Raw genomic sequence first — 57,357 nt, 5'->3', positions numbered from 1 at the left:
TGCTCCCCCTTGCCGCCCGTGAGATCGCGCTCGGCCGGAACGACAGGAGCTGGATCCCGGCCGCGATCCTGGCCGTTGCCATGGGCCTGGTGGCCCTGCACGTGGTGCCCGTGGCTGTGGCCTTCTTCGGGGCCGTCGTCGCCGTGCTTCTCCTTCGCAGCATGACACCGCACGAGGCCTACCAAGCCGTCGAGTGGCCCGTGCTCGTGCTGCTCGGTGCCCTCATCCCCATCTCGGAGACCGTAACCAGCACAGGTGGCGCGGACCTCATTGCGGCGCATCTGACGACGTTGGTGCAGGACCTGCCGCCCATCGCGGCGATGGGCACCATCCTCGTGCTGGCCATGGCCGTCACGCCGTTCCTCAACAACGCTGCGACGGTGCTGGTCATGGGTCCCATCGCCGCCAAGCTCGCGACGAAGCTCGGCTTGGCGCCGGACCCGTTCCTTATGGCCGTGGCACTGGGGGCCGCATGCGACTTCCTCACGCCCATCGGCCACCAGTGCAACACCTTGGTCATGGGTCCGGGAGGGTATCGCTTCGGCGATTATGCCCGGCTTGGACTGCCGCTTTCACTCATTGTCGTGGCGGTCGGGATCCCTATGATTGCGCTGGTCTGGCCGTTGCGCCCGGCCTGAGCGCACCCGGTGCCGGTGCCTTCACGCGGAATTCGGCATCGGCCCGATCCTCGACTGGACCTCGGCGCGTGAAAGCCGTCCCCCTTCCATGCATCGCCGAGTAATTTGGCGGAACCGGGCTCGGCAATTGCAGAGCACGGCCCGAAACTGCGGTCACCGTTTGACCCTTCCCAGTTCTGGTCTGATCTGATCGACAGGAGACCTTTGGGAAATCGAACCTGAAGGTTCGTTGAAGGCGAGAGGCGGCCGAGCGCCGCTTGTGCAGCCAATACCGCGATTTCGAGCCTTGAACTCGAAATCGAACTGGCAGAAATCCACCTTCGCGGACCTTGGCTTTTGCAGTCACGAGCATCAGGGAAACAATCGAACACCAGACACAACTGCCGCAAAGATCAATGTCGTATTTTAACCGGGCAGTGGGGTGACCCGTCGCTTCCCAAAGCATCTCGGTCGTGACACTCACACCCTATGAGTAGATTGCACAAACTGATCGGGACCGTCGCCCTCCGACGTCCTTCGCCAGTCATCGACTACGGCGTCACGCTTCTGCTGATCGGCATCATGACGTTCGTTCGGTTCCTAGCTCCGGCCTATGTCGCACCGTTCCTCTTGTACATCCCCGTCCTGCTCGTTGTGAGCCTAGCCTTTGGCTCGGGTTCAGGAACGCTGGCACTGTCGTTGTCCACCCTGATTGCCGCGTGGTTCTACACGCGGGACGGGTCCCTCGATGGCGTGGATGCTGCCCTGCTGTGTCAGTACGTTCTGGTCGGCGCGACCATGGTGTGGATCTGCCACGCCTTACGTCGATCCGTAGCACAGAACGAAGCCACGCTGGAACGGCTTAACGCCGCAAACCACATCCTCGTCGACCGAGAGACGGCGTTGACCAGCGCGAACGCCGTCGCGGAGGCCGCCAAGGAAGCGGCGGAGCTGGCCAACGCGGCGAAGAGCGATTTCCTGGCCAACATGAGCCATGAACTCCGCACGCCACTCTCCGCCATCATTGGCTATAGCGAGATGATGGGGGAGGAGATTTCGGACGGTTGTGCGGCGTCGGACTTGGTCGCCGACATCGGCAAGGTCGAGCGCAATGCCCGTCACCTGCTCGGGCTCATCAACGACGTGCTGGATCTTTCCAAGGTCGAGAGCGGCAAGATGGAGGTCTACGTCGAGGACTTCGCAGTGGAGGACATGCTGCGGGATGTCGCGAGTTCGGTTGCGACCCTGGTCGGCAAGAAGGGCAATACCCTGGAAATGCGGCTCCCACCTGAGCTGGGCCGGATGCATTCCGATCTCACCAAGACGCGGCAAGTGCTCTTCAACTTCCTGAGCAACGCAGCGAAGTTCACCGAAACTGGGGTGATCACGCTTTCCGCTTCGCGCATCACGGACGGCTCGGGTACCGATCGGCTTTCGTTCGCCGTCTCCGACACGGGCATAGGCATGACGGCCGAGCAGGTGTCGCGCCTGTTCCGGCGTTTCGAGCAGGCCGATGCCTCCACGACCCGTAACTTCGGGGGCACCGGGCTTGGCCTCTCGCTCACGCGTGCCTTCGCCGACATGCTCGCGGGGACCATTACGGTATCCAGCAATCCTGGCCAGGGCAGCACCTTTACGTTCACCGTACCGGCAACCTTCCTTCCTCAGAGCGACGAGCAAGCCTCTCCTGATCCGGATGTGATCGCCGACGATGCGGTGGAAGGCGACGTCATCCTCGTGATCGACGACGATACAGACCAACTCGTGCTCACCACGAGGTTTCTTCATCGTGAGGGCTTCCGAGTCCAGACCGCCACGAACGGCAGGAGCGGGCTCGATCTGGCCCGGAAGCTGCGGCCACGGGCCATTCTGTTGGACGTGATGATGCCGGGCGTGGACGGCTGGTCGGTTCTGAGCCAGATCAAGGCGGATGAGACGTTGGCGCCCATCCCGGTCGTGATGGTGACCTCCATCGATCAGCGCAACCTCGCGGCCTCGCTTGGTGCTTCGGATTACATGCTGAAGCCAGTCGACTGGACTCGGTTCGGCAAGATCGTGAACCAGTTCAGGCTGGCGGAGCCGGACCGGCGCGGCACCGTGCTTCTGGTCGAGGACGAGGCCGTTACCCGCATGGCGATGCGTTCCACCCTGGAGGAGGACGGCTGGACGGTCGTGGAGGCCATGAACGGCAGGGAAGGTCTGCGGCAGGCAAGCGAGACCAAGCCGAATGTCGTGATCGTGGATCTGAACATGCCGATCATGGATGGCTTCGGCTTCTTGGAGGGCGTTCGGGCCGTGCCTGGCTGCTCGGACATCCCGGTGATTGTCCTGACGGGCCGAGAATTCTCGGCAGAGGATCGGAGCAAGCTTCGCGGCGCGAGCCAGATCCTCAATCACGGCGACTTCGCGTCGGCGAGTTTGGCCGAAAGACTGATAGGTCTCAAGACATGAATGGGCAGGGCCAACTCGATCCCATCGCCTCTTGCGGCGTGTTACGTCTGGATTTGCTGATCGCTGTGAAGTCAGCAAGGGTTACGGAGCCATCCTCGACGGGGTGAAAAACCCGTGCCTGTTTTGTTCCGTTGGTGATTTGGGCAGCCGGTACACGGCTGCCCAAATGTCCTAATCACTCTAGGTTGGTTCGATGCCAAACCTTGGCGTCTGAAGGCGAAACTTTGGATCTCGGCCTAACGCACTACCGAATAACTATGAGCACCCCGTTGTGCTTCCGCAGGTGTCGCACTTCAGGCAGGTGCCATTCCGGACCAGCGTAAAGTTCGCGCATTCCGGACAGGCCTCACCGACGTAGCCCTTCATCTTCGCTTCGGCGCGGCGATCGGAGACCGTACGCTCCGGCTTGATCGGATCGGGCTTGGCGAAGGGGAGGGCATCGACCAGTGCTTCGGCCTGGCCGGCCTGGACCGGCTCGGCCTTCAGCGCCGTGGCACCGCGCAGGGCATGGACCACGCCGCCCGCCGGGGCGGTCTGGCCGGAGCTGGCCGCGCCGACTCCTACGGTACCACCGGCCGGTCCGCCCTGGATCAGGGTCAGGCGGTCGGCCGAGCCGCGCAGGAGGCCACGGGAGACGACACTGGCCGCCGTGGTCTCGGTCTTTCCGGGCTCGCGGGTGGTCTCCGTCTCACCGCCGCCGATCACCGTGCCGCCGATCTCGGACGGGCTGACATGGGCGAGGTCGGCGCGGCCGAGATAGGACACGGCCAGCTCGCGGAACACGTAGTCGAGGAGCGAGGTCGCGTTCTTGATCGCGTCGTTGCCCTGCACGAAGCCGGCGGGTTCGAAGCGGGTGAAGGTGAAGGCCTCGACGTACTCTTCCAGCGGCACGCCGTACTGGAGCCCGAGCGAGATCGCGATGGCGAAGTTGTTCATCAGGCTGCGGAAGGTGGCCCCCTCCTTGTGCATGTCGATGAAGATCTCGCCGAGGCGACCGTCGTCGTACTCACCAGTCCGTAGATAGACCTTGTGCCCGCCTACGACCGCCTTCTGGGTGTAGCCCTTGCGGCGGTGGGGCATCTTCTCGCGGGAGCGGATGCGCTCGACGCGCTCGATCACGCGCTCGACGATCTTCTCCGCGACCTGCGCGGCCTTGGCGGCGGCCGGAGCCGCGATCAGCGCCTCGACCAGATCCTCGGCCTCGTCGTCCTCGTCGGCGATCAGGGCCGAGTTCAGGGGCTGCGAGAGCTTCGAGCCATCGCGGTAGAGCGCGTTGGCCTTGAGGGCCAGGGTCCAGGACAGCTTGTAGGCGTTCTTGCAGTCCTCGACCGTCGCGTCGTTGGGCATGTTGATCGTCTTGGAGATGGCGCCCGAGATGAAGGGCTGCGCCGCCGCCATCATCCGGATGTGGCTCTCCACCGAGAGGTAGCGCTTGCCGATGCGTCCGCACGGGTTGGCGCAGTCGAACACCGCGTAGTGCTCCGTCTTGAGGAAGGGGGCTCCCTCAAGGGTCATCGCACCGCAGATGTGGGTGTTCGCCGCCTCGATGTCCTTCTTGGAGTACCCGAGGAAGGGCAGGATCTCGAAGGTCGGATCCGCGAGCTTCTCGGCCGGGACCTTGAGGACATCCTTCAGGAAGTCGTCGCCCAGGGTCCAGCGGTTGAAGACGAACTTGATGTCGAAGGCCGATTTCAGGCCCGCCTCGACCGCTGCGAGCTTGTCGTCGGTGAAGCCCTTGGCGCGGAGCGACCCGGGATTGATCGCCGGAGCCTGTCCCATGGAGCCATGGCCAACCGCGTAGGCCTCGATCTCGGCGATCTCGGATTCGCGGTAGCCAAGGGTACGCAGGGCGTCCGGCACCGCGCGGTTGATGATCTTGAAGTAGCCGCCGCCGGCGAGCTTCTTGAACTTCACCAGGGCGAAGTCGGGCTCGATGCCGGTGGTGTCGCAATCCATCACCAGGCCGATCGTGCCGGTGGGCGCGATGACGGTGGCCTGGGCGTTGCGGTAGCCGTGCTCCTCGCCCAGCGCCAGGGCGCGGTCCCAGGCATGCTTCGCCCGCTCGACGATGTCGGTCTGGGGCACGTTGGCGAGGTCGAGGGGCACCGGGGCGATCGAGAGGAACTCGTAGCCCTCCGCCTCGCCGTAGGCGGCCCGGCGGTGGTTCCGGATCACCTTGAGCATGGCGTCCGCGTTCTCCTCGTAGGCCGGGAAGGCCCCGAGTTCGCCGGCCATCTCGGCGGAGGTGGCGTAGGCCACGCCGGTCATGATCGCCGTCAGGGCGCCGGCCAGCGCACGACCCTTCTCGGAGTCGTAGGGCAGGCCCATGCTCATCAGGAGGCCGCCGATATTGGCATAGCCGAGGCCGAGGGTGCGATAGCGGTAGGAGAGCTCGGCGATTTCCTTCGAAGGGAACTGCGCCATCATCACCGAGATCTCGAGCACCACCGTCCAGAGGCGGTTCAGGTGCTCGAAGGCGCCGACGTCGAAGTGATTCGTGGCGCGGTCATACATCGTCAGCAGGTTGGCCGAGGCCAGGTTGCAGGCGGTGTCGTCGAGGAACATGTACTCGGAGCACGGGTTTGACGCCCGGATCCGTCCGCCGGCCGGGCAGGTGTGCCAGTCGTTCATCGTCGTATTGAAGTGCAGGCCCGGATCGGCCGAGGCCCAGGCGGCCTCACCGATCTTCTCCCACAGATCGCGCGCCTTCAGCGTCTTCGTGGTCTTGCCGGTGGTGCGGGCCGTCAGGTTCCAGTCGGCATCCGACTCGACCGCGCGCAGGAAGTCGTCGGTCAGGGAGACCGAGTTGTTGGAGTTCTGGCCGGCGACGGTGAGGTAGGCCTCGGAATCCCAGTCGGTGTCGTAGACGGGGAAGTCGATCTTGGTGAAGCCCTGGCGGGCGAACTGGATCACCCGCTTGGTGTAGGAATCCGGCACCGCATCCTTGCGCGCCGCCTTCACGGCCTTCTTGAGGACGGGATTGCGCTCGGGGTCGAAGCAGGCATCGCCCTCGGCCTCGCACTGGGTGCAGGCCTTCATCACGGCGGTGAGGTGCTTGGAGACGATCTTGGAACCGGTGACGAGGGCGGCGACCTTCTGCTCCTCCTTCACCTTCCAATCGATGTATTGCTCGATATCCGGATGGTCGATGTCGACGATGACCATCTTGGCCGCGCGGCGCGTGGTGCCGCCCGACTTGATTGCGCCGGCAGCCCGGTCTCCGATCTTGAGGAAGGACATCAGGCCGGAGGACTTGCCGCCGCCGCCGAGCTTCTCGTTCTCGCCGCGCAGCATGGAGAAGTTCGAGCCGGTGCCCGAGCCGTACTTGAACAGGCGCGCTTCGCGGACCCAGAGGTCCATGATGCCGCCCTCGTTGACGAGGTCGTCCTGCACGCCCTGGATGAAGCAGGCATGCGGCTGCGGGTGCTCGTAGGACGAGGCGGACTTCGTCAGCTCACCGGTGCGGTAATCGACGTAGTAGTGGCCTTGCGCCGGGCCATCGATGCCGTAGGCCCAGTGCAGGCCGGTGTTGAACCATTGCGGCGAGTTCGGCGCCACCATCTGGCGCGCCAGCATGAAGCGCAGCTCGTCGAGGAACGCCGAAGCATCCTCCTCGGAAGTGAAGTAGCCGCCCTTCCAGCCCCAGTAAGTCCAGCAGCCTGCCAGACGGTCGAAGACCTGCGTCGAGGAGATCTCCGAGACGTAGCGCTCCGCTTCCGGCAGCTCGGCCAGGGCCGCGAGATCCGCCTCCGAGCGCCACAGGAACGACGGCACGTCGTTCTCCTCGACCTTCTTCAGGGCCGCCGGCACCCCGGCCTTGCGGAAGTACTTCTGTGCGAGGACGTCGCTGGCCACCTGGGACCAGCTTTCCGGCACCTCGATCCCATCGAGGCGGAAGACCGTCGAGCCATCCGGGTTGCGGATCTCGCTCAGGGTCTTGCGAAAGGGGATCGTCGCGTAGGGGGATTGTCCGGCCGTAGTATGGCGCCGCTCGAACCGCATGGAACCTGTCTCCCGAGCCGCCTGAAGAAGTGCGGCGCCGTGTCGAAGAATGATGAAGGCGAGCGACCGCGGACGCCGCGGAGCGCTAGAATCGATATCGAAAATTCGGTGATCCGCCGGTGACGCGACAGCCTCGGCGATGATCCGAAGGTATGCCGGTCCGGGGCCTCACGTCAATAACTAGTGTGCCGGCTGCCTGTTCCTGGCTAGATGTAGTGGGTCTCGTCTTAAACCTGTGGATATCGCGAGCGGATCCGTAAGTGCCCTTTCGGCTTGGCGGATTCAGCCGCGAAAAATTTTCCGCCCACAGGCGGTTCCGTGCTCGGATGGGGTGCCCGGATGGTTAACGGCGCCGGGTGTGGGATTTGCGCCGCATGGGACACCGACCCCGCGCGTCGCAGGTGCCGCCTCGCGACTGGACTTCGCGGATGCGCCTCACCATAGTCCGCGCCGGAACACGATGGCGGGGCACGGGCGCCCCATTCAGGCGAACGCGATGGCTCTCAAGGACACGCTCCTGCGGATCTTCACCTGGTGGAACGGGCAGACGATGTCGCTCGCGCTCTACACGGCGCGCAAGGGGCAACGCGTCGGCACCGACGATCTCGGCAACGTCTACTACCGGGCCCAGGGCGCGCTGATCGACCGTTCCGTCGGCACGGAGCGGCGCTGGGTGGTCTACAACGGATATGCCGACGCCTCGAAGGTGCCCCCGGGCTGGCGCGCCTGGCTCTGTCACAACGGCGACGTGCCCCCGAGCGAACAGGACTACACGCCGCGCGCCTGGCAGAAGCCCTATGTGGAGAACCTGACCGGCACCAGCGGCGCCTACCGCCCGCGCGGCTCGCAGCTGAATGTCGGCCAGCGCCCCGCCGCCACCGGCGACTACGTGCCTTGGAGCCCGGGCAACTGAGGGCAGGGCGCCCGATCGGGCGCCGGCCCTTTTTCCACCAATCTTCGCGCGCTTAAGAAGACCTCGCGTCGTCGCGCCCGCCCGGGGCGCCTGCGAGGAGGGTCGCCCGTGAGCCGCAGCACAGCAGGATCGTCTCGCTCCGTGGTCAAGCGTCTCCTCCTCGCGTCGGTCGCGATCGGCCTCTGCAGCCTTCCGGCCGCTGCCGACAAGATCAAGAACCCCACCGCGGTGTTCTCGGGCCTCGACAAGATCACCGGGCGCATCGTCTCCTTCGAGGTGGCGGTTGACGAAACGGTTCAGTTCGGCGCCCTGCAGCTGACACCGCGGGTCTGCTACAGCCGGCCGCCGACCGAGAGCCCGAAGACCACGGGCTTCCTCGAGGTCGACGAGGTCACGCTCGACAACAAGTACCGCCGCATCTTCACCGGCTGGATGTTCGCATCGAGCCCCGGCCTGCACGCCATCGAGCATCCGATCTACGATGTCTGGCTCGTCGATTGTAAGGGCGGCGCCGACGTGATCGCCGAGGCGCGCGAGCAGGAGGACGTTCCTGCCATGGCGTCGAAGCCGGAAAAGACCCGGCGTCCGAAGAGTGGCCAGGACGCCACCCGGACCGCCCAGCAGGTCAATCCGAACGGGCAGGTGGATGTGGAAGCGCCGCGCGGGGTGCCGGTCCAGCCCAGGCAGAAACCGTCGCGTAAGTTCTTCCCGTCGAACGAGGGGCCTGCCCCGGCACCGCCGCCGCAGCAGCCCCAAACGCTCTTCGACGCCCTCTTCCGGTAGGATGCGGTCGACGCGTTTCAGCCCCGGGCCAAGGCGTCCAGGATCTGTTGCCCGCGTACCGAACCGTCCCCGGGCCAGATGGTCCAGTCTGCCGGAAGGTTGATCGCCTCGGCCAAACGTCGCTTGTAGATGTGGCGCGGGAGTTCCTCGGCGCCGAACTGCGTGAGGTGGTCGGTCACGAATTGCGTGTCGGCCAGGCGGTAGCCGCCCGCGCGCAGACGGGCCACCAGATGCACCAGGGCGACCTTCGAGGCGTCGCGGACGGTGTGGAACATGCTCTCGCCGAAGAACGCCGCTCCGAGGGAAACCCCATAGAGACCGCCGACCCGCTGGCCGTCGAGGAAGACCTCAACGGTGTGAGCGTGCCCGGCGTCGAACAGGGCGCCGTAGAGCTCGCGAATCCGGCCGTTGATCCAAGTCCGCTCCGCGTCACCCCGCGGCGCGGCACAGCCGGCGATGACCGCCCCGAAATCCTGATCGGTTCGAACCTCGAAGACGTCCGAGCGCACGGTGCGAGCGAGACGCTTGCCGACGTGGAAGGCATCGAGGGGCAGGACGCCGCGGGCCCGGGGCTCGACCCAGTAGATGGCCGGATCGTCGGCATCTTCCGCCATGGGGAAGATGCCCGCCGCATACGCCTTCAGCAGGATCTCGGGCGTGATCTCGACGCGGTCGCCATCGTACATGGAATGATTTTGAAGCGGTGCCGCGCGGAAGGCCAGAGGAAGGCTCGCCGCACGGGGGCTCGAACCCATGAAAAAGGGCGGAACCTTCTGGTTCCACCCTCTCATGCCGGACGGCGCTGCTGTTTAGAAGTTCGGGCCACCCGAGGTGGTGCCGAGATTCGGAACGGTGCGGTTCGGCTGCTCGGCGTTACCACCCTTCGCGGAATCCTCGAAGATCGCCTCGCGGTTGGTGGTGTAGGGCGCCTCGACGACCGAACCGGTGACGTCCATGTCGGTGCGGCCGTCGGCATTCCGGTAGGCGCCGTAGGCCGACGGATTGTCGATCGGGCCGCGAGTGGTGTTGCCGGCCTGCGGAACCGCCCGCTCGGGCTGGCCGACATTGCCGGACGGCGACTGGGCCAGGGCGGCGGAGGCGATCAGGGAGGCGGCGACGAAGGTAAGGCTGAAGGTGCGCATGGCGGTCTTTCGGACGGTCGGTCGATAGGAAAACGGTCTCCAGCAGGGCAGATGGCTTCGGGGCGCGAAAGGCCCGCTCCGTCTCCGTCCGGCTGGTGTGGGGGAAGAAGTCATGACGGATCATGGCGTTCCGGCCGTTCCTTTGCTGGCAATCTGTCGCAGCCGGCGGCTCTGGAAGGAAACGCGTTCATTCCCATGGATCAGCAAAAGGGGTTTGAACGGCTCAGTTCAGGGCAGTCCGTACAGCCAGCGCCGGCCGAAAGAGATGATCCAGCTCACGCCAGAGGTCTCTCGCGCGCAATTCGATTGTGCGTGAACGCACATGTGGAGACGATGATCTGGTGAGGCTTGCAAAGGCGTGAAAAAGCCGGCCCGTTTCGGGGCCGGCTCGGGGTCGAACGGTCCGGGGAAACCCGGCGTCGAAGGTTGCGCAGTCAGCGGGCAGGGCCGCCCGAAGTGCTTCCGGTATTCGGCACGCCGCGGTTGGTGTCGTTCGCGTTGCCGCCCTTGGCCGAATCGATCGCGCCGGCGCCGGGGCTCATGCCGCGCTCACCGACCGGAGCGGTCGTCGCGCCCGGGCCCGGCGCCATGTCGCGGGTCGAGGGGTTGTCGATGGGCCCGCGGGTGGTTCCACCCGCCTGCGGGACGGTTCGCTCGGGCTGTCCGACATTGCCCGAAGGCGATTGGGCGAGGGCAGGACCGGCGAGGAGAAGGCCGGCGAGAAGCGGGATGGTCAGGCGCACGGGAGGGGTATTCCTTGCAGTGCGGCTCGGCGACCAAACCTGCCGCCAAGCCTGGGCAGACGCTGAAGAACGAGTCTGCGCCGTCCCTGTTCCCCCGGGGCCTACGGCGTCGACGGTTCGTCGAGGCCGCCATCGGCCAGGAACTTCTCGAGCCAGTGGATGTCGTACTCGCCGTTCTGAACATCCGGATTGCGCACCAGGGTCCGGAAGAGCGGCAGCGTGGTGTCGACACCGTCGACCACGAACTCGTCGAGGGCGCGACGCAGGCGCATGAGGCACTCGTTGCGCGTGCGTCCGTGCACGATCAGCTTGCCGATCAGCGAGTCGTAGTTCGGCGGGATGCGATACCCCTGGAACACGGCCGAATCCACCCGCACGCCGAGGCCGCCGGGCGGATGGAAGTAAGTGATGAGGCCCGGCGAGGGACGGAAGGTCGCCGGATGCTCGGCGTTGATGCGGCACTCGATGGCGTGCCCCTCCACCTTGATCTCGTCCTGCGTCATCGACAGGGGCAGACCGGCGGCGACGCGGATCTGCTCGTTCACGAGGTCGATGCCGGTGATCATCTCGGTGACGGGATGCTCGACCTGGATGCGCGTGTTCATCTCGATGAAGTAGAACTTCCCGTCCTCGTAGAGGAACTCCACGGTTCCGGCGCCGAGGTATTGCAGTTCCTGCATCGCGCGGGCGCAGATGCCGCCGATCTCGGCCCGCATATCGGCGTTGAGGGCCGGCGAGCCGCCTTCCTCCCAGACCTTCTGGTGCCGACGCTGCAGCGAGCAGTCGCGCTCGGCGAGGTGAACGGCCTTGCCGCGCCCGTCTCCGAGCACCTGAACCTCGATGTGGCGCGGCTTCTCCAAATACTTTTCCAGGTAGACCGCGTCGTCGCCGAAGGCCGCCTTGGCCTCGGTGCGAGCCATGCCGAGTGCCTGCTCCAGGTCGGCCTCGGACCGGGCGACCTTCATGCCGCGGCCGCCTCCGCCGGAGGCCGCCTTGACCAGGACCGGGTAGCCGATCTCGGCGGCGATCCGCTTGGCCTCTTCCGGATCCTCGACGCCGCCCTCGGACCCGGGCACGCAGGGAATTCCCAGCCGCTTGGCGGTCCGCTTGGCCTCGATCTTGTCGCCCATGATGCGGATGTGCTCCGCCTTGGGGCCGATGAAACCGATATTGTGGTGAGCCAGCACCTCGGCGAAGCGCGCATTCTCGGAGAGGAAGCCGTAGCCCGGGTGGACGGCGTCGGCCCCGGTGATCTCGCAGGCGGCGATGATCGACGGAATGTTCAGGTAGCTGTCGCGCGCCGCCGGCGGGCCGATGCAGACGCTCTCGTCGGCGAGGCGCACGTGCATGGCATCGGCATCGGCGGTGGAGTGGACCGCCACGGTGGCGATCCCGAGCTCCTTGGCCGCACGCAGGATGCGCAGGGCGATTTCGCCCCGGTTGGCAATCAGGATCTTGTCGAACATGGGTGCGGCGCTGCTCACTCGATGACGAGGAGGGGTTCGCCGAACTCGACCGGCTGGCCGTCCTCGACGAAGACGGCGGTGACGGTACCGGCGCGGGGTGCGACGATCTCGTTGAACGTCTTCATCGCCTCGATGAGCAGGAGCTTGTCACCCGCCTCGACCTTCGAGCCGATATCGACGAACAGCTTCGCCTCGGGCGAGGGCCGGCGATACGCGGTGCCCACCATGGGGGAGGGGACCGATCCGGGATGGCCCGCACCGGCCTTGCGGTCGAGGCCGCCCCCGGGACCCGCCAGCGGCATCGGAGGGGCGACGGCAGCCATCGCGGGCGCCGGAGCCAGCGCGGGAGCCGCGACCTGCACCTGAACCGCCTCGATGCGGCGGGCGACGCGGATGCGCAGATCCCCCTTCTCGACCTCGATCTCGCTGAGATCGGTCTCGTTGATGAGCTTGGCGAGCTCGCGGACGAGCTCCGGATCGAAGGGGTCGTTCTTGGACATCGGCTCCTTGGGCATCGGCTCGGTCGTCTTCAGGTCAGGCGGTGAGTGCGGTTCGGGTCGCTGGCGGATGCCAAGGCCGAGCGAAGCGCGCCCGGCATCGACGACTCGGTTCGGGACGTCGACGGCTCAGCAGCTGGCGTGGCCGCACTGGCGCACGTCGCTGATGGTCTTGCGGATCGGCTCGAGGCCGACCGCGCCGGGAATGATCTCGTCGCCGATGATGAAGGCGGGCGTGCCCGACAGGCCGAGCTTGTCGCCGAGGCCGACATTCTCGGACAGGGCGGCCTTCACCTCGGGGCCCTGCGCGTCCTTCATCAGCCGGGTCACGTCGAGGCCCATCTCCTTCGCCACGGCCACGGCGCGTTCGCCGTTCACCCGGCCCTTGGATTCCAAGAGCTTGGTGTGGAATTCGAAGATCTTGTCGCTCTTGAGCTGCTGCTTGGCCGCGAGCGCGATCTTGCTGGCCTCCAGGGACTCGGCGCCCAGCACGGGGAAGTCCTTGAGGACGACGCGCAGCTTCGGGTCTCCCTTGATCAGGGCCTGGATGTCGGAGAGTGCCTTGCGGCAATACCCGCAATTGTAGTCGAAGAACTCGACCAGGGTGACGTCGCCCGTGGGATTGCCCGCGACGACGCCGTGGGGCGAGTTGACCAGAGCCTCGCGGGATTCCTTCAGGGCCGCCGACTGCGCCAGCTTCTGCGTCTCCTGCTGGCGGCGCTCGCCCTCGGCGATCGCCTCCTGCAGAACCTCGGGGTTCTTCACGAGGTAGTCCTTGATGATCCCCTCGATCGCCTGGCGCTGCGCATCGGTGAAGGCGGCGGCCGGGGCGGGCTGGCTGGGGGTGGTCTGCGCCACCGCCGCGCCGGGGGTACCGGCCAGGATCGAGCCGGCCAAGATCGTGCTGGCCAAAATCGTGCTGGCCAAGATCTTGGCGGAGAGCAGGGAACGGAAGGGGGGCATACGTCCTCGCGGGGCGGGACCGGTCAGACGTAGGCCGGCCATCGGGGGTCATGTCGTCGATGCGACATGCGGTTAGCGGTCGGGTTAGGCGTTTTCGCGGCGGGCGGTCAATCACCGAATGGCAGGTTTGGTCCTGGCGGGGCGCAGCCGCTATGACGACGTCGATGAGCCAGCCCCTGATCCTCTCCCCGAACCAGCCCTCCGAACGCGCCGCTCGCGTCGCCCCGTTCCTCGCCATGGACGTGATGTCGGCCGCCGCCGCCCGCGAGGCGCGCGGGGAGGGCGTCGTGCACATGGAGGTCGGCCAGCCCTCGGCGCCGGCCCCGCGCGCGGTGATCGCGGCCGCACAGGCCGCCCTGGCGACCGGCGCGTTGCCCTACACCCAGGCTCTCGGACTGCCGGCCCTGCGCGAGCGCATCGCGCGCCACTATGCCGAGACCTACGGGGTCACGGTCTCCCCGAGCCGGATCGTCGTGACGACCGGCTCTTCGGCCGGTTTCGTCCTCGCCTTCCTCGGCCTGTTCGATGCCGGCGCCCGCGTCGCGGTTCCGCAACCGGGCTACCCGGCCTATCGCAGCCTGCTCAATGCCCTCGACCTCGTCCCGGCGCCCCTGGTGCTGCAGGACGCGGACCGCTTCGCCCCCACCGGCGCCGCCCTGCGGGCGCTGCACGAGCGGGAGGGCTTATCCGGCATCCTGGTGATGAGCCCGGCCAACCCTTCCGGCACCGTGATCGAGCCGGCACGCCTCGCCGACCTCTGTGCCACGGCCCGCGAGCTCAACCTGCGCTTCATCTCCGACGAGATTTATCACGGGCTCGCCTACGGCGTGCCGACCGAGACGGCCCTGCGCTACGACGACGAGGCGATCGTCATCAACTCGTTCTCGAAGACCTGGTGCATGACCGGCTGGCGCATCGGCTGGATGGTGGTGCCGGACTGGCTCGCGCGACCCGTCGAGCGACTGGCACAGAACCTCTACATCTCGGCGCCCTATCTCTCGCAAGTCGCAGCGCTGGCGGCCTTCGACGCCGTGGAGGAGGTCGAGGCGGTGCGCGCGGGCTACGCCGCCAACCGAGCGCTGCTCCTCGACGCCTTCCCGGGGCTAGGCCTCGGCCGGACGCATCCGGCCGACGGCGCCTTCTACCTCTACGCCGACGTTGCGAACCTCACCAATGACTCGGTCGCATTCTGCCGCCGCATGCTCGACGAGGCGGGGGTCGCCGCGACGCCGGGTCTCGATTTCGACGGGCAGGAAGGCGGCCACCACGTCCGCTTCTCGTTCGCCGGCTCGAACGCCGATTGCGTCGATGCGGTGCGGCGCCTCAAGGCTTGGCTGCGCTGAAACGCGAAACGGGGTGGGCTCGACACCCACCCCGCTCGCATTCATCCGTTGCGGACGATCACTCGCCCGTCAGGGCCGCCTTGGTCCGGGACCACCAGCCGGCCCGCTTGGGACGATCCGGATCGGACGGAGGCGTGAGCACCACCGCCACCGGCTCAGGCACCGGCTTCGGCGCAGGCGCCGGCTCCATCGTCCGAGGGGCTTCGGCCTGCGGCTCCATCGCCACCGGCGCTTCCAGGGCGACCGGCGCAGCAGTCTCGGTTGCCGCGGGCGACACCGCCTCGGACACAGCCGCGGCACTCACCGGCTCCTCGCCGCCGAGGAACGCGGATGGGGCGTCGGCGGCCCCTTCGTCGCCCTCGACCGAAGCGACCGGCCGATCGTCCATGGACGGCTCACTACCGCTCTGGTGGGCATGGTCCTGATGCTCCGACCCATGGCCGCCGGCCTCCTGGCCAGCCCCCTCGCCGTCGCGTCCGCGACCGTCGCGGTCACGACCTCGGCCGCCGCGGCGACCCCGACGACGCCGGCGGCCGCTGCCATCCTCGTCGCCGGAAGCGGGGATCTCAGCGGATGCCACCGTCTCGTCGCCCTCGGCCTGCGCGGCGATGTCCTCGGACTCCTCGCCGTCGCCCTCGCCGTCCTCGTCGCCCTCCGAAGCCGACTCGCCCCCGGTCTGCTCGCCTGCGTCCTGGCGACCACCCCGACGACGACGACGACGGCGACGTCCACCGCGGCCCTCGCCGCCATCGGCGGCCTTCTCACGCGTCTCCTCGGCAGAAGCCCCGGCCTCGGATTCCTCGGTCTCGGCCTCCGCCTCGACGGTCTCCTCCTCGACTTCCGGGTCGAAATCCTCCTCGGGCTCCAGGGCCGAGTTGATCGCCACGGCGCGCACGCCCGTCACCGGCCCCTCGGCACGGACCGCGGGCTCGCCGCGGTCCAGCTGGAAGGCGGAGGTGGCGGCGAGGCGCTCGTCGGCGGCGATGGTCAGCGACACGCCGAAGCGGACTTCGAGCTCGCGCAGGTGCGCCCGCTTCTGGTTCAGAATGTAGAGCGCCACCTCCGTGCGGGTGCGCAGGATGAGGTTGTGGGTCGTGCTCTTGAGGAGCGACTCCTCGATCGCCCGCAGGATCTGCAGCGCCACCGACGAGGTCGCGCGCACGTAGCCCGAGCCACCGCAATGGGTGCAGGGCAGGGACGAGCTCTCCAGCATGCCGGTGCGGATGCGCTGGCGGCTCATCTCCAGGAGGCCGAAGGGCGAGATCCGGCCGACCTGAATGCGGGCGCGGTCGTTCTTCAGGCACTCGTTGAGCTTCTTCTCGACGGCGCGATTGTTGCGCTTCTCCTCCATGTCGATGAAGTCGATCACGACGAGGCCGGCAAGATCGCGCAAGCGCAGCTGGCGGGCGACCTCCTCGGCCGCCTCCAGGTTGGTGCGCAGGGCGGTGTCCTCGATGTCATGCTCGCGGGTGGAGCGCCCCGAGTTGACGTCGATGGAGACGAGGGCTTCGGTCGGGTTGATGACGAGGTAGCCGCCCGATTTCAGGGTGACGTGGGTGGAGAACATCGCGTCGAGTTGCTGCTCGACCCCGTAGCGCGCGAAGATCGGCGTCGAGTCCCGGTAGGGCTGCACGACCTTCGACTGGCCCGGCATCAGCATGCGCATGAAGTCGCGGGCCTCGCGGTAGGCCTCATCGCCCGCCACCAGAATGTCGTCGATGTCCTTGTTGTAGAGGTCGCGGATGGCGCGCTTGATGAGCGAGCCTTCCTCGTAGACCAGGGCCGGCGCGGAGGAAGACAGCGTCAGCTCGCGCACGCTCTCCCACAGGCGCATCAGGTACTCGAAGTCGCGCTTGATCTCGGGCTTGGTGCGCGAGGCACCGGCCGTGCGCAGGATGACGCCCATGCCTTCCGGCACCTCGAGGTCCTGGGCGACTTCCTTCAGGCGCTTGCGATCGGCAGCCGAGGTGATCTTGCGGGAGATACCGCCGCCACGGCCGGTGTTCGGCATCAGCACCGAGTAGCGCCCGGCCAGGGACAGGTAGGTGGTCAGCGCCGCGCCCTTGGTGCCGCGCTCTTCCTTGACGACCTGCACCAAGATGATCTGGCGGCGCTTGATGACCTCTTGGATCTTGTAATGGCGACGATAGGTGCGCGGGCGCTCCGGGATCTCGGCCAGGGCATCGCCGCCGACCTGAGCGATCTTCTGCGGCCGCTCGCCGTCCTCGCCCTCGCTCTCCTCGTCGTCTTCCTCGTCATCCTCGTCGGAATCGTCGTCGTCCTCCTCGGACTCGTCGTCCGAATCGTCGTCCTCCGAATCCTCGTCGCTCTCGTCCGCATCGTCCTCCTCGGACTCGTCCTCGGACGTGGTCTCGGTGCCGGGTGCGTCATCCTGGGAGGCGACAGCTTCGCCCATGGGCGCGGCTTCCAGCGCCAGCTCGGCAGCCGGCTCGACCGGTGCCTCGGCGGTCGCGCCGACGGGACCGGCCTCGTCGCGGGACTGGCCTTCCGGCGCGGACGGCTCGGCACCCTCGGAGGTCTCGCCGCTCGCCAGGGCGGCCTGCGGCAGATCGGCGGATTCGTCGCTGCCGGGCAGGATCGCCGGCGACGCGTTTCCGAGGCCGCCCTCGAGCAGCGCGTCGGCGACGCCGATCGCCGGATCGTTGGACGAGGTGGCGTCGAACGAGGTCGCGTCGAAGGAGGTCTCACCGGTGGAGAACGCGGCGTCGTGCGCCTCGCCGGGCGTCGGTGCGCCGACGTCCTCGGACGTCACGGTCTCGGACGTCCGGGCCTTCTTGGCGGAGGTCCCATCGCGACGGCCACGCGAGCGGCGGCGGGGCTTGCGCTCCTCGCGCTCCCGGTGCTCCTCGGCCTCGCGGGCCTCGTCCTCGAGCAGGGCCTGACGGTCCGCGAGGGGGATCTGGTAGTAGTCCGGGTGGATCTCGCTGAAGGCGAGGAAGCCGTGGCGGTTGCCGCCGTACTCGATGAAGGCGGCCTGGAGCGAGGGCTCCACGCGAGTCACCTTGGCGAGATAGATATTGCCGCGAAGCTGGCGCCTGTTGGCGGCCTCGAAGTCGAATTCCTCGACTCTAGACCCGTGAACCGTGACGACCCGGGTCTCCTCCGGGTGCATCGCGTCGATGAGCATCTTGTTGTTGTTGGCCATGACGAACTTTCGACATGGCGGTCGACGTCGTTCTCCTCGAACCGCGCGGTCCCGATGGGGCACCGACCGGTCCGGGCGCTATGGCCCAGCGGGTCGGTGCCCGTGACGACCCGGGGAAGGGGGTCGCGGAAGCTGTGGGGAAGGGATTGCCGCCAACCGCCGTTGGGCGCCGGATCTCGGCGCGCGTGGGGTTGATCCTGGCCAGGGTCGACGAGAAGGCGCCACCACGCGAAACGCGCAGGCGTTGAACACGAGCAACGGCAACCGATGCTGTGTGTCCGCTCATTCTCTCCCTGACCTCGCGAAGACTGTCTGGGCCCATCCGAGGACAGGCCGGCATGTGCAGAACGGTGCGGCGGCCGAAAAGGCCACCGAATGAACCGACTCCCACCCGGCCTTGCTATGCCGCCATGTCTGACGCGGGAAACCGACTGCGAAGGCGACTCGACGCAATGCCGAACCGCGCCCGCGGGCCGCGGAGCAAACCGCACGGCACCGGGAAGGGGACCGTATCATTACAGAGCGTCGCGACGTTTTGGCAAGGTCCTTAATCTTTGATCGGCCGCCGCGACCTGACATGCCCACACGAGACCTCGGCCCGGGGATCGCCCCCGGCGCCGGCCGCGACGGGCGCTGTCGCCCGCGGGACACAAGCGGCGGCGAAGTGGAGCGCGGCCTTTGAGGAACGGTTAACCATCCCGTCGGTATCCCGTAGAGGCTGGCGGACGCCGTAGCCCGCTCGCGGACACGCTCCCCCGGGGCGTGACCGTGCTCACGGGGATGATAGCCGGAACGATGCCGAGACGCGCCCGCCTTCTCCGCTCCGTCCTTCTCGCGCTGGCCTGCGCCGGAGCGAGCCCGTTCGTCGGGATCGGCGCTTGGGCACAGGACACCGACAAGGCTCATGGCACCGCCTCCCAGGCCGCCGTTGCCATCGCGGCGGACCTCGCGACGAGCAGCGGCACCACGAAGCTGACCCTGACCCTCTCGAAGGCCATCGAGGCGAAGGCTTTCGTGATGGAGCGTCCCGATCGGGCGGTCATCGATCTGGCGGAAGTGAATTTCCAGCTCGGACCGGAAACCGGCCGGAAGCGCGACGGCGTGGTCGCCTCCTTCCGCTACGGGCTCTTCGCCCCGGGACGATCGCGCATCGTCGTCGACCTCGCCCAGCCGGCGACGGTCGGCCGAATCGAGACCGTGACGCGACCGCGCGACGGCGCCGTGCTGCTCAGCATCGAGTTCCAGCGCAGCGATCGTGAAGGCTTCCGCCGCGCCTCGGTGGCGAGCGATCCGGCACCGGCCCAGCGCAAGGTCGCGACCCTCCCGGAACCGACGGACGCCCGCCCCCTGATCATGGTCGATGCAGGCCACGGCGGCACCGATCCCGGCGCTATCGCGGCCACCGGCGTCTTCGAGAAGGACATCGTATTCGGCTTCGCCCAGGCGCTGGTGACCCGCCTCGAATCCAGCGGCCGCTATCGGGTGCGGATGACTCGGGATCGTGACGTCTTCGTGCCGCTCTCGGAGCGCGTCCGCCTCGCCCGCGAGGCGAAGGCCGACCTCTTCGTCTCGATCCATGCGGACTCGATCTCGTCGGCGCCCCAGGTGCGCGGTGCCACCATCTACACGGGCTCCGAGAAGGCCACCGACGCCGAATCGGCCAAGCTCGCCGAGCGCGAGAACCGCGCCGACGCGGCGGCTGGCACCGAATCGAACGAGGGCCCCGGCCATGTCGCCGACATCCTGCAGGAACTCACCCTGCGCGAGACCCGGACGTTCTCGTCGGGGTTCGCCAAGCGGTTGATGACCCATCTCGGTCCGGTCATGGAAATGAGCGCCAAGCCCCACCGCGAGGCCGGCTTCCAGGTTCTTCGCTCGCCCGACGTTCCCTCGGTGCTGGTGGAACTCGGCTACCTGTCCAGCAAGCACGATCTCGACCTGCTGCAATCGGAGGGTTGGCGCGCCGAGGTGACCGGGGGCATGGCCAAGGCGATCGATGCGTTCTTCGGCAGCCGGACGTCGCTGACCCGTCCGCAGCCGCCCCGTCGCTCGGCCGCAATCGCCCCAGTTTCACCATAGAATGCGTGTGAAACCGGGGCTCACAGCGCTCCGGTCACACCGATGCCGATGGTCTCGGCAGGATTGATCGCGGCGCGCTTGAGCGAACGCCGCCGACATCGTGGGCTCGACCGCATTTCACGCGGCGGGACTCTTGCATTTCGGAATGGGACACGGTCCGAAGAGGCACGCGCCATCATGGCGGGTGCTGTCGCGGCCGGCCGGCGGCGGTGGATCATCGACGGACGGGACCCGGATGCGCTTCATCCTTCGTTTCTTCGGCTTCCTGTTCAGCGTCGGCGCGATGGTCTTCGTGATCGCCGCCGCGGCGGCCGCGTTCTTCTACTGGAAATTCAGCCAGGACCTGCCGGATCACGCCGCGCTCGCCAATTACGAGCCGCCCGTGATGAGCCGAGTCCATGCAGCGGACGGCTCGCTGCTGGCCGAGTACGCCAGCGAGCGACGGCTTTACCTGCCGATCCAGGCCATGCCGAAGATCGTCGTCGCGGCCTTCCTCTCGGCCGAGGACAAGAACTTCTACAAGCACGGCGGCGTCGATCCCGAGGGTCTGGTGCGCGCCGCGCTGACGAACTTCAAGAGCGGCAAGAAGCAGGGCGCCTCGACCATCACCCAGCAGGTCGCCAAGAACTTCCTCCTGTCCCCGGAGCAGACCTTCGAGCGCAAGGCCAAGGAGGCGCTGATCGCCTTCCGGATCGAGGCCGCCTACTCGAAGGACAAGATCCTCGAACTTTACCTGAACGAAATCTTCCTCGGGACGATCGTGCCGGGGCGCAACCTGCACGGCGTCGCGGCGGCGGCGCTCGATTATTTCGGCAAGTCGGTTCACGAACTGACGATCAACGAGGCGGCCTACCTCGCCGCCCTGCCGAAGGGGCCGAATAACTACCACCCCTATCGTCAGACCCAGAAGGCGCTTGATCGGCGCAACGAGATCATCGGCCTGATGGCCCAGAACGGGTACATCACCAAGGAAGAGGCCGAGGCGGCCCGCAAGATGCCCCTCGGCGTCAATCCGCGCGTCGCGTTCGCGAACGCGGCCAACGCGAACTACTTCACGGAAGAGGTCCGGCGGGAGATCGCCGAGCGCTACGGCGAGAAGAAGCTCTACGAGGGCGGCCTCTCGGTCCGCGCCACCCTGGATCCGAAGATGCAGTCCTGGGCCCGCAAGGCCCTGGTGGACGGCCTGGTTCGCTACGACCAGTCGCACGGCTGGCGCGGCGCGCAGGCCAAAGTCGATCTCGTCGGTCGCGACTGGGGCCTCGCCGTGGCCGAAGTGCCCGGTCTCGGCGACGTCGCGCCATGGCGGCTTGCCGTGGTGCTGAACACCAATGGCGGCTCCGCCCAGATCGGGCTGCAGCCGCGCCGCGAAGCCTCGGGGCAGGTCTCGAAGGACCGCGAGACCGGGGCGATCACGGCCGAGGGCACCCGCTGGACCGGACGCTCACCCGCCGCGGCGCTCAATGCCGGCGACGTCGTCTACGTCGAGGCGACGGATACGAGCCGCAACCAGTACCGCCTGCGCCAGCGGCCCGAGGTCTCCGGGGCCATCGTGGCGATGGACCCCTATACCGGTCGCGTACACGCGATGGTGGGCGGCTTCTCCTATGACGAGAGCCAGTTCAACCGGGCCACCCAGGCGATGCGCCAGCCCGGCTCGTCCTTCAAGCCGATCGTCTACTCGGCGGCCCTGGACAACGGCTACACCCCGTCCTCCATCGTGCAGGATTCGCCGATCACCATCGAGGCGGGCCCCGGACAGGAGGCCTGGACGCCCTCGAACTACGACGGCAAGTCGGGCGGCCCGCACACGCTGCGCTACGGCATCGAGCACTCGAAGAACCTGATGACGGTTCGGCTGGCCAAGGATGTCGGCATGCCGCTGATCGCCGAATACGCCCGCCGCTTCGGTGTCTACGACGATATGCTCCCCGTGCTGCCGATGTCGCTCGGTGCCGGCGAGACCACCGTCATGCGCATGGTCACCGCCTACTCGATGCTCGCCAATGGTGGTCGGCGCATCCGCCCGACCCTCATCGACCGCATCCAGGATCGCGTCGGCGAGACCATCTACAAGCATGACACCCGCAAATGCCTCGGCTGCGACGCGGACAAGTGGTCGGGCCAGGACGAGCCCAAGCTGGTGGACGATTCCGAGCAGGTCCTCGACCCGCTGACCGCCTACCAGATGGTCTCGATCATGGAAGGCGTGGTCCAGCGCGGCACCGCCACCATCCTCAAGCAGGTCGGCAAGCCGCTCGCCGGCAAGACCGGGACGACGAACGACGCGAAGGATGCCTGGTTCGTCGGCTTCTCGCCGGACCTTGCGGTGGGCGTCTATCTCGGCTTCGACAAGCCGCGCTCCCTGGGCGATCGGGCCACCGGCGGCGGTCTCGCAGCCCCCATCGCCCTCGACTTCCTGAAGCAGGCCCTCAAGGACAAGCCGCCGACGCCGTTCCGCGTGCCCCCGGGCATCAAGCTGATCCGCGTCTCGGCCGCCTCGGGCATGCGCGCCGGCTCGGGCGAGGGTGGTGGTACCATCCTCGAAGCCTTCAAGCCCGGCACCGCCCCGCCCGACGCCTATGTCGCCGCCCCGGCACAGTCCTCCGGCGCCCCGGCCGCGGTTCCGCCGGACGCAGATCGCGCCGCCCAGGCCGGCGGGCTCTACTAGGCCTGCACACCCTTCGCGAACCGCCATCGATCGACATCGCGCCCCGGAGACATCTCCGGGGCGTTCGTCGTTTCAGCCCGCTTTACGCGCCAGGGCGAGATCCGCGAGCTTCTCGATGTTGAAGCCGGTCTGGGGCAGCTCGATCATGAAGCGCTCGGCGATCTCCGAGACCACGAAATCCGGCTTCACCCGCGCGAGGTAGCCCCAGTCGATGCTCGTCGACCACAGGACGTGAACTTCGCGAAAGGTGTCGGCGAGGAGCGGCGTCAGGCTGCCCGTATGCGGGGTCGACGTGTGGTGGCCGTAGGAATCGGCGAACAACACCAGCCGGCGCGGGTCGGCCTCGGACGAGTCGTTTCGGTAGATCACGTGGGCGCCGATATGGGCCGCCTGGCCCCGGCCCTCGGCCTCGAACGCCGTCACGAGGCTGTTGGCATGGATGCGCCGCGCCGCGGTCTCGAACAGGCACGAGTCCACCGTCTCGCTGCGGATCGGATCGAACTTCAGGCCGAGATCGCCGGCATAGGGCGCAGGTGAGCCGATCCGGCGCTGGAGGATATCCTGGCGCGGGGCGAGGCCGAGATGCCGGCAGATCTCACCGTAGGCAAGGAGATACCCGGCGAAGGTCCAGTGGCTGTCGGTCCTGCAATAGAGCGGCACCTCGGCGACGCGGGCTCGGAACGGCCGTACCAGGTCGATCCAGTGGCGCCGGGCCGGCGAGAGACGGAGCCAGCGCTCCAGGCGCAGGACCGGCGCACGCGCGGGATCGAGGGCGAGCGCCTCGCAGGCCTGCGGGTCGATCGTGAGCTTCTCCGGCGCCACCACGTGGGCGTAGCGGGTGCCGAGACCGGCACAGCGCCGCACCCGCGCCTCCAGGATGCGGCGCCAGCGCCAGAGGGTGGCACGGGGCAGCCCCGGATCGCGATACTGGCGCAGCACGGAATTGGTGCCGCCGGTCAGGAAGAGCGTGCCGTCTCGGCCGACATGCACATCCGGGTGCTGCTCCGGTGCCGGCACGCCGGAGGGGCATGCATTGGGGAAACCCTCAGTCATCGCGCGCTTCTAGCGGGCGCGCAGGAAAGGCGCACCCTCATCCGGCGGCCCGCTTCCCCGATCAGAACCCGGCGCGGAGGCCGCCGAAGATGCTGCGGCCGACGCCCGGATAGAACGCCGCCGCGCCGCCCGCGACGGTCCGGGCGTCGGTGACGACGGAGATGTCCGAGACGTAGCGGGCGTCGGTGAGGTTTCGGGCATCGACGAAGACCGAGACGCCGTTGTGGAAGTCGTACCCAGCCTGGATGTTGAGCAGGGCATAGCCCGGCACCTTCAGGCTGTTGGCATGGTCGGCGAAGGCACCCTGAGGCACCCAATCCACGGAAGGGCTGACATGAAAGCCCTCGCGGTTGCGATAGGTCAGGACGGTGCGCAGCACGTCGCAGGGGATGCCGGCGATCTGATTGTCGCCGAAGACCGGGTCGGCGATGAAGCGGAAGTCGTTGTGGGTCCAGATCTGCGAGACCACGACGTTGTCGCCGGATCCGACTAGGTCGCGGGCAAGGTCGAGGGAGACGGCAGCTTCGACACCCTGGTGGCGGGTTCGGGGCGCGTTAAAGGTCGCGGCAGGGATGTTGAGGCCAGGATTGATCGAGAAGTTGATGAGTTCGTCGCGGATCTCCGAGCGATAGAGGGTCACATCCCAGGAAAGCCGGTCGATCCGGCCGCGGGTTCCCGCCTCGTAGGTCACGGCGCGCTGGGCCCGCAGCGGTACGAAGGTCGTGTTCAGGGTGTTCTGCTGCACGAGGTCGGAGAAATCCGGCACGTCGCGCGAGCCGGTGATATCGCCGAAAACCTGCAGGTCCGGCAGGGGTTGCCAGAGCAGGCCGACCTTGGGGTTGATGCCCGCATAGGTCTCGTTGGCCGAGGACGGGAACGCATTGGTGCCCGAGAAGCCGCCCTTGTTGCTGTAGGTCCGGTTCGCGGAGAATGCCTTGGCGCCCGCCATCAGCGCGACGTCCGGCAGGAACCAGAACCGGTTCTCGCCATAGGCTTCGTAGTTCGAGGCACTCTGCACCGCGCGCAGCGTCTGGGCGCCGCGCTGGCCGGCGACGTTGACGAACTGGAGCGCCGAGTTCTGGCCCGCGAAGGCGCGCAGGCCGACGATCAGGTCGTTGCGATAGCCGGCGATATCGAAGGTCCCGGCCCAGTGTGGGGCGATCCCGTAGGTCCAGCCGTCCTGGTCGATGACCTGGAAGATCGGATGGTAGAGCGACTTGTGAATCGCCCAGGTGTCGATGTCGAGCTTGCCGACATCGAGCAGGAACGAGGTGCGGTTGGCGATCCGCTCGGTCTCGACTTTCCGGGACTGGTTGCCGGAAATCGCCGACGGGTTGGCGAGCGTCGGATTGTTCAGGGCATTGAAGAGGCTGAGCGTACCGGGGAGCTTCTGGTCGGTCAGGTAGATGCCGGCATAGAAACGGGTCTCGACGCCCGGCGCGAGCTGGTAGCCGAGATTGGCGTTGAAGTTCTGCGTCCGCTGGGTCTCGTGGTCCCGATAGCCGTCGGAATTGGTGATCGTACCGTTGACCAGGAGGTCGACCGGGCCGGCGATCCGCGAGACCTGGAAGTTCTCGCGGATCGTGTTGAAGGCGCCGCCGTCGATGCGCAGGATATTCGGCGCGAAGGCGGTCTGGGCCGTGGGCGTGACGACGTTGATCGCCCCGCCCAGGGTCGTCGCCCCGAACGTCAGGGCGTTGCCGCCCTTGTAGACCTCGATCGAGCGCAGCCCCAGGGGATCGACCTGGTAGAAGTCGCCGCTGCCGTCCGCGAGGTTCAGGGGGATGCCGTCCTGAAGCAACTCGAGGCCGCGCAGGTGGAAGCCGCGCGCGATGCCCGAGCCGCGCACCGACAGTCGGAGCTCCTGGCCGTAGCGCTCCTGCACGTAGACGCCGGGCACGTCCTTGAGGGTGTCGCGCAGCGTATTGGCGTAGCGGTCCTGGAAGTCCTTGGCATCGACGAACGCGACGGAGCCGACGGTGGCGTTCACCGCGGCGAGCTGCGCCGCAACGCTCGGCACCGTGAGGGAGCCGGCCGAGGCCCCCTCGATACTGAGTTCGGACAAGGTCGCGGCGGCCGTCTCCTCGGCGGCGGCCGGTGTCACGCAGACGGCGAGGGTCAGGAGCGAGGCGCCCCCCAGGAGGGCGAGGGCGCAGCCCTCGCGCCGAGGCGCAGGGCGTGCGGACACATCGGGGGAGGTAGACACACTTTGGGGAGCGGGCATGGGACAGGCTCCGGACCATGGGCCCGCGCTTCGCCTTTGCGCGAAGGGGCCGGGCATGATCCCGATGGGAGAAGGGTGGGGTGGGGGACGCCGCGCGGAAGCGTGCGCGGCGAATCGTGCGGCTTGGGACGGTCTGACGACGGACGCGGCTCGGCGTCGGTCCGGTCGCCGTCAGCGGAATCAGCCCGGCCCTGGATATCCCGGGATCCGGGAATCCGCGACGTCAGTGCTCGTGAGGACCCGGTGCCGTTGCGGCGGCCGCGGGTGCACCCGGCTTCATGGCGCCGATCGGCGCCACGCTGAAGCTGACGGGCACGGTGCCGGCCCGCTCGAAGCGCAACGTACCCGGGACTGTCTCGCCGGCCTTGGGGCCACTCGCGAGATCCTCGAACATGAGGTGCAGGCCGCCGGGCTTCAGCTCCACCGTCTCGCCCGGCTTGATCACGAGGCCACCCTCGACGGGAGCCATCTTCATCACGCCGCCCTCCATGGTCATGGAGTGGATCGAGGCACGTCCCGCCAGGGGGATCGAGGCGCCGACGAGGCGGTCGGCCTGGCTCCCGGTGTTGGTGACGCGGATATAGCCGCCCGCCACCTTGGCGCCGCCGGGCGTCGCGCGCATCCACGGCGTCTCGATGCTGAGATCGCCGGCCTTCACGCTCGATGCCTCGGCCCGGGCCGGGCTGGAAGCCGCGGCCACGATGCGGACGCCGGGGGCGGGGGACTTCAGTGCATGGGCATCCTGCCCCGCGGCCGGGATCTCGCGCCAGCGGTACTGCCCCGCGGTGCAGTCCTGCTCGACGGGGAAGTAGACCGTGCTGCCGGGTGTGAAGGCGTCGCTGACCCGCGCCAGGAAGGTGAACTCGTCGACCTGATCGTCGGGCAGGCTGCCGCCGGTCCAGGTGATGGTCTTCACGCCCTCGCGGATATCCCCGTGGTAATACGGATAGGCCCGGGCGTAGGGGCCCTTCTCGGTCGTCACGGTCCAGCCGGGCTTCGGCATCGGCTTGGCACCGATCACGCCCTCCGGAATGGTGACGCTGACGCGGTTTGTCGGCTGGCCGTCGCAGCCATGGGTGATCTGCACGACGCCGCGGTAACCGGCATTCGGACTCGCTTCCTTGCGCTCCAGGGTGGCGTGCGCGAGGGAGGCGGTGGCGGACAGGGTGAGGAGAAGGCCTGCGAAGAGCTCGGCCCGGGGGATGCGGTTCATCGAAAGGTCCAGGTCTGATGGGATCGGGAATCGGCGATCGAATCAGACGGCGGGTGGACCTCGAGGATGGGGAATCGTGCCCGGCGGTCCGCGTGCGGAGACGGACGCCTCGCGCTGCCAGGCGACCCGGTGCGTCGCGTGGACCGGCCAGACGATGGTGCGGGCCGATACCTCCGGCAATGCCGCGTGCAGCATCGACCCGGCCACGGTGCAGCAGGGCTGGTGATGGGCGTGGGTCGAATCGGGCGCGCTGGGACCAGACTCGTCGATCGGCCCAAGGCAGAGGATGCCGTGCGCCGCGGAGACGGGCAGGGGAACGAGTCCACTGAGGACGGCGTGGAGAACGAACGCATAGAGCGCGACCACCGCAGTGATCGCGCGCAGCGGGGCCCACCCTCCGTGGCCAGCCTGTTTCGCCGGAAGCGTCATCGTCGTTCGGCTTACGCCATCGGCCATCGTTTCGCCACGCCGATTACACGGTGCGACACAGTGCTGTGGCACACGAGCCGCAGTCGAGAGGATGTGTCCGGGGATCACGGGGATAAGCCGTGCCGTGCCACAATGTGGCCGGGTCCCCATGAGTTCTTAACCGTACCCCGACACGGTCGTGACAGGGGGTGTTCCAAGACCTCGGCGCGCATCGCCGGGACCGACGACACCGCACGTCACTTCGTAAATCAGATCAGAGTTCACGTCCGATGCTGAATCAGGCTTTCCACACTCGCGCGCTCGGCTTCGCGCTGCTCGCATCGGCGGCCGTCATCGGCCAGTCGGCGACGGCGCGCGAGGCCGGCGGCTTCGCCCAGGCCGAGTGGGCGCAGGACTACGCCTCGCCCGCCGCCATGCAGGTGCAGCGCTCCTCGACCCCGATCCTGTCGCCCCAGACCGTGGCGGCGACGGAGCAGATGATCGAGCGCTACCGGGACATCGTCAATCGCGGAGGCTGGAAGCCGGTCTCGGGCGCGGATCGCCTGCGCGTCGGCGCCAAGGGGCCGGCCGTGGCCGCTCTGCGCCAGCGCCTGATCGTCACGGGCGATCTCGACCCGGCCTCCGGCGGTTCGGGCGTCTATGATTCCTACGTGGCGGCGGGCGTGAAGCGCTTCCAGGCCCGGCACGGGCTGAGCCAGACCGGCGCCATGAGCCTCACCACCCAGCAGGCCATGAACGTGCCGGCGGACGTGCGCCTGCACCAGCTCGAGATCAACGTGGTTCGCCTGCGCTCCTATGCCGGCAACCTCGGCAACCGCTTCGTCATCACCAACATCCCCGCCGCCCTGGTTCAGACGGTGGAGAACGGCCAGGTCGTGACCCTGCACGCTGCCGGCGTCGGCAAGATCGACCGCCAGTCGCCGATCATGAACACCAAGGCGACGCAGATCAATTTCAATCCCTTCTGGACGGTCCCGGCTTCCATCGTGAAGAAGGACCTCATCCCCAAGATGCAGAAGGACCCGACCTACCTCACCGAGAACAAGATCCGCATCTTCTCGGGTGAGACCGAGATCTCGCCGGCTTCGGTGAACTGGAACTCGGACGAGGGCACGCGCTACCGCTACCGCCAGGATTCGGGCGCCGACTTCAACTCGATGGGCATCGTGCGCATCAACATTCCGAATCCCTACGGCGTGTTCATGCACGACACGAACACCAAGGGCGTGTTCGGCGACGACTTCCGCTTCATCTCCTCGGGCTGCGTCCGCGTGCAGAACGTGCGCGAGTACATCACCTGGCTTCTCAAGGACACGCCCGGCTGGGGCCGCGAGCAGGTCGAGCAGGCCATCGAGAGCGGCAAGCGCGTCGACGCCACCCTGTCGACCCCGGTGCCGGTCTACTGGACGTACATCACCGCCTGGTCGACCCCGGACGGCCTCGTCCAGTTCCGCGACGACATCTACAAGCGTGACGGCGTGAACGTGCCCTCGACCCTCTCGGCCCCGACCCCGGTCGCCAGCGCCGAGCAGGTCCAGAGCTTCGAGCCGGGCGACGAGGAGAACTGAGTTTCCTCACCGGTTTCGCACCCGCTGACGCTCGAGGCCCGCACCCCCAGGTGCGGGCCTCCTTGCATTCTGCGGGTCTCCTTGCATTCTGCGGGCTGTGTTGCGTCGTGCGGGCCTTTTTGCCTCGTGTATGCGACGCCACGACACGGGTTGTTGTCGCGTCGACTCAGCGTGCCGCGCTCTGTGCTGAATTTTTTTGAGCACACGCAAAAAAATGCCTGTGCTTGGCCTCGGAACTCGTCGCGTGTAGTAATCCAGCCTTCGAACGCCCGCCCGCCAACGCCAGCGGATTACGGGTGCGTCCGCCCGTTCAACAATCGAGGCTTTCCATGAGCGCCGGTACTGCTGCCGACAAGCACTTCTCCAACACCTTCTTCGCTGCTCCCCTCGCGGACGCGGATCCGGAGATCGCCCAGGCGGTGGCCCAGGAACTCGGCCGCCAGCAGCACGAGATCGAGCTGATCGCCTCCGAGAACATCGTCTCGCGCGCGGTTCTCGAGGCGCAGGGCTCGGTGCTGACGAACAAGTACGCCGAGGGCTATCCGGGCCGTCGCTACTACGGCGGCTGCCAGTTCGTCGACATCGCCGAGAACCTGGCCATCGATCGCGCCAAGCGCCTGTTCAACTGCGGCTTCGCCAACGTGCAGCCGAACTCCGGCAGCCAGGCGAACCAGGGCGTGTTCCTGGCCCTGATGCAGCCGGGCGACACCTTCCTCGGCCTCGACCTCGCGGCCGGCGGCCACCTCACCCACGGCGCCCCCCCGAACGTCTCCGGCAAGTGGTTCAAGCCGGTCTCCTACACCGTGCGCCGTGACGACCAGCGCATCGACATGGAGCAGGTCGAGGCCCTCGCCCACGAGCACAAGCCCAAGGTGATCATCGCCGGCGGCTCCGGCTACCCGCGCCACTGGGACTTCGCCAAGTTCCGTGAGATCGCCGACGCCGTCGGCGCCTACTTCTTCGTCGACGCGGCCCACTTCGCGGGCCTGATCGCGGCCGGCGTGCATCCGTCGCCGTTCCCGCATGCCCACGTCGTGACCACGACGACCCACAAGACCCTGCGCGGCCCGCGCGGCGGCATGATCCTGACGAACGACGAGGCGCTGGCCAAGAAGTTCAACTCGGCGATCTTCCCCGGCATCCAGGGCGGCCCGCTCATGCACGTCATCGCCGGCAAGGCCGTGGCCTTCGGCGAGGCGCTCAAGCCCGAGTTCAAGATCTACGCCAAGCAGGTGATCGAGAACGCCAAGGCGCTGGCCGACACCCTGATGACGAGCGGCTACAACATCACCTCGGGCGGCACCGACAACCACCTCATGCTGGTCGACCTCACCAGCAAGGGCTTGACCGGCAAGGCGGCGGAAGCGGCCCTCAGCCGCGCCGACATCACCTGCAACAAGAACGGCGTGCCGTTCGACACGCAGAAGCCCACCATCACCTCGGGCATCCGCCTCGGCACCCCGGCCGGCACCTCGCGCGGCTTCGGCGTTGCCGAATTCAAGCAGATCGGCAGCCTCATCGTCGAGGTTCTCGATGGCCTCGTGGCCAAGGGCGATGAGGGCGATGCCGCGGTCGAGGCGAGCGTGAAGCAGCGGGTGCACGCCCTGACCGACCGGTTCCCGATCTACGGCTGAGGCGCAACGCCCCGCCCACGGGCGCTCGGGGACGCTTGAACCGGCGCCCCCCACCATGCCATGCAACGGCCGCGGACCATCGGGTCCGCGGCCGTTGCCTTTTCCAACGCTCCCTCTTCCCAGGTGTCCGTCCGATGCGGTGTCCCTATTGCGGCGGTCCCGACACCCAGGTGAAGGATTCGCGGCCGAGCGACGACGCGGCGGCGATCCGCCGGCGCCGGGTCTGCCCGGATTGCGGCGGGCGCTTCACCACCTTCGAGCGCGTGCAGCTGCGGGAACTCACCGTGCTGAAGCGCTCGGGCAAGCGCGTGCCCTTCGACCGCGACAAGCTCCAGCGCTCGATCGGGGTCGCCCTGCGCAAGCGCCCGGTGGACCCCGAGCGGATCGAGCGCCTCGTCAGCGGCATCACCCGGCAGCTGGAGAGCAGCGGCGAGGCCGAGATCGGCAGCGAGGCCATCGGCGAACTCGTGATGGAGGGCCTGAAGGGGCTCGATGACGTCGCCTACGTGCGCTTCGCTTCGGTCTACAAGAATTTCCGCGAGGCCAGCGACTTCAAGGCGTTGCTCGGGACCCTGTCCGATCCGGTCGCCGCGACGGGCACGGGGGCGCCGCGCGGGGAGGGCGGAACCGCGACCGAAGGCTCGGCCGAGGAGCTGTCCGCGACGGTCACGCCGCTCCGGCCGAAGCGCCAGCCGAAGTCGCGGGCGTGAGGGACGAAGGCATGGAGACCGTCGGCGTGAAGACCGTCGGGATGAAGACCGTCGGGATGGAGACCGCCGGGGTGGAGACCCTGGGCCGGGGCGAGACCGACCGCCGCTACATGCGCCTCGCGCTCGCCCTCGGGCACCGCAATCTCGGACGCACCTGGCCGAACCCATCCGTCGGCGCCGTGGTCGTGGCGGGTCCGCCCGGCGCGGAGCGGATCGTCGGGCAGGGCACGACGGCCCCCGGCGGACGCCCGCACGCGGAGCCGACCGCCCTCGCCATGGCGGGGGAGGCGGCCCGCGGCGCAACGCTCTACGTCAGCCTCGAGCCGTGCTCCCACCACGGCCGTACCCCGCCCTGCACCGACGCCATCGTGGCGGCCGGCATCGCCCGCGTCGTCACGGCCCTGGAAGATCCCGATCCGCGGGTCGCCGGACGCGGCCACAGCCTCCTGGCCGCCGCCGGCATCGCGGTGACCACGGGCGTCCTGGCGCAAGAGGCCGCCCGCGATCATCGCGGGCACGTCACCCGCGTGACGCGGGGTCGGCCGAGCCTGCACCTCAAGCTCGCCCAGACCCAGGATGGTTTTGCAGGCGCACCCGCCGAGCGCCTGCGGATCACCGGGCCCATCGCCGACGGCGCCGTGCATCTCTGGCGGGCGCACGCGGATGCGATCCTGGTCGGCATCGGCACTGCGCGGGCCGATGATCCCTCCCTCACGGTCCGGCTGCCCGGCCTATCGGATCGCTCGCCCCTGCGCGTCGTGCTGGATTCGAGCCTGCGCCTGCTGCCCTCCACCACGCTCGTGCGCAGCGCCCGCGACGTGGAGACCCTGATCCTCACCACGCGTCGCGCGCCGGTCCACGCCAAGCGCATGCTGGCGTCCTTCGGCGTCGAGGTGATCGGCGTCGATGCCGACGGCGCGGGACAGGTCGACCTGCACGCCGCCCTGCGGGCGCTGGCCGAGCGGGGCGTGACGCGGCTCTGCTGCGAAGGCGGCCCGCACCTCGCCGATGCTCTGGCGGGCGCCGACCTCGTCGACGTCTTCACCCTCATCACCGGCCCGGGGCGGCTCGGTGACACCGGCGGCCTGCCGGCCATCGGCCCGGTGCTTCAGAATCGGCTCGACGAACACCATCTCGGGATTGTCGAATCCCGGTTGTTCGGTCCCGACCGGGCCGTCACCTACGAGCGGAGCGCCTGAGATGTTCACCGGTCTCGTCACGGATGTCGGAGAGGTCGTGTCGGTCGCCGGCGACGATCGCCTGCGCCGCATCCGCATCCGCTCACACTACGATCCGGCCACGATCGCGCTGGGCGCCTCCATCGCCTGCTCGGGTCCCTGCCTCACGGCGGTCGCGGTCGAGCCGACGGCGGAGGGCTGCATCTTCGCCGTCGATGCCGCGGCCGAGACGCTGGCCCGGACCCATGTGGGGACCTGGCGCGAGGGACGTCGCGTGAATCTCGAGCGCTCCCTGAAGATCGGCGACGAGCTCGGCGGGCACCTCGTCACCGGCCACGTCGACGGCCTCGCCGAACTCGTGTCCCGCGATCCCGTCACGGGCGGCGCGGGGGATCCGCAATGGGCCCCCTCGGACCGGTTCACGCTGCGGGCCCCGGCTCCGCTCGCACGCTTCATCGCCGAGAAGGGCTCTGTCTGCCTCGATGGCACCTCGCTGACGGTGAACACGGTGGATGGCGACCTGTTCTCGGTGCTCCTCATCCCGCACACCCTGGCGGTGACCACCTGGGGCGAGCGGCGGGCCGGGGACGGGCTCAACCTCGAGGTCGATCTCATCGCCCGCTACGCCGCGCGCCTGTCCGAGAGCCGGGCCGCGGTCGAGGCCTGAACGCAGCCGCGGCCCGGAGCCCCGATTCGCGGGGGCCGTGCTTGTCGCCGCGGCGCCCAGGGTCTATCGCTCGCGCCTGCGGGCGCAGGACACGTCCGGCCGGTCGAGCCTTGCGCGCCGACGGATCCCCCGGGGTCCCGGCGGGCGCGCCCGGTCCCGGCCGCTCTGCCGTCCGCCGACCGTGTCCCGTGAAGGCCCCTCGATGGTATCGCTCGCCTACGCTTCCCGCACCGCTCCCGCCAACGTCAAGGGCGCGCGCGTCCTCGTGGTCGAGGCCCGCTACTACGAAGATCTCGCGGACGAGCTCCTGGCCGGTGCGGAGGGCGCCCTGGCGGCAGCCGAAGCCGTGGCGACGGTGGTGACCGTGCCGGGCGCCCTGGAGATTCCCGCCGCCATCGCGATCCTGGTCGAGGCCGCGGCCCGCGCCGGCCAGCCCTACGACGCCGTCGTGGCGCTCGGCTGCGTCATCCGCGGCGAGACCGGGCATTACGACATCGTCGCGGGCGAGAGCGCGCGGGCCCTGATGGACCTGTCCGTCACCCTGCGCCTGCCGCTGGGCAACGGCATCCTGACGGTGGAGACGGAAGCGCAGGCCCAGGCCCGCGCCCGGGTCGCCGAACTGAACAAGGGCGGCGGTGCCGCCGAGGCCGCGCTCGCGGTGCTGTCGCTGAAGCGCGACGCGTCGGCGGCGTCGGTCGGAGAGGATTGAGCATCATGGCCAACGACCCCGGGATGAAGACCGCCGAACGCAGCGGCGCGCGCCTCTCCGTCGTGCAGGCGCTCTACGACATGGAGATCTCGGGCAAGGGCGTAATCGAGGCGCTCGCCGAGTTCGAGACCTTCTGGATCGGCCGCGAGGTCGACGGCATCGAGCATCCCGCCGCCGAGATCGCCTTCTTCCGCGACCTGCTGCGCGGTGTCGTCGATGAGCAGCGCGCCATCGATCCGATCCTGGACGGGGCACTGGCCGCGGGCTGGCCGCTCAAGCGCATCGAGGCGGTGCTGCGTGCCATCCTGCGGGCGGGTGCCTACGAGCTCATGTCGCGCCGCGACGTGCCGGCCCGGGTCGTCATCTCCGAATATGTCGACGTCGCCCACAGCTTCTACGGCGGCGACGAGCCCGGCATGGTCAACGGCGTCCTCGACAAGGTGGCCCGGGACGTGCGCGGCAACGAATTCGCCGGCCTGCCGGCCTCCGGCCGGGCCTGAGCCCCGTGGCTCGGCCCGACGAGGACGGGCTGATCGCACGCTACTTCGCGCCCCTGGCCGGCCCCGGTGCGGACGGCCTGCGCGACGACGCCGCCACCCTGTCGCCCAGTCCCGGCTGCGACCTCGTGCTGACGGCCGACGCTATCGTGGCCGGGGTGCACTACTTTCCCGACGATCCACCGGGTTCGATCGCGCGCAAGGCCCTCGGCGTCAACGTCTCGGACCTCGCCGCCAAGGGCGCACGTCCGCGCGGCATCCTGCTGACCCTGGCCCTGCCCGATGATTGGACCGAGGCCTGGCTGGCCGCCTTCGCGGCCGGCCTCGCCGATGGCCTCGCGGTCTTCGGCCTCGACCTCCTCGGCGGCGATACCGTGCGGGCCGCCGGCCCGGCGCTCATCGGTGTGACGGCGATCGGCGAAGTCCCGGCGGGTGGGATCGTCCGGCGCGGGACGGCGCGGGTCGGTGACCTGATCTGCGTCAGCGGCACCATCGGGGATGCGGCCCTGGGCCTGATCCTGCGCCGACCCGATGCGCCGGCCTGGGCGGGCGCACTCGGCGCGGCGGATCGCGACGCGCTCATCGATCGCTACTGGCATCCCCGCCCACGCATCGGCCTCGCGACGGTCCTGCGCCGCTACGCCCGGGCCGCGATGGATGTTTCGGACGGTCTCGCCGGTGATCTGACCAAGATGCTGAAGGGGAAGGGGCGCTCCGCACGGATCGAACTCGCCCGCGTCCCGCTCTCGCCGGCCGCCGCGAGGGCCCTGGCACGGGAGCCGGCCCTCCTGACCCCGATCGTGACGGGCGGCGATGATTACGAGATCCTCTGCGCCGTCGCACCCGGGAACCTGGACGCCTGCCTGGCGGCAGCCGCCGCCGCCGGAACGCCCCTGACCTGCATCGGCACGGTCACGGCCGATTCCGCGGCGCCGGTCTTCCACGACGCCGACGGCACGCCGCGCGCGCTCGGAACCGGCTCCTTCAGCCACTTCTGAGACGCCGGCTCCTCCGCGCGGCGCCGGTCCCGACGGTCGCGAGCGGACTGCTACTCCCGCGAGAACTGATGCCGATCGCCGCGAATGCTGCGACGCACAATTATTCGCGCCTGAAAAAGCTAAGCAGCATTTGCCAGCGCCGGTGAAGTTTGGCACTCAGAGCAGGCATTCCTTGGGAGGAGATGCACAACAACAGCAACATGACGCGCAGCGGAGACGCTGGCGCGAACGATGACCTTCGCACGCACGAAGCGCTGCGCACGCACGGAAACCACGGCCACGAAGTCCAACAACGCCACGACAGACCCGCACGGGCATCGCCAATCAAGGACGGTCGAATGACAGCTTTGTTGCTTATCATCCTGGGCGGGCTGTGCGCCGTCGCCTATGGCATCCTCACGATCAACGACGTGATGAAGCGGGACGCCGGCACCCAGCGCATGCAGGAGATCGCGGGGGCGATCGCCGAGGGTGCGCAGGCCTATCTCCGGCGCCAATACGCCACCATCGCGATCGTCGGGCTCGTGCTGTTCGTGGCCCTCGCCTACTTCCTCGGGCTGAAAGTGGGGATCGGCTTCCTGATCGGCGCCGTCCTGTCGGGGGCGGCCGGCTTCATCGGCATGAACGTCTCCGTGCGCGCCAATGTCCGCACCGCGCAGGCGGCCTCCACGTCCCTCGGCGGCGGCCTCGACGTCGCCTTCAAGTCGGGCGCCGTCACCGGCATGTTCGTGGCCGGCCTCGCGCTCCTCGGGGTGGCGCTCTACTACGGCTATCTCACCCGCGTCGCCGGCCTGTCGCCCGCCAGCCGCGACGTCATCGACGCCCTGGTGGCTTTGGGCTTCGGTGCCTCGCTGATCTCGATCTTCGCCCGGCTCGGCGGCGGCATCTTCACCAAGGGTGCCGATGTCGGCGGCGATCTCGTCGGCAAGGTCGAGGCCGGGATCCCGGAGGACGATCCGCGCAACCCCGCCACCATCGCGGACAATGTCGGCGACAACGTCGGTGACTGCGCCGGCATGGCGGCGGACCTGTTCGAGACCTACGCGGTGACCGTGGTCGCCACCATGGTGCTCGCGGCGATCTTCTTCTCCGGCCAGACCGACGTCGCCGGACGCAACGTCCTCGAGGCGATGCTGCTCTATCCGCTGGCCATCGGCTCCTCGTGCATCCTCACCTCGATCGCCGGCACCTACGCGGTGCGGCTCGGCGCCAACCAGTCGATCATGGGCGCGCTCTACAAGGGCCTGGTCACCGCCGGCGCCCTGTCGATCGTGGCCATCGCGGGCGTGAACTACGCCCTGTTCGGCGGCTTCGGCACTGCCTTCACCACGAATGCGGGCGTCACCTTCACCTCCGGCGGCCTCCTCGGCTGCGCCGTGATCGGCCTCGTCATCACGGCGCTGATCGTCGTCATCACCGAATACTACACCGGCACCAACTTCCGGCCGGTGAAGTCCATCGCGGACGCCTCCGTTACCGGCCACGGCACCAACGTGATCCAGGGCCTGGCCATCTCGCTTGAATCCACCGCGCTACCCGCGCTCGTCATCGTCGCGGGCATCATCAGCACCTACTCGCTGGCCGGGCTCTTCGGCATCGCCATCGCGGTCACCGCCATGCTGGCGCTCGCCGGCTTCATCGTGGCCCTCGATGCGTTCGGGCCGGTGACCGACAATGCCGGCGGCATCGCCGAGATGGCGGGCCTGCCACCGGACGTGCGCAAGTCCACCGATGCTCTCGACGCGGTCGGCAACACCACCAAGGCCGTGACCAAGGGCTACGCCATCGGCTCGGCCGGCCTCGGTGCCCTGGTGCTCTTCGCCGCCTACACCTCCGACCTGAACTACTTCATCGCCAATGCGAGCCCGACCCAGTACCGCTTCTTCCAGGGCGTGACGGTCGATTTCTCGCTCTCCAACCCCTACGTCGTCGTCGGCCTGCTGCTGGGCGGCCTGATCCCGTTCCTGTTCGGCGGCATGGCGATGACCGCGGTCGGCCGCGCGGCCGGCGCCGTGGTGGAGGAGGTCCGCCGGCAATTCCGGGAGAAGCCCGGCATCATGCAGGGGACCGACCGGCCGGATTACGGCCGCGCCGTCGACATGCTCACTCGGGCGGCGATCAAGGAGATGATCGTGCCGTCGCTGCTGCCGGTGCTGTCGCCGATCGTGCTGTTTTTCGTGATCCAGGCGATCGCCGGCAAGAGCCAGGCCTTCGCCACGGTGGGGGCGATGCTCCTCGGCGTCATCCTCACCGGCCTGTACGTCGCGGTCTCGATGACCTCGGGCGGCGGCGCCTGGGACAACGCCAAGAAGTACATCGAGGACGGGCATCACGGCGGCAAGGGCTCGGAGGCCCATAAGGCGGCGGTGACCGGCGACACCGTCGGCGACCCCTACAAGGACACGGCCGGCCCCGCCGTGAACCCGGCGATCAAGATTACCAACATCATCGCCCTGCTGCTTCTGGCCGTGCTGGCGCACAGCTGAACGCGAACGACCCCCGGCGGCCTCGGGCCATCGGGGGTCGCGGCAGGTCGCGCGGGCCGCGGCAGGATCACCGCCGCGGCCTTCGTCCGCCCGGTCTCAGGCCGCGTCCGGCATCTGCCCGAGAAGCTTGTCGAGGGTGATCGGGTAGCTTCGCACCCGCACGCCGGTGGCGTTGTAGACCGCGTTGGCCACCGCCGCGCCGACACCGCAGATACCGAGCTCGCCCACCCCCTTCGCCTTCATCGGCGAGGATTGCGGATCGACCTCGTCGAGGAAGATCACCTCCTGATGCGGGATGTCGGCATGCACCGGTACCTCGTAGCCGGCCAGGTCGTGGTTCACGAAAAAGCCGCGCTTGGTGTCGACCGCGAGTTCCTCCATCAGCGCGCCGCCGACGCCCATCGTCATGCCGCCGATGACCTGGCTGCGTGCCGATTTCGGGTTGAGGATGCGCCCGGCCGCGCAGACCGCCAGCATGCGACGCACCCGGATCTCCGCCGTGTCGATATCGACGCCGACCTCGACGAAGTGACCCGCGAAGGTCGATTGCTGCTGCTTCTTGGCGAGGTCGCCGTACTCGATCGAATCCTCGGCCACCAGTTCGCCGTCGCCGGCCGCCTTGGCCAGGGTCTCGGTGCGGTTGCCGGAGCGGACCTGTCCGTCCGCGAACGCCACGTCGGCCGAGTTGAAGCCGAGGCGCTGCGCCACCGCCTCGCGGAGCTGGACGCAGGCCGCATAGACGCCGGCGGTGGAGTTGTTCGCACCGAACTGTCCGCCCGAGCCGGCCGAGACCGGGAAGGATGAATCGCCGAGGCGGATCACGACCTTGTCCAGGCCCACGCCCATCATCTCGGCGGCGGTCTGGGCGATGATCGTGTAGGAGCCGGTGCCAATATCAGTCATGTCCGTCTCGACCGTGACCATGCCGTCGCGCCCGAGGCGGACACGGGCGCCCGACTTCATCAGCAAGTTGTTGCGGAAGCCGGCCGCCATGCCGATGCCGACGAGCCAGCGCCCGTCGCGAACCTGGCCGGGCTTCGGGTTGCGGGCCGACCAGTTGAACGTCTCGGCGCCGAGCTTGAGGCAGCCGACGAGGTTGCGGTGGGAGAACGGGCGCTCCGGATGACCCGGATCGACCTGGGTGTCGTTGCGGACACGGAAGGCGACCGGGTCCATGCCCAGCTTCTCGGCCATCTCGTCCATGGCGATCTCGAGGGCCATCAGGCCCGGCGCCTCGCCCGGCGCCCGCATCGAATTGCCCTCGGGCAGGTCGAGATGGGCGAGCTTCATCGCCGTCAGGCGATTGGCGCCGGCGTAGAGGAGCTTGGTCTGGTCCACCGCCGTCTCCGGCTTGCCCTTCGGCAGGTTGCCCGAGGTGCTCTCGTGCGCAATGGCGGTGATCGTCCCGTCCGGGGTCGCACCGATGCGGATGCGCTGGATCGTGGCCGGCCGGTGCGTGGTGTTGTTGGCCACCAGCGGCCGGGTGAGGGCGACCTTGACCGGCCGGCCGGCGGCCTTGGCGGCGAGGGCCGCCACCACGGCATCGGAGCGCACGAACAGCTTACCCCCGAAGCCGCCGCCGATATAGGGCGAGTCGACGCGGATCGAGGCCTCCGGAATGCTGAGGATCTTGGCGATGCTGCCCTTGGTCCAGGCGATCATCTGGTTGGAGGTCCAGAGGGTGAGCTTGTCGCCCTCCCAGGCGGCGATGGTCGCGTGCGGCTCCATCATCGCGTGGCTCTCGTCGGGGGTCGTGTAGGTCTCGTCGAACGTGACGGGCGCCGACGCGAAGGCCCCCTCGAAGTCTCCGGCGCGGTCTTCGCTACCGCCGCCGCTGCCCTCGCCGCTGTCGCCGGGAACCGGCTTGGCGGACGACGCCACGGCCTCGAGGTCGAACTGACCGGCCTCGCGGGCATAATCGACCTTGACGAGGAACGCCGCGGCCCGCGCCTGCTCGAACGTCTCGGCCACAACGACCGCGATGGCCTGATGGTAATGCTGGATCTGCGCTCCGCCGAAGAGGTTCGCGGCGTTCATCCGGCCGAGACCGAGGGCCGGCATGTCCAGGGTGGTGACGATGGCGACGACACCGGGCGACGCCTTGGCGGCCGCCGTGTCGATGGCGCGGATACGGCCCTTGGCGATGCCGGCACCGAGCACGTAGCCGTAGGCCTGGTTCGCCACCACGTCGTGGCGCTCATAGGCGTAGGGCGCCGTCCCGGTGGTCTTGAACTTGCCGTCGATGCGATCGGTGGCCTTGCCGACGACCTTGAGCTGGTCGATCGGGTTCTGGCCCGCGGGGGTATCGAACTTCATGGATCAGGCCCTCGCTTCGTTCAGCGCGGCGCCGAGCGTGCGCTCGGCCAGCGTCAGCTTGTAGGCGTTGTCGTGGGTCGGCTTGGCACCGGCGAAGACCTGTGCGGTCACCGCCTTGGCGCCCCGGGCCATCTCGCCCTCCGCCGCCTCCACCCGCCAGGGCTTGTGTGCCACGCCGCCGAAGGCCGCCCGGCCGCTGCCGTCCGGCTGGACCAATGCCGCCACGGAAACCAGGGCGTAGGCGTAGGACGCGCGATCCCGAACCTTGCGGTAGATGTGCGCGCCGCCCAGGGGCTTCGGCAGCGTCACCGCCGTGATCAGCTCGCCCGGCGCCAGCGTGGTGTCGACCTCCGGCCGGTCGCCCGGCAGGCGGTGGAAGTCGGCAATCGGGATCTTTCGCGAGGCGCCCTTGGCATCGACGGTCTCGACGGTGGCGTCGAGCACGCGCATCGCCACCGCCATGTCGCCGGGATGGGTGGCGATGCAGGCCTCGCTGGCACCGATGACGGCGAGTTGGCGCGAGACGCCGTCGAGGGCCGAGCAGCCGGATCCCGGCTGGCGCTTATTGCAGGCCTGGGCGGTGTCGTAGAAATACGGGCACCGGGTGCGCTGCAGGAGGTTGCCGGCGGTGGTCGCCTTGTTGCGCAGCTGACCGGAGGCCCCCGCGAGCAGGGCGCGCGAGAGGACCGCGTAGTCCTTGCGCACGCGAGCATCGGATGCGAGGTCGGTGTTGCGGACGAGGGCGCCGACGCGCAGGCCGCCCTCCGGCGTGGCCTCGATCGTGTCGAGCCCGAGGCCGTTGACGTCGACCAGGTGGGTCGGCGTCTCGATCTGCAGCTTCATCAGGTCGAGGAGGTTCGTGCCACCCGCGATGAACTTGGCGTTCGGGTTGCGGGACACGGCGGCGGCGGCGTCCGCGGGCGAGTTCGGGCGCTCGTAGGTGAAAGACTTCATGCGGGCCTCCCGGCAACCTCGGTCATCGCCTCGACGATGTTGGAATAGGCGCCGCAGCGGCAGATGTTGCCGCTCATGCGCTCGCGGATCTCGGCGTCCGTGACCTGCATCGGGGCGTTGAGATCGGCCGTGACGTGGCTCGGGATGCCGGCCTTGATCTCGGCGAGCACGGCGACGCCGGAGCAGATCTGGCCCGGGGTGCAGTAGCCGCACTGGTAGCCGTCATGCTTGATGAAGGCGGCCTGCATCGGGTGCAGGGCGTCGGGCTGGCCGAGCCCCTCAATGGTGGTGATCTCCGACCCCTGGTGCATCACCGCGAGGGTCAGGCAGGAATTGATGCGCCGGCCGTCGACGATCATCGTGCAGGCGCCGCACTGGCCGTGGTCGCAGCCCTTCTTGGAGCCGGTCAGGTGCAGGTGCTCGCGCGCGGCGTCGAGCAGGCTGGTGCGGGTGTCGAGTTCAAGCTCGCGGCGCTGACCGTTCACCGTCAGCGACACCTTCGCCAGCACGGGCTGTTCCGGACCGGCAGTCTCGGGCCGACCCTCGGCCCGCGCGGGGACCGCGGCCAGGGCCGCACAGGCCGTTGCTCCGGCCATGACGTCACGTCGACTCAATTCATTCTCTCCGAAACTTGGCATGGCGTTCTCTGAACCTGAAGCGGGAGGAGGCTGCCAGCGGACGGGCGCCCGGTTACGTCGCAGGCCAGGAGAACGCTCGGTGGGGCGATCTTGGTCCGGGGCGTGACACGGAACCGCGCGGGATCCGTCCAGACGTGCGCCTGCCTTCTGCGAGGAGTGCTCAGCGAGAACGCAGAACTCGGGCCGTCGGTCCCTGGAATTTCTCCAGAGTGGGAAGACGTGAACCTTCGTGTGCGCCCGAACACCTCGAGAGGTCGCAAGGCCCGACGTCCGCTGCTTGCGCAGTCACCGGCGGCAGGCTGCAAGATTTCGTGGGCCGTCGATGAGAGGACCCGGCGACACAGAGAGGACCCAAGAAGCACTTGGCCCTCGCCTCGACGATGAGCGCCGGGTGAGGTCTTGCGGGAGGAGACTTTGCAGCGGTGTCCGGCAGGCGCAGTGTGCGGCCGACGCGACACGCAGGGGGCCGGCACCATGGACCGCAACACGCTCGGGATGACGATGCACCGTCGTCGGCTGCTGTCAGGCAGCGGCGCCGCTCTGGCATCGATGACCTGGCCGGTTCGCGCGGCCGAGACGGTGCCGGGCACCGACATCACCGGGCGCCTCGCCCGCTACATGGTGGCGGCCCGCGAGGCTCCGCTGCCACCGGAGGTGATGACCGCCTGCAAGCATCGCATCCTCGACACCTTCGGAGCGATGCTCTCGGGTGCCCGGATGCGACCCGGCACGATGGCCGCCGGCTACGTCCGTGGGCAGGGCGGCGTCGCGCAGTGCAGCGTCGTCGGCACCGATCTGCGGACCAGCGCGATCAACGCCGCCCTGGCCAATGCCATGTGCGCCCATGCGGACGAGACCGATGATTTCGAGCCCGTGACCAAGGCACATCCGGGTTCGGCGACGGTCCCGGCGGCGCTGGCCATCGCCGAGCGGGACGGCCGGTCCGGCGAGGAGATGCTGCGCGCCGTCGCCCTGGGCTACGACCTCTGCTGCCGCCTGCTGATGGCGCTCGGCCCCGACCTCGTGCGCGGCAGCCATCGCAGTGCCGAGGGCACGAGTTCCACCTTTGGCGCCCTCGGGGCGGCTTCGTCCCTGGCCCGCCTCGACGAGCAACGCACGCGGTTCGCCCTCTCCTACGCGGCCCAGCAGGTCTCGGGACTCTGGAGCTGGGTCAAGGACGAGGACCACATCGAGAAGGCGTTCGACTTCGCCGGCATGGGCGCCCGCAACGGCGTGACCGCCGTCAGCATGGTCGAGGCGGGTCTCACCGGCGTCGCCGACGTCCTCGACGGGACCCACAACCTGTTCATCGCCCTGTCGAGCGCCCCGAAGCCCGAAGCGATGGTGGCGGATCTCGGGACGCGCTTCTACGTCGCCGAGACGGCCATCAAGACGTTCTCGGTCGGCTACCCGATCCAGTCGCCCCTCGATGCGGTGCTGACCCTGCGGACGGAGCATGGCCTGAGCGCCGAGGACGTCCGGCACGTCCGCGTCAGCCTGCCCACGGACGCCATCGGCATCGTCGGGCATAGCGCCATGCCGGACGTGAGCTGCCAGCACCTCGTCGCCCTCGCGCTGGTGCGCGGCGGCGTTTCCTTCGCCGACAGCCACGACGCCACCCTGATGCAGGATCCGGCGATCCGGGCGGTCCGCGACCGGATCGAACTCGTCGGCGATCCCACCCTGATGATGCCCGAGGCCCCGCGCAGCGCACGGGTGGTGCTCACCCTGTCCGACGGCCGCACCGTCGAACACATGACCAAGTATCCGCCCGGTACGAAGGAGAATCCCCTGAGCACCGAGCGGGTCAGCGCGAAGGTCCGGGATCTCATCGTCCCGGTCATCGGCGCCGGCAAAGCCGACGATCTCATCGGCCGCCTGAACGCCCTGGAAACCGTCGCCGACATCCGCACGCTGTCGCCCCTGCTGACGGCTTGAGGCGGTCTCGCCGCGGGCGACCCGGTGCCCTAGCTGTTGGCGCACGCCGTCTCATCCGATCGTCCGTCTTCCGACCCGGTCGTCTCGGCAAACCAGACGTCTTGGCAATTCAGTCTTTTTGGTAATCCAGTCTTCTTGGCAAAGGTGCGTGATGCAAAAGGAATTTCGGTGGTTCGGCCGGGCGGCATTGCCCGTCCTCGCGCTGGCCGCGAGCGCGGGCGCCGCGAGCGCCGACTGCATCCGGCACGTCTATAACCGTTCGCCCCTGACGCTGGTGGGCGCGCAGCAGGGCGGCCCGTCCTTCGTGGTCAGACCCGGCACGTCGCGCGCGATCCGGCTCTCGGGCCCCGGCAGCCTCGAGCTGTCGGGCTACTGCGATGCCTATGGAGCCCGAGGTGGTGACGGGGCCGGAGGTGCCGCGGTGCAAACGTCGCTGCGATACACCGCCGTCCTCGATCGCTGCTACATGGAGATCGGCCACGATTTCTTCGACCGCGAGCTCGGGCGCGGGTTCCTGCCCCGGGACAGCATCGAGCCGTTCACCGTCAACAATCCGAAGCAGGGCGACGTCGTGCTCTATACGGATCGGGCGATCTGCCGATCCCGCTAGGGGCGGCTTCGGTCAGATGGGGTGCGGCACCTCGGGCTTCAGCTTCAGGGGCCGCGCCAGTTTCTTGGAGAGGCGCCCGGCCGCTTCGACCGCCGCACCCTCCGCATTCTCGGCCGCGACGATCGCCAGGGCCGCGTCCTGCGCGGAGGTCAGCACCGCGTAGACGCGCAAGGCCTCGCGGCGCTGCTTCACGGCGACCAGAAAGACGTGGCTCTTGGCCCGCTTGCCCTTGTCGTCGGAAACGGCCTCGGCGGATGAACGACGCCGGCTCAAGGACGGACCGGCATCCGCTGGAGACAAGCGGCCGGCACGGCGCAGGTGGCCTCGCTTGCGTTGATCACGATCTCGTCCTCCCTCCGTCGTTTCACGGTCCCGACGACGTCCCGGACCGGGGGGAGGGCGACGCGCGTTCGTGGTCCCAAACGCCCGAATGGCGCCGCGAGATCCGCCGTCGAAGAGCGCGTTTCACGGACCCTGAACCGCAATCGTTTCCCAACCCAACATCCCGGCGCGGTCATGCCGCGAGGGTTGCGGGTCATCATGCATGCCTAGCCGGATTCGGGAAGATCATCGACCGTGATCACCCCGGGATGACTCCGAAGTTTCTGTGCGATGTCTTCCACGGAGCCGCGCGACAGCGGGACGAAGGTGATCCGTGTCTCGTCGAATTCAGCGTCGGACCCGCGCCGCGTCACGAATTGACGGATCCGGGACGGGCGCACGCCGGACACGGCCTGGACCGTCTCCATGGAGATGCAGCCGGGCTTGGCCACCACGCGGAGCGGCCGGACATGCATCCGGTCGTGGTAGCGCGCCTGCAGGGGCTTCATCCCGACCAGGATCACCAGCAGGATCACCGTGGTGGCGATGCCCGCCACGTAGAGGCCGCCGCCGACCGCCAGGCCGACGGCCGCCACGGCCCAGAGGCTCGCGGCGGTGGTGAGCCCCTTCACCACTTCGCCTCGGAGGAGAATCGTCCCCGCCCCGAGAAAGCCGATGCCGGAGACGACCTGGGCGGCCATGCGCGAGGGATCGAGGCTGACGTTCTGCGTTCCCAGCACGTCGGCGAATCCGAAGGCCGAGACGATCATGATCAGGCAGGCGCCGACGCCGACCAGCATGTGCGTGCGCATGCCCGCAGCCCAGAGCAGGCGCTCGCGTTCGATGCCGATCAGCCCGCTCAGAATCGCGGCCAGGAGCAGGCGCCAGACGATCTCGACGTTACCCAGCATCCCCGGGTCACCTCCCATCCCGATGTCACGCGCCGGCCGAACCGGGCGTCAGCCGACCAAGGCGGTCACGGCGTAGCAGGCTGCGGCGATCAGGGCGGCGGCCGGCAGCGTCAGAACCCAGGCCACCACGATGTTGCTGGCGACGCCCCAGCGAACCGCCGAGGTCCGCCGCGCCGCGCCGACGCCGATGATCGCACCCGTAATGGTGTGGGTCGTGGAGACCGGTACCCCGAGCCAGGTGGCGGCAAACAGGGTGATCGCGCCCCCGGTCTCGGCACAGAACCCCTGCATCGGGTTCAGGCGCGTGATCTTCGAGCCCATGGTGTGCACGATGCGCCAGCCGCCGAGCAGCGTGCCCAGCGCCATCGCGGACTGGCAGGAGATCACCACCCACAGGGGAATGTGAAAGGATGCGCCGAGGTGGCCCTGCGAGTAGAGCAGCACCGCGATGATCCCCATGGTCTTCTGCGCATCGTTGCCGCCGTGGCCCAGGGAGTAGAGCGAGGCCGAGACGAACTGCAGGGCGCGGAAGCGCCGGTCGACCGCGAACGGCGTGGCACGCACGCAGAGCCAGGAGACCACGAGCACCAGGAGGAGCGCGAGCAGGAAGCCGAGGAGGGGGGAGAGGACGATGGCGGCGGCCGTCTTCGTCAGCCCGCTCCAGACCACCGCACTGAACCCGGCCTTGGCGACGCCGGCGCCGATGAGGCCGCCCACCAGGGCGTGCGAGCTGCTCGACGGGATCCCGAAGACCCAGGTGACGATGTTCCAGGCGATGGCGCCCATCAGCGCGCTGAAGATCACCCGGGGATCGATGATCCCCGCATCGACGATCCCGGTGCCGAGGGTCTGGGCCACGTGCAGGCCGAAGAACAGGAACGCGATGAAGTTGAAGAACGCCGCCCACAGCACCGCGAATTGCGGCCTCAGCACCCGCGTCGACACGATGGTGGCGATGGAATTGGCCGCATCGTGCAGCCCGTTGAGAAAATCGAAAAACAGTGCGACGGCGATCAGGCCGACGAGGGCGGGCAGGGCGAGCGCGGCGGCGTCGGTCATCGGGTCGCCTACACGTTCTCGATCACGATGCCGCTGATCTCGTTGGCGACGTCCTCGAAGCGATCCACCACGTCCTCGAGGTGACCGTAGATCTCCGCGCCGATCAGGTAGGCCATCGTGTCGCCGTCCCCGCCATCCTTGCGGTGGGCCTGGTAGAGCGCCCTGAGACCGCGCTCCTGCATCTCGTCCGAGCGTCCCTCGACCCGGGTGATCTGCTCGGTCAGGGTGTTGATGCGCCCGGCATGGGTTCCGACGGCCGTGAGCAGGGGGATGGCCTCGGCGGTGAGCCGGGCCGCCTCGATCACTGTGCCGCCCATCTCCTGCATCAGAGGCTCGAAGCTGCGGACCTCGTAGAGGGCGATCGTCTTCACCGTCTTGTTCATCTGGTCGATGGCGTCGTCCATCGATTGGATCAGGTCCTTGATGTCGCCCCGGTCGAACGGCGTGATGAAGCTTCGGCGCACCGCGAGCAGGACCTCGGCGGTGATGGTGTCGGCCTCATGCTCGTGCTCCACCACCTGCTGGCAGTAGCGCGGAACGGCGTCGCCGCCCTGGAGCACACCCTGCAGCGCCTCGGCGCCGGCCACGAGGGTGCGCGAATGCCGCTCGAACAGGTCGAAGAACCGGTCCTCGCGCGGCATCAACGCCTTGAACCAACCCAGCATCCCCGACTCCGGCCTCACCCTGCTTCATTAGCCAACTAGAGTTCTTGTGCGCGCGTGACCAGAGCCCTTGCGGGCTTTGCCGTGGCTCGACGCCCGGGCGATCACCCGCCGACGACGCTGCGGATGGTGAAGCTGGACTGGATGCGGGCGACGCCGGGCAGCTTCGAGAGCACCGACCGGTGCAGTTGCTCGTATTCCGCCATGTCGGCGACGCGTATCTTCAGGAGATAATCGGAATCGCCGGTCATCAGGTAGCAATCCTGGATGTCGGGGCAGCGCCGCACGGCCGCCTCGAACCGGTTGAGGCAGTCCTCGGTCTGCCGCTCCAGGGCGATCCGGGTCATCACCACCAGGCCGGCGGAGCCGGGCCCGTCGAGAAGCACGGTGTAGCCGCGGATCGTGCCGTCGCGCTCCAGCATCCGCAGGCGCCGCAAGCAGGCGGAGGCCGACAGACCGACGCGCTGCGCCAGCGCGGCATTCGGGATCCGCGCATCCTCCCGAAGAACCCGGATGATGGCGTGATCGATCGCGTCGGGCGGCATCGGCATCCTCGGGCAGTGTGTCCCATGATCGTGCATCGTATCGCAGGATCGTGCGTCGATCCACGCTTCGGTGGCAGAACCTGCACGATCTTCGCTGCACCGCTCGCACGATCGGGTGTTTCTGTTGCGGTGAGACCGGAGCGATCGGGGCGGCGAGCGGCATGGCCCCGCTTCTGCTTGGCGTTCCCGGCCTACGTGGAGACGTGCGATGCGGGTCCTGATTCTCGGAAGCGGCGTGGTCGGCGTCAGCACCGCCTATTACCTCGCCAAGGCCGGCCATGCCGTCACGGTGATCGACCGGCAGCCCGCCGCCGGCATGGAGACGAGCTTCGCCAATGCGGGCCAGGTCTCGCCGGGCTACTCGGCCCCCTGGGCGGCCCCCGGCATTCCGATCAAGGCGATGAAGTGGCTGATGATGCGCCACCGGCCGCTGGTGCTGTGGCCGACCGTCGAGCCGCGCTTCTATGGCTGGCTCGCGCGCATGCTCGCAAACTGCACCGAGGAGGCGTATATCCGCAACAAGGGCCGCATGGTCCGGCTCGCCGAGTACAGCCGGGACGTCCTGCGCGATCTGCGGACCGAAACCGCGATCGCCTACGACCACCGCACCCGCGGCACCCTCCAACTCTTCCGCACGCAGAAACAGCTCGACCATGTCGGCGACGACACCCGAGTCCTCGATACCTACGGCGTCGCCTACGCGGTGCTGGACCCGGCCGGATGCATCGCGGCCGAGCCGGCGCTGGCCGGCGTTCGCGGCACGATCGTCGGGGGCCTTCGCCTCACCGGTGACGAGACCGGCGACGCCCACCTGTTCACGCAGAGCCTCGCGGACCTGTGCGAGCGGATGGGCGTCCGTTTCCGCTACGGGACGCGCATCGATCGCCTCGAGAACGCGGGCGACACGGTGACGGGGGTGGTCTGCGGGTCCGAGACGCTGCGGGCCGATGCCTACGTCGCCGCCATGGGCTCCTTCACGCCCCGTCTTCTCCAGCCCCTCGGGCTTCGGCTGCCGATCTATCCCGTGAAGGGCTACTCGCTCACCCTGCCGGTCACCGACCCGGACCAGGCGCCGGTCTCCACCGTCATGGACGAGACCTTCAAGGTCGCGCTCACGCGCCTCGGGGACCGGATCCGGGTGGGCGGCACGGCCGAGCTCGCGGGCTTCAGCGATGCCCTCCGCGCCCCGCGCCGGGCGACCCTGGAGCGCTGCGTCCGGGATCTGTTCCCGAACGGCGGCGACCTCGCGGCGGCCAAGTTCTGGACCGGCCTGCGGCCGATGACGCCGGACGGCACGCCCATCGTGGGCGCCACGCGCTATGGCAACCTCTACACCAACACCGGGCACGGCACCCTGGGCTGGACGATGGCCTGCGGCTCCGGGCGGATGCTGGCCGACCTGATGTCCGGGCGCACGCCCGACATCGACCATGCCGACCTGGCGCTCGCCCGCTACGCCGCCTGAGGCCGTCAGGCGGTGAACCCCTCCAGGAGGTGCATGACCAGGGGGATGGCGAGCCCGGCGAGCAGGGTCTGCAGGGCGAGGATCCCGGCCATCAGCGGCGCGTCGCCCCCGAGCTGCCGAGCCATGATGTAGGACGACGACGCCGTCGGCAGGGCTTGGAACAGCAGGGCGGTGGCGGCGGCCGGCCCGTGCAGGCCGGCGGCGCGGCAGGCCAGGATCGTCACCGCCGGCATCAGCACGAACTTGGCGACCGACGCGATGACCACCGGACGCAGCCAGGTCCGGATCATACGAGGATCGAGGGCGGCGCCGACGCAGAGAAGACCGAGGGGAAGGGAGGCCTGCCCCAAGGCCTTCAGCGTGGGCTCCAGGCCCGGCGGCAGCCGGAGGCCCGTCGCCTGCAGGGCGATGCCGAGGCCGCAGGCGACCACCAGGGGATTCAGGAGGAGCTGGCGGACGATCGCCCGCGGCGCGCGCCGGCCGCCCGATCCGAAGCGCGCGAAGACGAGGACGCAGAGGATGTTGACCGTGGGCACGATGGCCGCGTTGGCGACAGCCGCGAGGGCGATGCCCTGCAGGCCGAACAGCCCCGCCGCCGCCGAGACCCCGACATAGTTGTTGAAGCGCACGCCGCCCTGGAACACCGAGGTGAAGGCCGCGCCGTCGAGGCCGAGACGCGGCCGGATCGCGAGCAGCACGAGCGCCACCGCGAGGGTCGACGCCACGAGGACGCCCGCCAGGGTGAGGACGGGCACGCCGTCGAGGCGTGCCGTGGCCAGCCCGTGGATGAACAGCGCCGGGAGAAGCACGTAGTAGCCGAGGCGCTCCGCCTGGCCCCAGAAGGACTCGGCCAGGAAGCCATGGCGGCGCAGCAGCATGCCGAGGCCGATCAGCAGCGCGATCGGCACCAGGGCGAGGATGACCGTCGCGGTCACGCGGCGGGCCGGAAGACGCCGGGACCGGCAGCGTTCGACAGGGGCATGGTTCGCGACTCGTGTGGGACGAGGGCCGTCTGTACGCGAGGTGGATCGGGGACGTGTACCGGGCAGAGGCGTTCCCCGCGCGGCGGGGCGCGTCCATCCCCAGGTTCGTGGCCGAGCACCCTGTCGGACGCGTCGACTTGGCCCCCGATTTGCATCATTTTGATGCATCAACCCGGTTCGAATCGCCGGGGCTGCGGATTGACTGATGGCGCCCGAACAGCCCTCGCCGGCCGGCCTCGACGAGACCTATCGCCGGATCACCTGGCGGCTGCTGCCGTTCCTGATGTTCCTCTGGGTCCTCTCCTGGATCGACCGGGTCAACATCGGCTTCGCCAAACTCCAGATGCTCGCCGACCTGAAGTTCAGCGAGACCGTCTACGGCATCGGCGCCGGGATCTTCTTCATCGGCTACTTCCTCTGCGAGGTGCCGAGCAACCTCCTCCTCGAGCATATCGGCGCCCGCAAGACCATCGCGCGCATCACCCTGCTGTGGGGTCTCTGCTGCGTGGCGATGATGTTCGTCACCACCGCAGGCCTGTTCTACCTGCTGCGTTTCCTCCTGGGGGTGTTCGAGGCGGGCTTCTATCCGGGCGTGATCCTGTTCCTGACCTACTGGTACCCCACCGAGCGACGCGCCAAGGTCTTCGGACTGTTCATGTCGGCTTCCGCCATCGCCGGGGTGATCGGCGGACCGCTCGCCGGCACGATCATGACCGGGCTCGACGGGGTGAACGGCTGGTCCGGCTGGCAGTGGGTCTTCCTCCTCGAAGGCATCCCGTCGATCCTCGCCGGCATCGTCACGCTGTTCTACCTGACCGACCGTCCGGAGAAGGCCGGCTGGCTGACGCCCGAGCAGCGCGCCCTGGTCGCCGCGGACCTCGCGCGCGACGCGGCGGCTTTGGGACCGCGCGAGCACCGCATCCTGGCGTCGTTGCGGGATGTCCGGGTCTGGCAGTGCATCGCGATCTTCTTCTGCATCATCACCGCCAACTCGGCCCTGACGTTCTTCGGGCCGAGCGTGGTCCGCGAGGCGGGTTACACCGACCCGCTCACCATCGGCTGGATCATGTCCGGCGCCTATCTCTGCGGCGCAGCCGGGATGATCCTCAACGGCCGCCATTCCGACCGCTCGGGCGAGGCCCGCTTCCATTGCGGCATCCCGGCCCTGGTCGGCGCCGTGGCGATCGCGCTGCTCGGCGTGCTCGTCCCGATCAGTCCGGTGCTGTCGATCGTCGCCCTCACGGTGGCGATCGCCGGCACCATGAGCGCCATTCCGGTCTTCTGGCAGATCCCGGGGCGGTTCCTCGCCGGTTCGGCCGCGGCGGCCGGCATCGCGCTGATCAACGCGGTGGCGAACCTCGCGGGGTTCGGCGCGCCGGCGGTGATGGGAGCCCTGCGGGAGCAGACCGGCTCGGCCGCCGCCGGACTCTGGATCGTCGCAGGTTTCGAGGTGGCCACACTCCTCCTCATCCTCCTCTTCATCCCGCCTGCGCCGGCCGCCCTGGTCCGCCGGGCCGCGGCGCGCGCCGCGCACGAACCCGCCTGACCTGGAGCAGCTCACGCCATGGATCCATCGGTTCTCCCGCGTCCGGCCCTCACGCGCCGCAGCCTCGTCGGCGCCGGCCTCGGTGCCGTCGCCGCCACCGGCGCCCTGGCGCAAGCCCCTCCGGCCCCGCCGAGCGCCCTGGCCACGGCGCCGAAATCCCAGGCCGGCCTCGGCCCACGCCTGACCCTGCACGCCATCGACAACTTCCACGGCACGCCCGGTGCCGGCATGGTCTGCGACCTCGCGATCCGGGACGGCGACACCTATCGCACGCTCAAGACCGTGACGACCGCCGCCAACGGCCGCCCGGCCGAGCCGCTCCTGGTCGACGAGGCCCTGAAGGTCGGCCAGTACGAGTTGCTGCTGCATTTCGAGGCCTACTTCGCGCGGTTCGGCGTGGCGCTGCCGCAACCGAATTTCCTCAGCCTCGTGCCGGTCCGCTTCGTGATCCGCGATGCCGGGCAGCGCTACCACCTGCCGGTGCTGTTCACCCCGTGGGGCTACTCCTACTATCGCGGCAGCTGACGCCCCCTCGGCCACCCTTGAGCGAGACACATTCCGGAGCCCGATTGCACATGGCCGGCATCACCACACACGTCCTGGACGCGGATCGCGGCCGCCCGGCGCCCGGGGTGCGCATCGACTTTTCGGTGATGGAGGGCGGAGCCTGGCGCCTCGTGAAGAGCGTCGTCACCAATGCGGACGGGCGCACCGACGCGCCGATCCTGCCCGCCGCGGAGGCCCGGATCGGCCAGTACCAGCTCGAATTCCACATCGACGCCTACCTGAATGCCAAGCCCGGCGTGACCGAGGCCGACATCTTCGTCGACAATCCGGTGGTGCGCTTCGCGGTCTTCGATGCGGGGCAGCACTACCATGTGCCGATGCTGTGCGCGCCGGGCACCTGCGCCACCTACCGAGGCAGCTGACCGCCATGGCCGATCCCGGGAAGCTCGACCTCGCCGCGATCAACCGGCTCGATGCCGCCGGCTTCGTCGTCCGGTTCGGCGGCGTGTTCGAGCACGCGGCCTGGGTCGCCGAGCGCGCCCATGCGCATGGACCCTTCGCCAGCGTCGACGCGTTGCACGGCGCCATGATGCGGACCGTGCGCGCCGCGCCGGCCGAGACCCGCATCGCCTTCCTCAACGGCCACCCGGAGCTCGCCGGCCCGGAGGCGCGGGCCCGCAGCATGACGGCGGATTCGGCGAGCGAACAGGGCAGCGCCGGGCTCGACCACATGCCGCCCGAGGACGCGGAGGCCTTCGACCGCCTCAACGCCGCCTATCGCCGGCGCTTCGGCTTTCCCTTCATCATCGCGGTGCGCGGCCGGGCGCGGTCCGAGATCCTGGCGATCTTCGCGGCGCGCCTGCGCGGCGCGCCCGCCGAGGAGGAACAGGCCGCCCTCGACGAGATCGCGCTGATCACCCGGATGCGGCTCGATCGCCTCGTCGCCGGATCCGGGTGAGAAGACCTACTTCAGGCGCGCCGCCGCCCAGGCGATGTGGTCGGCCATGAAGGTCGAGATGAAGTAATAGGAGTGGTCGTACCCCTCGCGCATGTTCAGGGTCAGGGGAATGCCGGCGGTCTTGCAGGCCTCTTCCAGGAGCCAGGGACGCAGACCGTCGTCGAGGAAGCTGTCGGCGGTGCCCTGATCGACCAGGAACTCGGAGAAGCGGTGGCCGTCGGCGATCAGCGCGGTGGCGTCGTGGGCGCGCCAGGTGCTCGCATCCGGACCGAGATACTTCTCGAAGGCCGGCTTCGACCAACCCGCGGTGGAGGGCTGGGCGATCGGCGCGAAGGCCGAGCAGGACTTGAAGCGGTCGGGGTAGGTGAGGGCGATGGTCAGCGCGCCGTGCCCCCCCATGGAATGGCCGAAGATGCCCTGGCGGGACATGTCGGCCGGAAACTCCTGGGCGATCAGCGCCGGCAGCTCCTCCGTCACGTAGCTCCACATCCGGTAGTTTACGGTGTAGGGCGCTTGGGTGGCGTCGAGGTAGAAGCCGGCGCCGGAGCCGAACTGCCAGTTGCCCTCCTCGTCGGGGATGCCGGCACCGCGCGGGCTGGTGTCGGGCGCCACGATGATGACGCCGTGCTCGGCCGCGGCCTTCCGGTACTCGCCCTTGTCCATGACGTTGGCGTGCGTGCAGGTCAGGCCCGACAGGTACCACAGCACGGGCACCGGACCGGCCTCGGCCTGGGGCGGTACGAACACCGCGAAGGTCATCGGGCAGCCCGTGGTCTGCGCATCGTGCTTGTAGACGCCCTGCGTGCCGCCATGGGCGCGGGCCTTCGAGATGGTTTCCATGGGCCGTGATCTCCTGTCCGGGGGCTGGCCCCGCTTCGGGGCATAGGTAGGGTCACCGAGGGATTGTGCCGATGCGCGTCCCGCTCCCCCGCGTCGGCGGGTCGGGAGCGGGAGCGCGACCGTCGGAGCGGTCGCCCCCTCTCCCGCGGAAGGGAGAGGGGGCGGATCGCGCCCGATCCTTAGTAAACCACCACCGAGCGGATCGACTTGCCCTCGTGCATGAGGTCGAAGCCGTGGTTGATCTGGTCAAGCGGCATGGTGTGGGTGATCAGGTCGTCGATGTTGATCTTCCCCTCCATGTACCAGTCGACGATCTTCGGCACGTCGGTGCGGCCGCGGGCGCCGCCGAAGGCCGAGCCTTTCCAGACGCGGCCGGTGACGAGCTGGAACGGACGGGTCGCGATTTCCTTGCCGGCCTCGGCCACGCCGATGACGATCGACTCGCCCCAGCCGCGGTGGCAGCACTCGAGGGCCTGACGCATCACGTTGACGTTGCCGGTGCAGTCGAACGAGAAGTCCGCGCCGCCGCCGGTCACGTCGAGGATCGCCTGGACCACGTGATCGTTGCCGACCTCCTTCGGGTTGATGAAGTGGGTCATGCCGAACTTGCGGGCCATCTCCTGCTTGTCCGGATTGATGTCGACACCGATGATCTTGTCGGCGCCGACCATGCGGGCGGCCTGAAGCACGTTGAGGCCGATGCCGCCGAGGCCGAACACCACGACGTTGGCGCCGGGCCAGACCTTGGCGGTGTAGATCACCGCACCGATGCCGGTGGTGACGCCGCAGCCGATGTAGCAGATCTTGTCGAAGGGCGCGTCTTCGCGGATCTTGGCCAGCGCGATCGCGGGCAGGACCGTGAAGTTCGAGAAGGTCGAGCAGCCCATGTAGTGGAACAGGGTGTTGGACCCGCCCGGGCTTCCGCCCGTGGAGACGCAGGAGAAGCGGCTGGTGCCGTCCGGCATCACGCCCTGGCCCTGCGTCGCCCGGATGGCGGTGCAGAGGTTCGTGCGCTGCGACAGGCAGGACTTACAGTTGCGGCATTCCGGGGTGTAGAGCGGGATGACGTGGTCGCCGGGCTTCAGCGCGGTGACGCCGGCGCCGACCTCGCGCACGATGCCTGCGCCCTCGTGGCCGAGGATCGCCGGGAACTTGCCCTCGGAATCCAGGCCCGAGAGGGTGTAGGCGTCGGTGTGGCAGATGCCGGTGGCCATCAGCTCGACGAGAACTTCGCCGGCCTTGGGTCCCTCGATGTCGATGGTCTCGATCGTGAGAGGCTTCTTGGCCTCCCACGCGACCGCAGCGCGCGTCTTCATAGCGTTGTCCTTAAAGCTGTGATGATCACGGACGGCGGCGATGGATGCCGGCGCTTCGCCTCGCTGCACCCGGGGGGTGGCAAGCCGAACGGCCCGAAAATCTGCCTGGTGTTTGATGCCTCCGGCGTCGAGATGCAACAGCCGTGCTCCGTCGTTTGCGCCAGGGTTGCGAATTTGGAATGACGGTCGCCGCGACGCGACAGGATCGGATGGACGATGAAGGACTGGGATGTGGGACGTGAGGCGCTGGTCGCGCCAGCGGTGGCGCGCAATCGCGCGGCGATCCTCGGCGTCCTGAGGGACGTCCTGCCCGAGACCGGCACGATCCTGGAGATCGCCAGCGGATCGGGCGAGCACGTGGTGCATTTCGCGGCCGCCCTTCCGGCGCTGACCTGGCAGCCGAGCGACCCGGAGCCGGCCTATCGCCGCAGCATCGCGGCGCATGCGGAGGCCGCGGGTCTCACCAACCTTCGGCCGCCCCTGGCGCTCGACGCCGCCGACGCCGCCTGGCCGATCGCGCGGGCCGACGCCATCCTCTGCATCAACATGGTCCACATCGCGCCGTGGTCGGCCACGGAAGGGCTGATGGACGGCGCCGCCCGCACGCTCGCGCCGGGCGGCATCCTGTTCCTCTACGGCGCCTTTCGCGAGGGCGGCCGCCACACCTCCGAGAGCAACGCGGCCTTCGACGCGGACCTGCGTGCCCGGGACCCGCGCTGGGGCGTGCGCGATCTCGAGACGGTGGCGGAGGCGGCCGCGCGGCGCGGCCTGCGGCACGAGACCCGCGTCGGCCTGCCGGCGAACAACCTCGGCTTGGTCTTCCGCCGCCCGGCATCGGCGGCCCCGGCCTGATGGCCGCCGACGCCCAGGACCATCGCGCGGGCAACCGTGTCGCAACCCTGCGCGACAGCCTCGAAGCCCGTCAGATCGCGCTCTACCTCGCGGCCGTCGCCGCCGCGACCGCGACGGCTCTGACGGTGCCGGGAACGGCGGCCCTGGAACGGGGGATCAATCCGGCCCTGGCGCTGATGCTGTTCGCGACGTTCCTGCAGGTGCCCCTGCGGGAGCTGGGCCACGCCTTCACCGGCGCCCGTTTCCTGGCGGCGCTGATGGCCGTGAATTTCCTCGCGATCCCGCTGCTGGTCGCCGGGCTCACGCTCCTGCTTCCCGCCGACCCGAAGCTGCGCCTGGGCGTGCTGATGGTGCTGCTGACGCCGTGCGTCGACTACGTGGTGACCTTCGCCCATCTCGGACGGGCAAATGCCAGGATCCTGCTGGCCGCGACCCCGGCGCTTCTCCTCGCCCAGATGGCGCTGTTGCCGCTCTACCTGCGTCTTCTTATCGGCGCGGATGCGGGGCGGTTCGTGCAGGTCGGCCCCTTCCTTCACGCCTTCGGCTGGCTGATCGTCCTGCCTTTGGCCGCCGCCGGGGCCGTGCAGGTCTGGAGCGGGCGGAGCCACCGCGGACAACGGGCCGCGGCCGGGCTCGGGCTGCTGCCGGTCCCGGCGACCGCCCTGGTCCTCTTCGTGGTGATCGCCGCGGTGCTGCCGCAGCTCGGACCGAGCTGGGCGGCGGCCGCGCAGGCGGTC

The 57,357-nt window shown here is 68.7% G+C and carries 48 protein-coding genes (2 of these 48 only partly in view); 25 read left to right on the top strand and 23 right to left on the bottom strand.

All coding sequences use genetic code 11. From position 1 onward, the window contains the following. Positions 1 to 638: the final stretch of an SLC13 family permease gene (locus tag CRT23_RS07420; protein WP_103709182.1), read on the top strand. 1,126 nt of this gene lie to the left of the window's left edge; only the last 638 of its 1,764 coding nucleotides appear in the window; its start codon lies off the left edge, out of view; it ends in the stop codon at positions 636 to 638. Between the two features lie 477 nt (positions 639 to 1,115). After that, complete coding sequence (locus CRT23_RS07415) at positions 1,116 to 3,068, top strand: response regulator (RefSeq protein ID WP_181017275.1); 1,953 nt, start codon at positions 1,116 to 1,118, stop codon at positions 3,066 to 3,068. 255 nt (positions 3,069 to 3,323) lie between these two features. On the opposite strand, the gene CRT23_RS07410 is transcribed toward CRT23_RS07415, so the two are convergent. After that, positions 3,324 to 7,070: a vitamin B12-dependent ribonucleotide reductase gene (locus CRT23_RS07410; RefSeq protein WP_103709180.1), complete on the bottom strand. Its 3,747-nt coding sequence runs from the start codon at positions 7,068 to 7,070 to the stop codon at positions 3,324 to 3,326. 496 nt (positions 7,071 to 7,566) lie between these two features. Here CRT23_RS07410 and CRT23_RS07405 point away from each other — a divergent pair, with 496 nt between their 5' ends. Next, positions 7,567 to 7,983 (top strand): NADH:ubiquinone oxidoreductase subunit NDUFA12, encoded by a 417-nt coding sequence (locus CRT23_RS07405; protein ID WP_103709220.1) that lies wholly within the window; start codon positions 7,567 to 7,569, stop codon positions 7,981 to 7,983. A gap of 141 nt (positions 7,984 to 8,124) precedes the next feature. Further along, entirely contained in the window at positions 8,125 to 8,766 is a 642-nt protein-coding gene (locus tag CRT23_RS07400; protein ID WP_245436030.1) for a DUF2155 domain-containing protein, read from the top strand. A gap of 17 nt (positions 8,767 to 8,783) precedes the next feature. On the opposite strand, the gene aat is transcribed toward CRT23_RS07400, so the two are convergent. From aat to CRT23_RS07370, 6 genes are all read right to left on the bottom strand, one after another. Further along, entirely contained in the window at positions 8,784 to 9,452 is a 669-nt protein-coding gene (gene aat, locus CRT23_RS07395) for a leucyl/phenylalanyl-tRNA--protein transferase (RefSeq protein ID WP_103709178.1), read from the bottom strand. Positions 9,453 to 9,575: 123 nt separating this feature from the next. Further along, on the bottom strand, positions 9,576 to 9,908 hold the full coding sequence (locus CRT23_RS07390) for a hypothetical protein (RefSeq protein ID WP_103709177.1): 333 nt from the start codon (positions 9,906 to 9,908) through the stop codon (positions 9,576 to 9,578). Positions 9,909 to 10,342: 434 nt separating this feature from the next. Beyond that, positions 10,343 to 10,651, bottom strand: coding sequence for a hypothetical protein (locus CRT23_RS07385; RefSeq protein ID WP_103709176.1), 309 nt, complete (start codon positions 10,649 to 10,651; stop codon positions 10,343 to 10,345). A 101-nt stretch (positions 10,652 to 10,752) separates the two neighbouring features. Further along, positions 10,753 to 12,117: an acetyl-CoA carboxylase biotin carboxylase subunit gene (accC, locus tag CRT23_RS07380; RefSeq protein WP_055952406.1), complete on the bottom strand. Its 1,365-nt coding sequence runs from the start codon at positions 12,115 to 12,117 to the stop codon at positions 10,753 to 10,755. Between the two features lie 14 nt (positions 12,118 to 12,131). Beyond that, positions 12,132 to 12,617, bottom strand: coding sequence for an acetyl-CoA carboxylase biotin carboxyl carrier protein (accB, locus tag CRT23_RS07375; protein WP_103709219.1), 486 nt, complete (start codon positions 12,615 to 12,617; stop codon positions 12,132 to 12,134). 126 nt (positions 12,618 to 12,743) lie between these two features. Beyond that, positions 12,744 to 13,577, bottom strand: coding sequence for a DsbA family protein (locus CRT23_RS07370; RefSeq protein WP_103709175.1), 834 nt, complete (start codon positions 13,575 to 13,577; stop codon positions 12,744 to 12,746). 164 nt (positions 13,578 to 13,741) lie between these two features. On the opposite strand from CRT23_RS07370, the gene CRT23_RS07365 reads away from it, so the two are divergent. After that, positions 13,742 to 14,920 carry an aminotransferase class I/II-fold pyridoxal phosphate-dependent enzyme gene (locus CRT23_RS07365; RefSeq protein WP_103709174.1) on the top strand — a complete coding sequence of 393 codons (1,179 nt, stop codon included), beginning with the start codon at positions 13,742 to 13,744 and terminating at the stop codon, positions 14,918 to 14,920. 58 nt (positions 14,921 to 14,978) lie between these two features. Here the strand turns inward: CRT23_RS07365 and CRT23_RS07360 are convergent, their stop codons facing one another. Further along, a complete protein-coding gene (locus CRT23_RS07360) occupies positions 14,979 to 18,086 on the bottom strand; it encodes a ribonuclease E/G (RefSeq protein WP_103709173.1) in 3,108 nt (1,035 codons plus the stop codon). A gap of 795 nt (positions 18,087 to 18,881) precedes the next feature. Here CRT23_RS07360 and CRT23_RS07355 point away from each other — a divergent pair. Both CRT23_RS07355 and CRT23_RS07350 read left to right on the top strand, forming a co-directional pair. Next, the gene (locus CRT23_RS07355; RefSeq protein ID WP_103709172.1) at positions 18,882 to 20,165 is read left to right on the top strand and encodes an N-acetylmuramoyl-L-alanine amidase; all 1,284 of its coding nucleotides are present in this window, start codon (positions 18,882 to 18,884) and stop codon (positions 20,163 to 20,165) included. A gap of 235 nt (positions 20,166 to 20,400) precedes the next feature. Beyond that, positions 20,401 to 22,833: a penicillin-binding protein 1A gene (locus CRT23_RS07350; RefSeq protein WP_103709171.1), complete on the top strand. Its 2,433-nt coding sequence runs from the start codon at positions 20,401 to 20,403 to the stop codon at positions 22,831 to 22,833. A 72-nt stretch (positions 22,834 to 22,905) separates the two neighbouring features. Here CRT23_RS07350 and CRT23_RS07345 read toward each other — a convergent pair whose 3' ends face one another. From CRT23_RS07345 to CRT23_RS07330, 4 genes are all read right to left on the bottom strand, one after another. Continuing rightward, positions 22,906 to 23,886, bottom strand: a complete 981-nt coding sequence (locus tag CRT23_RS07345; RefSeq protein WP_103709170.1) for a hypothetical protein — start codon at positions 23,884 to 23,886, stop codon at positions 22,906 to 22,908. A gap of 61 nt (positions 23,887 to 23,947) precedes the next feature. After that, a complete protein-coding gene (locus CRT23_RS07340; RefSeq protein ID WP_103709169.1) occupies positions 23,948 to 26,110 on the bottom strand; it encodes a TonB-dependent receptor in 2,163 nt (720 codons plus the stop codon). A gap of 223 nt (positions 26,111 to 26,333) precedes the next feature. After that, positions 26,334 to 27,323: a DUF1775 domain-containing protein gene (locus tag CRT23_RS07335; protein WP_103709168.1), complete on the bottom strand. Its 990-nt coding sequence runs from the start codon at positions 27,321 to 27,323 to the stop codon at positions 26,334 to 26,336. 42 nt (positions 27,324 to 27,365) lie between these two features. Beyond that, positions 27,366 to 27,689, bottom strand: a complete 324-nt coding sequence (locus CRT23_RS07330) for a hypothetical protein (RefSeq protein WP_245436028.1) — start codon at positions 27,687 to 27,689, stop codon at positions 27,366 to 27,368. 332 nt (positions 27,690 to 28,021) lie between these two features. Here CRT23_RS07330 and CRT23_RS07325 point away from each other — a divergent pair, with 332 nt between their 5' ends. From CRT23_RS07325 to CRT23_RS07285, 9 genes are all read left to right on the top strand, one after another. Continuing rightward, the gene (locus CRT23_RS07325; RefSeq protein WP_055952428.1) at positions 28,022 to 29,320 is read left to right on the top strand and encodes a L,D-transpeptidase family protein; all 1,299 of its coding nucleotides are present in this window, start codon (positions 28,022 to 28,024) and stop codon (positions 29,318 to 29,320) included. Positions 29,321 to 29,649: 329 nt separating this feature from the next. Next, on the top strand, positions 29,650 to 30,954 hold the full coding sequence (glyA, locus tag CRT23_RS07320) for a serine hydroxymethyltransferase (protein ID WP_055952431.1): 1,305 nt from the start codon (positions 29,650 to 29,652) through the stop codon (positions 30,952 to 30,954). 134 nt (positions 30,955 to 31,088) lie between these two features. Further along, positions 31,089 to 31,664: a transcriptional regulator NrdR gene (gene nrdR, locus CRT23_RS07315; protein ID WP_245436026.1), complete on the top strand. Its 576-nt coding sequence runs from the start codon at positions 31,089 to 31,091 to the stop codon at positions 31,662 to 31,664. 110 nt (positions 31,665 to 31,774) lie between these two features. After that, entirely contained in the window at positions 31,775 to 32,863 is a 1,089-nt protein-coding gene (gene ribD / locus CRT23_RS07310) for a bifunctional diaminohydroxyphosphoribosylaminopyrimidine deaminase/5-amino-6-(5-phosphoribosylamino)uracil reductase RibD (protein WP_103709218.1), read from the top strand. Between the two features lies 1 nt (position 32,864). Continuing rightward, entirely contained in the window at positions 32,865 to 33,509 is a 645-nt protein-coding gene (locus CRT23_RS07305) for a riboflavin synthase (RefSeq protein ID WP_103709166.1), read from the top strand. Between the two features lie 202 nt (positions 33,510 to 33,711). After that, positions 33,712 to 34,218 (top strand): 6,7-dimethyl-8-ribityllumazine synthase, encoded by a 507-nt coding sequence (ribH, locus tag CRT23_RS07300; protein ID WP_056213889.1) that lies wholly within the window; start codon positions 33,712 to 33,714, stop codon positions 34,216 to 34,218. Between the two features lie 23 nt (positions 34,219 to 34,241). Next, positions 34,242 to 34,718, top strand: coding sequence for a transcription antitermination factor NusB (gene nusB / locus CRT23_RS07295; RefSeq protein WP_055953722.1), 477 nt, complete (start codon positions 34,242 to 34,244; stop codon positions 34,716 to 34,718). Positions 34,719 to 34,723: 5 nt separating this feature from the next. Next, the gene (gene thiL, locus CRT23_RS07290; RefSeq protein ID WP_103709165.1) at positions 34,724 to 35,713 is read left to right on the top strand and encodes a thiamine-phosphate kinase; all 990 of its coding nucleotides are present in this window, start codon (positions 34,724 to 34,726) and stop codon (positions 35,711 to 35,713) included. A gap of 338 nt (positions 35,714 to 36,051) precedes the next feature. After that, positions 36,052 to 38,199, top strand: a complete 2,148-nt coding sequence (locus CRT23_RS07285) for a sodium-translocating pyrophosphatase (RefSeq protein ID WP_103709164.1) — start codon at positions 36,052 to 36,054, stop codon at positions 38,197 to 38,199. Between the two features lie 96 nt (positions 38,200 to 38,295). Here CRT23_RS07285 and paoC read toward each other — a convergent pair whose 3' ends face one another. Genes paoC through paoA form a run of 3 tightly spaced genes read right to left on the bottom strand, consistent with a single transcriptional unit; the run spans position 38,296 to position 42,065 of the window. Beyond that, a complete protein-coding gene (gene paoC, locus CRT23_RS07280; RefSeq protein ID WP_103709163.1) occupies positions 38,296 to 40,515 on the bottom strand; it encodes an aldehyde oxidoreductase molybdenum-binding subunit PaoC in 2,220 nt (739 codons plus the stop codon). A 3-nt stretch (positions 40,516 to 40,518) separates the two neighbouring features. Beyond that, the gene (locus CRT23_RS07275) at positions 40,519 to 41,469 is read right to left on the bottom strand and encodes a xanthine dehydrogenase family protein subunit M (RefSeq protein WP_103709162.1); all 951 of its coding nucleotides are present in this window, start codon (positions 41,467 to 41,469) and stop codon (positions 40,519 to 40,521) included. Further along, on the bottom strand, positions 41,466 to 42,065 hold the full coding sequence (paoA, locus tag CRT23_RS07270; RefSeq protein ID WP_245436024.1) for an aldehyde dehydrogenase iron-sulfur subunit PaoA: 600 nt from the start codon (positions 42,063 to 42,065) through the stop codon (positions 41,466 to 41,468). Before paoA ends, CRT23_RS07275 begins: the two co-directional genes overlap by 4 nt. A gap of 516 nt (positions 42,066 to 42,581) precedes the next feature. On the opposite strand from paoA, the gene CRT23_RS07265 reads away from it, so the two are divergent. Next, entirely contained in the window at positions 42,582 to 44,045 is a 1,464-nt protein-coding gene (locus CRT23_RS07265) for an MmgE/PrpD family protein (RefSeq protein WP_103709160.1), read from the top strand. Positions 44,046 to 44,196: 151 nt separating this feature from the next. Next, positions 44,197 to 44,655, top strand: coding sequence for a hypothetical protein (locus CRT23_RS07260; protein ID WP_103709159.1), 459 nt, complete (start codon positions 44,197 to 44,199; stop codon positions 44,653 to 44,655). A 12-nt stretch (positions 44,656 to 44,667) separates the two neighbouring features. On the opposite strand, the gene CRT23_RS07255 is transcribed toward CRT23_RS07260, so the two are convergent. The 5 genes from CRT23_RS07255 to CRT23_RS07235 all read right to left on the bottom strand — a co-directional run bounded on the left by CRT23_RS07255 (position 44,668) and on the right by CRT23_RS07235 (position 48,153). Then, a complete protein-coding gene (locus CRT23_RS07255; RefSeq protein WP_055952455.1) occupies positions 44,668 to 44,928 on the bottom strand; it encodes a hypothetical protein in 261 nt (86 codons plus the stop codon). A 275-nt stretch (positions 44,929 to 45,203) separates the two neighbouring features. Beyond that, on the bottom strand, positions 45,204 to 45,887 hold the full coding sequence (locus tag CRT23_RS07250) for an MgtC/SapB family protein (RefSeq protein ID WP_103709158.1): 684 nt from the start codon (positions 45,885 to 45,887) through the stop codon (positions 45,204 to 45,206). A gap of 48 nt (positions 45,888 to 45,935) precedes the next feature. Further along, positions 45,936 to 46,946, bottom strand: coding sequence for an inorganic phosphate transporter (locus tag CRT23_RS07245; RefSeq protein WP_103709157.1), 1,011 nt, complete (start codon positions 46,944 to 46,946; stop codon positions 45,936 to 45,938). An 8-nt stretch (positions 46,947 to 46,954) separates the two neighbouring features. Continuing rightward, positions 46,955 to 47,611 (bottom strand): DUF47 domain-containing protein, encoded by a 657-nt coding sequence (locus CRT23_RS07240; protein ID WP_055952464.1) that lies wholly within the window; start codon positions 47,609 to 47,611, stop codon positions 46,955 to 46,957. Positions 47,612 to 47,712: 101 nt separating this feature from the next. After that, on the bottom strand, positions 47,713 to 48,153 hold the full coding sequence (locus tag CRT23_RS07235; RefSeq protein ID WP_103709217.1) for an Lrp/AsnC family transcriptional regulator: 441 nt from the start codon (positions 48,151 to 48,153) through the stop codon (positions 47,713 to 47,715). 208 nt (positions 48,154 to 48,361) lie between these two features. Here CRT23_RS07235 and CRT23_RS07230 point away from each other — a divergent pair, with 208 nt between their 5' ends. After that, a complete protein-coding gene (locus CRT23_RS07230) occupies positions 48,362 to 49,618 on the top strand; it encodes a D-amino acid dehydrogenase (RefSeq protein WP_103709156.1) in 1,257 nt (418 codons plus the stop codon). Between the two features lie 5 nt (positions 49,619 to 49,623). Here the strand turns inward: CRT23_RS07230 and CRT23_RS07225 are convergent, their stop codons facing one another. Further along, positions 49,624 to 50,553, bottom strand: coding sequence for an AEC family transporter (locus tag CRT23_RS07225; protein ID WP_103709155.1), 930 nt, complete (start codon positions 50,551 to 50,553; stop codon positions 49,624 to 49,626). A 253-nt stretch (positions 50,554 to 50,806) separates the two neighbouring features. Here CRT23_RS07225 and CRT23_RS07215 point away from each other — a divergent pair, with 253 nt between their 5' ends. Genes CRT23_RS07215 through uraD form a run of 4 tightly spaced genes read left to right on the top strand, consistent with a single transcriptional unit; the run spans position 50,807 to position 53,612 of the window. Continuing rightward, positions 50,807 to 52,147 (top strand): MFS transporter, encoded by a 1,341-nt coding sequence (locus tag CRT23_RS07215; RefSeq protein WP_103709153.1) that lies wholly within the window; start codon positions 50,807 to 50,809, stop codon positions 52,145 to 52,147. Between the two features lie 18 nt (positions 52,148 to 52,165). Then, a complete protein-coding gene (gene uraH / locus CRT23_RS07210) occupies positions 52,166 to 52,672 on the top strand; it encodes a hydroxyisourate hydrolase (protein ID WP_103709152.1) in 507 nt (168 codons plus the stop codon). A 50-nt stretch (positions 52,673 to 52,722) separates the two neighbouring features. Beyond that, positions 52,723 to 53,076 carry a hydroxyisourate hydrolase gene (gene uraH, locus CRT23_RS07205; RefSeq protein ID WP_103709151.1) on the top strand — a complete coding sequence of 118 codons (354 nt, stop codon included), beginning with the start codon at positions 52,723 to 52,725 and terminating at the stop codon, positions 53,074 to 53,076. A 5-nt stretch (positions 53,077 to 53,081) separates the two neighbouring features. Then, positions 53,082 to 53,612: a 2-oxo-4-hydroxy-4-carboxy-5-ureidoimidazoline decarboxylase gene (gene uraD / locus CRT23_RS07200; protein ID WP_103709150.1), complete on the top strand. Its 531-nt coding sequence runs from the start codon at positions 53,082 to 53,084 to the stop codon at positions 53,610 to 53,612. Positions 53,613 to 53,618: 6 nt separating this feature from the next. On the opposite strand, the gene fghA is transcribed toward uraD, so the two are convergent. Beyond that, positions 53,619 to 54,452, bottom strand: coding sequence for an S-formylglutathione hydrolase (fghA, locus tag CRT23_RS07195; RefSeq protein WP_103709149.1), 834 nt, complete (start codon positions 54,450 to 54,452; stop codon positions 53,619 to 53,621). A gap of 179 nt (positions 54,453 to 54,631) precedes the next feature. Beyond that, on the bottom strand, positions 54,632 to 55,768 hold the full coding sequence (locus tag CRT23_RS07190) for an S-(hydroxymethyl)glutathione dehydrogenase/class III alcohol dehydrogenase (protein ID WP_103709148.1): 1,137 nt from the start codon (positions 55,766 to 55,768) through the stop codon (positions 54,632 to 54,634). Positions 55,769 to 55,984: 216 nt separating this feature from the next. Here CRT23_RS07190 and CRT23_RS07185 point away from each other — a divergent pair, with 216 nt between their 5' ends. Both CRT23_RS07185 and CRT23_RS07180 read left to right on the top strand, forming a co-directional pair. After that, a complete protein-coding gene (locus CRT23_RS07185; protein ID WP_103709147.1) occupies positions 55,985 to 56,620 on the top strand; it encodes a DUF938 domain-containing protein in 636 nt (211 codons plus the stop codon). After that, positions 56,620 to 57,357, top strand: the 5' portion of a protein-coding gene (locus tag CRT23_RS07180) for an arsenic resistance protein (RefSeq protein WP_103709146.1). It continues 282 nt past the right edge of the window; only the first 738 of its 1,020 coding nucleotides appear in the window; its start codon is at positions 56,620 to 56,622; its stop codon lies beyond the right edge, outside the window. The genes CRT23_RS07185 and CRT23_RS07180 overlap by 1 nt, the downstream gene beginning before the upstream one ends.

Source organism: Methylobacterium sp. V23, from assembly GCF_002917135.1.
GTDB lineage: Bacteria > Pseudomonadota > Alphaproteobacteria > Rhizobiales > Beijerinckiaceae > Methylobacterium.
This window is presented reverse-complemented; position numbering and strand designations above follow the sequence as displayed.

Excerpts from the sequence above, each read along its gene's own strand:
- CRT23_RS07410 (WP_103709180.1), bottom strand. The coding sequence starts at position 7,070 with ATGCGGTTCGAGCGGCGCCATACTACGGCCGGACAATCCCCCTACGCG.
- CRT23_RS07405 (WP_103709220.1), top strand. The coding sequence starts at position 7,567 with ATGGCTCTCAAGGACACGCTCCTGCGGATCTTCACCTGGTGGAACGGG.
- aat (WP_103709178.1), bottom strand. The coding sequence starts at position 9,452 with ATGTACGATGGCGACCGCGTCGAGATCACGCCCGAGATCCTGCTGAAG.
- CRT23_RS07390 (WP_103709177.1), bottom strand. The coding sequence starts at position 9,908 with ATGCGCACCTTCAGCCTTACCTTCGTCGCCGCCTCCCTGATCGCCTCC.
- accC (WP_055952406.1), bottom strand. The coding sequence starts at position 12,117 with ATGTTCGACAAGATCCTGATTGCCAACCGGGGCGAAATCGCCCTGCGC.
- accB (WP_103709219.1), bottom strand. The coding sequence starts at position 12,617 with ATGTCCAAGAACGACCCCTTCGATCCGGAGCTCGTCCGCGAGCTCGCC.
- CRT23_RS07370 (WP_103709175.1), bottom strand. The coding sequence starts at position 13,577 with ATGCCCCCCTTCCGTTCCCTGCTCTCCGCCAAGATCTTGGCCAGCACG.
- CRT23_RS07365 (WP_103709174.1), top strand. The coding sequence starts at position 13,742 with ATGAGCCAGCCCCTGATCCTCTCCCCGAACCAGCCCTCCGAACGCGCC.
- CRT23_RS07360 (WP_103709173.1), bottom strand. The coding sequence starts at position 18,086 with ATGGCCAACAACAACAAGATGCTCATCGACGCGATGCACCCGGAGGAG.
- CRT23_RS07355 (WP_103709172.1), top strand. The coding sequence starts at position 18,882 with ATGCCGAGACGCGCCCGCCTTCTCCGCTCCGTCCTTCTCGCGCTGGCC.
- CRT23_RS07350 (WP_103709171.1), top strand. The coding sequence starts at position 20,401 with ATGCGCTTCATCCTTCGTTTCTTCGGCTTCCTGTTCAGCGTCGGCGCG.
- CRT23_RS07345 (WP_103709170.1), bottom strand. The coding sequence starts at position 23,886 with ATGACTGAGGGTTTCCCCAATGCATGCCCCTCCGGCGTGCCGGCACCG.
- CRT23_RS07340 (WP_103709169.1), bottom strand. The coding sequence starts at position 26,110 with ATGCCCGCTCCCCAAAGTGTGTCTACCTCCCCCGATGTGTCCGCACGC.
- CRT23_RS07335 (WP_103709168.1), bottom strand. The coding sequence starts at position 27,323 with ATGAACCGCATCCCCCGGGCCGAGCTCTTCGCAGGCCTTCTCCTCACC.
- CRT23_RS07325 (WP_055952428.1), top strand. The coding sequence starts at position 28,022 with ATGCTGAATCAGGCTTTCCACACTCGCGCGCTCGGCTTCGCGCTGCTC.
- glyA (WP_055952431.1), top strand. The coding sequence starts at position 29,650 with ATGAGCGCCGGTACTGCTGCCGACAAGCACTTCTCCAACACCTTCTTC.
- nrdR (WP_245436026.1), top strand. The coding sequence starts at position 31,089 with ATGCGGTGTCCCTATTGCGGCGGTCCCGACACCCAGGTGAAGGATTCG.
- ribD (WP_103709218.1), top strand. The coding sequence starts at position 31,775 with ATGCGCCTCGCGCTCGCCCTCGGGCACCGCAATCTCGGACGCACCTGG.
- CRT23_RS07305 (WP_103709166.1), top strand. The coding sequence starts at position 32,865 with ATGTTCACCGGTCTCGTCACGGATGTCGGAGAGGTCGTGTCGGTCGCC.
- ribH (WP_056213889.1), top strand. The coding sequence starts at position 33,712 with ATGGTATCGCTCGCCTACGCTTCCCGCACCGCTCCCGCCAACGTCAAG.
- nusB (WP_055953722.1), top strand. The coding sequence starts at position 34,242 with ATGAAGACCGCCGAACGCAGCGGCGCGCGCCTCTCCGTCGTGCAGGCG.
- CRT23_RS07285 (WP_103709164.1), top strand. The coding sequence starts at position 36,052 with ATGACAGCTTTGTTGCTTATCATCCTGGGCGGGCTGTGCGCCGTCGCC.
- paoC (WP_103709163.1), bottom strand. The coding sequence starts at position 40,515 with ATGAAGTTCGATACCCCCGCGGGCCAGAACCCGATCGACCAGCTCAAG.
- CRT23_RS07275 (WP_103709162.1), bottom strand. The coding sequence starts at position 41,469 with ATGAAGTCTTTCACCTACGAGCGCCCGAACTCGCCCGCGGACGCCGCC.
- paoA (WP_245436024.1), bottom strand. The coding sequence starts at position 42,065 with ATGGCCGGAGCAACGGCCTGTGCGGCCCTGGCCGCGGTCCCCGCGCGG.
- CRT23_RS07265 (WP_103709160.1), top strand. The coding sequence starts at position 42,582 with ATGGACCGCAACACGCTCGGGATGACGATGCACCGTCGTCGGCTGCTG.
- CRT23_RS07260 (WP_103709159.1), top strand. The coding sequence starts at position 44,197 with ATGCAAAAGGAATTTCGGTGGTTCGGCCGGGCGGCATTGCCCGTCCTC.
- CRT23_RS07250 (WP_103709158.1), bottom strand. The coding sequence starts at position 45,887 with ATGCTGGGTAACGTCGAGATCGTCTGGCGCCTGCTCCTGGCCGCGATT.
- CRT23_RS07245 (WP_103709157.1), bottom strand. The coding sequence starts at position 46,946 with ATGACCGACGCCGCCGCGCTCGCCCTGCCCGCCCTCGTCGGCCTGATC.
- CRT23_RS07240 (WP_055952464.1), bottom strand. The coding sequence starts at position 47,611 with ATGCTGGGTTGGTTCAAGGCGTTGATGCCGCGCGAGGACCGGTTCTTC.
- CRT23_RS07235 (WP_103709217.1), bottom strand. The coding sequence starts at position 48,153 with ATGCCGCCCGACGCGATCGATCACGCCATCATCCGGGTTCTTCGGGAG.
- CRT23_RS07230 (WP_103709156.1), top strand. The coding sequence starts at position 48,362 with ATGCGGGTCCTGATTCTCGGAAGCGGCGTGGTCGGCGTCAGCACCGCC.
- CRT23_RS07215 (WP_103709153.1), top strand. The coding sequence starts at position 50,807 with ATGGCGCCCGAACAGCCCTCGCCGGCCGGCCTCGACGAGACCTATCGC.
- uraH (WP_103709152.1), top strand. The coding sequence starts at position 52,166 with ATGGATCCATCGGTTCTCCCGCGTCCGGCCCTCACGCGCCGCAGCCTC.
- uraH (WP_103709151.1), top strand. The coding sequence starts at position 52,723 with ATGGCCGGCATCACCACACACGTCCTGGACGCGGATCGCGGCCGCCCG.
- uraD (WP_103709150.1), top strand. The coding sequence starts at position 53,082 with ATGGCCGATCCCGGGAAGCTCGACCTCGCCGCGATCAACCGGCTCGAT.
- fghA (WP_103709149.1), bottom strand. The coding sequence starts at position 54,452 with ATGGAAACCATCTCGAAGGCCCGCGCCCATGGCGGCACGCAGGGCGTC.
- CRT23_RS07190 (WP_103709148.1), bottom strand. The coding sequence starts at position 55,768 with ATGAAGACGCGCGCTGCGGTCGCGTGGGAGGCCAAGAAGCCTCTCACG.
- CRT23_RS07185 (WP_103709147.1), top strand. The coding sequence starts at position 55,985 with ATGAAGGACTGGGATGTGGGACGTGAGGCGCTGGTCGCGCCAGCGGTG.